The sequence below is a fragment of the Streptomyces sp. VNUA24 genome (assembly GCF_029167005.1).
GTDB classification, from domain to species: domain Bacteria; phylum Actinomycetota; class Actinomycetes; order Streptomycetales; family Streptomycetaceae; genus Streptomyces; species Streptomyces scabiei.
In genome coordinates this window covers 1,949,160-2,005,005 of record NZ_CP119143.1, presented here as the reverse complement: position 1 = coordinate 2,005,005, position 55,846 = coordinate 1,949,160, and the positions used below count along the sequence as shown (strand labels likewise).

Below are 55,846 nucleotides of genomic sequence, written 5' to 3'. Positions count from 1 at the left end.
ACGGACGCGCCTCCGCGCTCTTCGCCTTCCTCGCCGGCTTCTCGATCATCCTGATGACCGGCCGCCGCGCCCCGAAGACGGGCCGCGCCGGCCGGCAGGCGATGGCCAAGGTCGTGATCAGGGCGCTCGTCCTGCTGGTCGTGGGCACCGCCCTGACGATGAGCGGCACCCCGGTCGAGGTCATCCTCGCCTTCTACGGCCTGTACTTCCTGCTCGTCCTGCCGCTGTACCGGCTCGGCGCCCGCGCACTGGCGATCGTCGCCGCCGCCGGAGCCCTGATACTCCCGCAGCTGCTCTACGTCGTCCAGGGCGCGCTGCCCGATGAGGGAGCCGCAGGAGTCTGGGCCTGGCCGGCGGACGCCGACGGTCTCGTCTCGCTGCTGTTCACCGGCAGCTACCCGGCCCTGACCTGGATCCCCTTCGTCATCGCCGGCATGGCCGTGGGCCGCCTCGACCTGGCCGCCGGCGCCGTCCGGGTCCGTCTGGCCGTCACCGGCGTCGCGCTGGCCGTGCTCGGCCACGGCGGCTCCTGGCTGGCACTGCACCTGGTCCCGGGGGCGCTCAGGACGCTCGGTGAGGCGAGCTGGGGCGACAGCGGCTCGGTCGCCTCGGCCTGGTGGTCCGACACCTGGGGCTACCCGAGCGGTGACAGCGCGGTCGGCCTGCTGGTCGCCTCCCCGCACAGCGAGACCACCCTGTCGGTCCTGGCCAACACCGGTGTGGCGATCACGGTCCTGACGGCCTGCCTGGCCGCCGTCGACGCCTTCCCCCGGGTCCACCGCCTCGCCCGCCCGGTCATCGCGGTCGGCACGATGTCGCTGACCGCCTACGTCTTCCACATCGTCGGCATCCGGCTGCTGGGCATCGAGGAACTGCCCGGCTCCCCGGCCCACGTCCTGCTGGGCTTCCTCGTGGCCGTGACCGTGTTCGCGACCCTGTGGTCCCGCTTCTTCCGGCGAGGGCCGCTGGAGTGGCTGCTCGGCAAGGCGACGAAGCCGGCGGAACTCGTCCGCTGACCGACGGACGCGTGCGCGGCGGCGGCCCGGGTGGCCGCCGCCGCGGGCGTCAGGGGGTGAAGACCTCGTCGAGGCGGTCGATGGAGCCGTCGGCGCCGAGGTGGTAGGTGAAGACCAGGCCGGAGTCCGGGTGGGCCTCCAGCCAGTCCAGGAACTCCTGGACTCCGATGGGCTGGTTCTCCGTGCTCTCCACGATGGGGTTGGTCACGGTGATGTCGGCGGCCTGGTCCAGCGGGATGAAGGTCTCCTTGCCGACGGTCTCGAACGGCGCTCCGTCCGAATCGGGCGTGCCGCAGCCCCAGTTGCCGTGCTTGACGATCAGACTGAGGAAGCCCCCCTCCGGGGTGTAGCGGTAGACCGCGATCTCGTCCGGGGAGATCGGCATCTTGTGGTCGCAGTCGTCGGCCCCGCCGTCGCCGCCCGCCGACGGGGTGGCTGCGGAGGCGGGGGACTTGGAGGCGGCCGGAGGGTCCGCGGGTGCCTTGTCCGAGCCGCCCGGGCCCTCGGACGCCTTCGCGTCGGGCTTGTCGGCCGCGGTGTCGGCCTCGGCCCCGCCCTTGTCCTTGGTGCCGCTCGTCGCCGTGGCGGTCGCCTTCGCGTCGCCCGCGGCGCTGCCGTCCCCCGAGCATCCGGCGAGGCTCAGCGCCCCCGCGGCGCACACCCCCAGCACGGCCGCCCTGACGGCGCCCGGTCTGCGGCGGCTGTTCCTCGGTGTACGGATCATGCTGCTCCCCCCTCGTGGGTGTGCGTGGTCTCCCTCGGCCGTGCCGGCTCGGGAGCAAGGGACGAGTTTCAGCCGTCGGCAGTTGCACGTCCTGGCTAGATTGTGCACGTTGACGACGACGGGCCGGACCGCGCCCTGGCGGTCCGGCCCGTCGCGGAGTCTCACGCCTCGCAGGCGCTCTTGGTGTCGCTCGTGTCGGCGGTGCAGGTGTCGGTGTTGGTGCCCCCGTTGAGGGAGTCGTTCCCGAACACGCCGTCCACGGCGTCGAGGGTGTCGTTGCCCGCGCCCCCGCTGTGGCTGTCGCCGCCGGCGCCGCCGACCAGGGTGTCGTTGCCCGATCCGCCCACCAGCAGGTCGTTGCCCCCGAAGCCGGACAGGATGTCGCCCGCCGTGCCCCCGGTGAGCGTGTCGCCGAACTGGCTGCCGTAGACGATCTCGACGTCCGTGAGGACGTTGTCGCCCTCGCCGCCGATGCCGTCGTCGGCCGCGTTGTCGATGTCCACCACGACGCCGGAGGTGCTCTCCAGGTAGCTGGCGATGTCGCTGGTGCCGCCCCCGCCGCTGAGCCGGTCGGCGCCCGTGCCGCCGATGAGGAGGTCGAAGGTGACCCCGCCGTTCAGGGTGTCGTTGCCCGGGCCGCCGTTGAGGATGTTGCTGCCGGGGCTGGGGCCGCCGTTGACGACGTCGTTGCCGGACTCGCCCCGCAGGTCTCCGCGGACGTTGCCGGTCTTGGTGATGATGTCGTTGCCGTCACCGGCGTTGACCACGACCGTGTCGCTGTTCAGGTTCACCGGGCAGGCCACCGAGCCGTTGCCCTGGACCGAGCAGCCGACGCCGGCGGTCAGGGTGTCGGAGGTGTCCTGGATGACGACGTTGCTGCCGGACAGGCTGACCGTGATGTTGTTCGCGCGTCCCGCCGCCGCGTTCACCACCACGTTGGTCCCGCTCTTGAACACACCGGTGGCCGCACTCGCGGTCCCTCCGGTCAACGTCACCGCGGAACCGGCCATCGCCGCCACCACCACGACCCGGAGTAACGCTTTACTGCCCATGGGTTCCCTCTCACTCGCCCGAACCGTCCCGGCCGCCGCACCGGGGGTGCGGCGAACCGGTGTTCACCGTGTCAGGGGGACCCGGGCGGCACATGGGGGAACGGCCCCCATGTAGCCGCCGGGGCGGGGGAGAGGCGTGGGGCGGCGCTGCGGTGGGCTCAGACGTAGACGCCGGACTCGAAGCCGAGTTCCTCCCAGCGCTCCTCGGTGAAGGGCACGCCTCCGTCCACGGACACCAGGCAGGTCACGTCGATGTCCCAGCGGCCGTCGTCGCCGACGAGGACGCTGTCGACGTTCACGACGTCGTAGGTGTCCAGACGGATGCCCAGCCCGGGGAAGGGCGGGACCGGCAGCCGCAGTTCGCGCAGCCACGTTCCGTCGGGTGTGTAGGCCACGAGGAGCGCCCGAATGGGACCGTCGGCCAGCCTCTTGCTCATGGAGAACTTCTTCCCTCTCACCGGTGGCCGGACGCACCGGCGCGCGGCAGGCCGGCTGTCACGCTATCAGCCGGTTCGCCCGGCCAACCACCTTGTCTCCCCGCCGAGTTGAGAGCGCGCAGCGGCCCCGCCGTGCCCGTCCCGGTCGGGAGGGGCACGGCGGGGCCTGCCGGAGCCGAGGTCAGACGTTGCGGCGGTACTGGCCGCCGACCTCGAAGAACGCCTCGGTGATCTGCTGGAGCGAGCAGACCCGGGCGGCCTCCATGAGGACGGCGAAGACGTTCTCGCCGCTCACCGCCGCGTCCTTGAGCGCGGTCAGGGCCGCGTGCGCCGGGTCCCGGTGGCGGGCCTGGTGGTCCCGTACGCGATCCAGCTGGGACCGCTTCTCCGTCTCGGTGGCGCGGGCCAGCTCGATGACGCCGGGCTCGGCGGTGTCCGCGTGGGGGTTGCGGAAGGTGTTGACGCCGATGAGGGGCAGGGTGCCGTCGTGCTTGCGCTGCTCGTAGAGCATCGACTCGTCCTGGATGCGGCCGCGCTGGTATCCGGTCTCCATCGCGCCGAGCACACCGCCGCGTTCGCTGATCCGCTCGAACTCCTGGAGGACGGCCTCCTCGACCAGGTCGGTGAGTTCGTCGACGATGAACGACCCCTGCAGGGGGTTCTCGTTCATGGCCAGGCCCCACTCCCGGTTGATGATCAACTGGATGGCCAGGGCGCGGCGTACGGACTCCTCGGTGGGGGTGGTGACCGCCTCGTCGTAGGCGTTGGTGTGCAGGCTGTTGCAGTTGTCGTAGATCGCGATGAGGGCCTGGAGGGTGGTGCGGATGTCGTTGAAGTCCATCTCCTGGGCGTGCAGGGAGCGGCCGGAGGTCTGGACGTGGTACTTGAGCTTCTGCGAGCGTTCGCCCGCGCCGTACTTCTCCTTCATGGCGACGGCCCAGATGCGGCGGGCGACCCGGCCGAGGACCGTGTACTCGGGGTCCATGCCGTTGGAGAAGAAGAACGACAGGTTCGGGGCGAAGTCGTCGACGCGCATGCCGCGGGCGAGGTACGCCTCGACATAGGTGAAGCCGTTGGCCAGCGTGAAGGCGAGCTGGCTGATGGGGTTGGCCCCGGCTTCGGCGATGTGGTAGCCGGAGATGGACACCGAGTAGAAGTTGCGGACCTGGTGCGCGATGAACCATTCCTGGATGTCGGCCATCATCCGCAGGGAGAACTCGGTGGAGAACAGGCAGGTGTTCTGGCCCTGGTCCTCCTTGAGGATGTCGGCCTGGACCGTGCCGCGGACGTTCGCCAGCGCGTACGCGGTCAGCTCGGCGGCCTCCTCGGGCGAGGGGTCACGGCCCTCGGCGGCACGGAACCGGTCGGTCTGCTGGTCGATGACGGTGTTGAGGAAGAACGCCAGGACGGTGGGCGCGGGCCCGTTGATCGTCATGGAGACCGAGGTCGTGGGCGCGACCAGGTCGAAGCCGTCGTAGAGCGCCTTCATGTCCGCCAGCGTGGCGACCGACACCCCGGAGGTGCCGACCTTGCCGTACACGTCAGGGCGCTCGTCCGGGTCGCGGCCGTACAGGGTGACCGAGTCGAACGCGGTCGACAGCCGGGTGGCCGGCTGGCCCTCGGAGAGCAGCTTGAAACGCCGGTTGGTGCGGAACGGGTCGCCCTCGCCGGCGAACATCCGGGCCGGGTCCTCGCCGTCGCGCTTGAAGGGGAACACCCCGGCGGTGAAGGGGAAGTGGCCGGGCAGGTTCTCCCGGCGCCAGAAGCCGACGAGTTCCCCGTGGTCGGTGAACCGGGGCAGGGCGACGCGGGGGATCCTGTTGCCGGACAGCGACTCGCGGGTCAGCCGGGTGCGGATCTCCTTGTCCCGGACCTTCACGACCTGCTCGTCGCCCGAGTAGGAGGCGACCACGGCGGGCCAGTTCGCGATCTGCTCGCCGAGCTCGTGCGGGAGGCGTCGGCGGGCGTCCTCCAGCAGCGAGTCCACGTCGTCCGCGCCGAGCCCGGCGTCGAGGAGCTCGCCCCTGACCAGGTCCAGGCGCTGCACCCGCCGTGCGGCCTCGGCGAGTCGGACGGTCTCGGCGTGGTAGGCGCGGACCGCGTCGGTGATCTCGGCGAGGTAGCGCACGCGGTCGGCGGGCACGACCTGGCGGATGCCGGAGGAGTGCCGGGCGTCGACCTGGGGGAGCGTGCCCGCGGACAGCGGCAGGCCCTCGTCGGCCAGGGCGGCCTTGAGATGCTGGTAGAGCGCGGTGACGCCGTCGTCGTTGAAGGTGGCCGCGGAGGTGCCGTACACCGGCATGTCCTCGGGGCGCTTGCCGAACGCCTCCCGGTTGCGGACCAGTTGGCGGCCCACGTCGCGCAGCGCGTCCTTGGCGCCGCGGCGCTCGAACTTGTTGATCGCCACGACGTCGGCGAAGTCGAGCATGTCGATCTTCTCCAGCTGCGAGGCGGCACCGAACTCCGGTGTCATCACGTACAGCGAGGTGTCGACGAACGGCACGATCGCCGCGTCGCCCTGGCCGATGCCCGGCGTCTCCACGATCACCAGGTCGAACCCGGCGGCCTTGACCACGTCGATCACGTCGGACAGGTGCTCGGGCAGCTCACGGCTGCCGCGGGTGGCCAGGCTGCGGAAGAAGATCCGGGCGCCGTCCAGGGAGTTCATCCGGATCCGGTCGCCGAGCAGGGCGCCACCGCCCCGGCGGCGGGTCGGGTCCACGGCGATCACCGCGATCCGTAGCTTGTCCTGCTGGTCGACGCGGAACCGCCGCACGAGTTCGTCGGTCAGCGAGGACTTGCCCGAGCCGCCGGTGCCGGTGATGCCCAGCACCGGGGTGACCCGGGCCGAGGCGGCCGCCCGCAGCTGGGCCAGGAACTCCTCGGGCAGCTTCCCGAGTTCGGCCCCGGTGACCGTACGGGCGACCGCGAACCGGTCGCCCGCGAGGACGGCGGCGACATCGGCCGGCTTGCCGTCCCACAGGTCGAAGTCGCAGTCCCGCACGACCGAGTTGACCATGCCGGCCAGGCCCATCCGCTGGCCGTCCTCGGGGGAGAAGATGGTCACCCCGCTCGCGCGCAGCCGGGTGATCTCCTCGGGCACGATGACACCGCCGCCCCCTCCCACCACGCGGACGTGGTCGGCTCCCTGCGCGCGCAGCGACTCCACCAGGTACTCGAAGTACTCCACGTGTCCGCCCTGGTAGGACGAGACCGCCACACCGTGGGCGTCCTCCTCCAGCGCCGCGTCCACGACCTCCCGGACGGAGCGGTTGTGTCCGAGATGGATCACCTCGGCGCCCTGGGACTGGAAGATCCGCCGCATGATGTTGATCGACGCGTCGTGTCCGTCGAACAGGGCCGAAGCCGTGACCAGACGGACGGGGTGCACGGGCTGGTGCAGGTCGCTCATGGGGGCCTTCCCGGACGGGGCGCTGGAACTCTGCTGAGGAGATACTAGGACGTCCTAGTAAATCGCCGGAAGAGGCGACGCGGATGTGAGCGGCGGCACAGGGCCGTTCGAGTGACGGCGCCCCGCCCCGGAGGAGACCTCAGACGATCAGGGTCACTGCCATGCCGATGAGCCCCGCCGCGATCAGGGCCGCCACGACCAGGATCAGGACGATCGGCATCGGCCCCCACCCCTTGCCGCGCAGCTCGGGCGGCTCAGGATGCGAGATGCCGTAGGTGCCCCCTTCGGCGGGAGGGGTCTCGCCGGGCGGCACACCGCCGCCGGGCCCGGCCCCCGGGACGCGTCGTGGGCGAGGATAGGGAGTGGTCATGACACACGCTTCTTCCGTGGAGGAGGCGCTTCTTCCGCGCCGGGGCGATGCGTACGACGCCCGGCCCGCCGGGTACCCCTGAGCACGGGAGTGCACACGGCCGCCCGCCAGGCAGGGGGCGGCGCCGACCGTGTCAGCACAGGGCGCGCCGCAGCAGTCCTGGGGCGGCCCGCGCCAGGGCTGCCCCCGCCAGCCCGATCGCGGCCCCCACCGCGACGTCGGCCGGGTAGTGCGCCCCGCTCCGCAGCCGCTGAGCCCCCACGAGCGCCGCGGCTGCCCCGCAGGCGGCGCCGACTGCAGGCCAGGCCGGCGCGACCGCCCCGGAGAACGCGACCGCCGCGGCGGTGTGCCCGGACGGGAATGAGGAGCTGTCCGGACGGTCCCGCAGGTCCGCGGGCGGCACCCACTCCGGCGGCGGACGACGCCGTGCGCAGAGCGGCTTGGCGACCCCGTTGGAGAGCACCTCGGCCGCTGTCATCCCGGCCGGCCCGGCGCCGGCGGCCCTGCGGCCCCGCCGGCCCCCGGCGGCGGCCATCGTCACGGCGGCCGCCCACCACAGCTTGGTGTGCTCGGCCGCCTCCTCCACACCGGCCCCCGCCCGCCGCAGCCAGCCGGGCCCCCAGGCGATCAGCCGGGCGGCCAGACGCCGGTCGTGTTCGCGCACGGCGCTCACCACCCGCTCAGGCCCGCGCATGCGCCACCTCCCTCCGGGTCCGGGGTACGGGCACGGCCCGAGTGCGCCCCTCGCCGGTGTCAGTGTCACTCCGCGATGTGCCGCTGGATCCAGTCGGCGGCGGTCCGGCGGAAGAGCCGGCGGCTGTCCGCGCGCAGGAAGTCGTGGCCCTCGTCGCGGAGCATCAGCAGTTCGGCCTCCAGACCGCGTTCGCGGGCCGCGCGGACGAACTGCTCGGACTCGCCGAGCGGCACATTGGTGTCGTGCTCCCCGTGGACCGTGAGGACGGGCACCCGCAGCGCGTCGACCCGGGTCATCGGGGACAGCGCGCGCAGCAGCGCACGGTCGTGTTCGGGATGGCCGTACTTGTGCGCGGCCGACTCCGCGATCCACGGCTCGGTGCCGGCGTAGAAGGTCGCGAAGTCGGACATGCCGCAGGCCGCGACACCGGTGCGGAAGAGGTCCGGGTGCCACACCAGACTGGCCATCACCAGGTAGCCGCCGTACGAGCGCCCCATCACGGCCAGCCGTCGCGGGTCGGCGAGGCCGCTCAGGACGACGTGGGCCGCGCAGTCGGCGACGTCCTCGATCGCGGCGAACCGGCCGGTGCCGAGGTCGGCGTCGACGAACGACCGGCCGTGCCCCGACGAGCCGCGCACGTCCGGCGCGAAGACGTCCACACCCTGGCCCAGCAGTTCGTGGTAGAGCGGGTTGAAGACCGGGCGCTCCTGTTCCTCCGGGCCGCCGTGCAGATGCAGGACACAGGGCGCCGGCACCCCGGAACCCCGGCCCGGCGCCCGGTAGTACCAGCCGTTCAGCGGCAGCCCGTCGCGCGCCGCCAGCCGCAGCGGAACGGGACGCACGGGGGGCCGGCCGGGCGGCACGGCGTCCTCGTCGCGGGAGGACCACGGCGTGCGCCGCGCCGTACCGTCGGCGAACCACCACACGCCCGGCCGGCGCTGCGAGCCGGACAGGGCCAGCACCAGTCCCGCGCCGCCGCCGACCCGCGGGATACGGGTCACTACCTCGTGCGGCAGCGCCACCGTCTGCCGCGGCCCCGTCCGGGCGTCCTCGCCGGCGGTCGCCGTGACGGCGGTGACCTCCAGCTCACTGGCCCCGCGCACGTTCCAGGACAGGGCCGCGGTACGCCCGTCGTGCCCGAAGGCCAGCAGTTCCAGTCCGCAGTCCTCGCGCTCCGCGGCGACGGACAGCCCGAGCCGTTCCCCGCCGGGGTCCAGACGGACGGCGAACAGCGCCGCGAACTCGCGGGACGCGTCGCTGCGCAGCCACAGCGTGGCGCCGTCCGGGGAGAACCGGCCGATCCACGGGTCCCCGTCGGCGACCGGGAGGGCGAAGGTGGTCCGCAGATCGGTGGTGCGCACGACGAGGGCCTCACGGCGCCCGCGCGGGCCCCGGCGCACCAGGGCCAGTCGCCCGTCCCGGCTGATGTCGCAGACGCGCAGCGTCGCGGCGCCACGCTCGACCGCCAGCAGGGCGGGGGCCGCCACGCCCAGGGGATCGACGAGATAGGCGGCCAGCCCGCCGCCGGCCGCGTCGGAGGAAGCCGCGTCCGGTCCGGGCGACGAGGCGGGCGACGCACCGGGTCCGGGCGGATTCGCCGGGCCGTGGGCGGCCCCGCCGGCCTCCCCCTCCGGCGCGTCCACGGTGTGGGCGGCGGGACCGGCGTCGCCGTGGTGCGGGCCGCCCAGCAGCACCGCCCGGCCGTCCCGGGCGGCCCACCCCGGCGGGCGGCGGGCCGTGTACGTCCGGGGGTCGGCGAGGCCGGGCTCCGTGAGGGCCGGCCACTCCTCGGCCTCGGCCTCGCCCGGCGCGGGCACCGGCTCGGCGACCGTGACGGCCAGGGCCGAGCCGTCGTGCTGCCAGCAGCCCAGGTACGCGGAACTGCCGGGCTCGGCGCCGGCCAGGATGTGGCGCCCGGTGCCGTCGGGGCGTACGCACAGCACGCGGGTGTGCTCGCCGCCGCCCGGCGCGGTGGTGTAGGCGATCCAGCGGCCGTCGGGCGACCAGGCCACCTCCTTGACCGGATGGGGATCGGAGTCCAGCAGATGGACCTCGTCTCCGCCGACCGGGCCGCTCCACAGCTGCGGCACGCCCCCGCGGTCGCAGATGAAGGCGACGTACGCGCCGCTCGGGTCCACCGACGGATACCAGCAGCCGTGGGACCTCAGCGGCTGGGGCGTGTCCAGCGGGCCGGCGCTGTCGGGCAGCGGGACCTGCGACGGCGCCGGAACCGTGGCGGACGTCGTCGGGGGTGCGGCCCTCACCCCGGCGGCCGAGGCCGTGCCGTGCTCCTCGACCCGCCAGGGCACGCCGTCGACGGCGTCCTCGCCGACGGAAGCGCGGGAGGGGGCGCGGGAGGGGCGGCCCGGCAGCGGACGCGACACGGCGTCCGCCGCGGGGTACGGGTTCTGGGTCTCCCGCACGCCGGTCAGCTGATTCCGTGCGTCTGAAGCCAGATCTCCAGCAGGGCCACCTGCCACAACTGGTTCGCCCCGCGCCGGGTGCGGTGTTCGTCCGGCGCCGCCAGCAGCCGTTCCACGTACGCGTCCTGGAAGACGCCCCGCGACCTGGCCTCGGGCGCCGTCATGGCCTCGCGGACGCGGCTCAGCACGGGTCCCGCCATGTGCTTGACGGCGGGTACGGGGAAGTAGCCCTTGGGCTGGTCGACGACCGCGGACGGCAGGACCCTGCGGCCCGCGGCCCGCAGGACGCCCTTGCCGCCGTCGGCGAGTTTCAGCTCCGGCGGGCAGGCGGCGGCCAGCTCCACCAGCTCGTGGTCGAGGAAGGGGACGCGGGCCTCCAGCCCCCAGTCCATGGTCATGTTGTCCACCCGCTTGACGGGGTCGTCGACGAGCATCACCTCGGCGTCGAGCCGCAGCGCCGCGTCGAGCGCGGTCTCGGCACCCGGGCGGGCCATGTGCTCCGTCACGAAGCGGCCGGACACGTCGTGGCCGGGCAGCAGACCGGGCCGCAGGATCCCGGCGAGATCGGTGTGCGAGCGGTCGAAGTACGTGTCGGCGTACGCCTCGTGCGCCCGCTCGCGTGCGACGGCGGCCATGTCCGGGTACCAGTGGTAGCCCGCGAAGACCTCGTCGGCGCCCTGCCCGCTCTGGACGACCTTGACCTCCTTAGCCACCTGCTCCGACAGCAGATGGAAGGCCACCACGTCATGGCTGACCATCGGCTCGCTCATCGCCTCGATCGCCGCGTCCAGCGCCGTCGACACCCGGTCCGAGGGAACCATCAGCTGGTGGTGGTCCGTGCCGAAGTGCCGGGCGACCAGGTCGGAGTAGGGGAACTCGTCACCGCTCTCGCCGCCCTCGGACTCGAACCCCACGCTGAACGTCGCGAGATCGCGCTGCCCCTCGTCGGCCAGCAGGGCCACGATCAGGCTGGAGTCGAGACCGCCCGACAGCAGGACGCCCACGGGCACGTCGGCGACCATGCGCCGGCGTACGGCGGTGCGCAGCGCGTCCAGGACCGCGTCCCGCCAGTCGTCCGCGTCCATCCCCGCGTGCTCGGGGCGACGGGTGTAGGAGGGCCGCCAGTAGCAGTGGTCGCGGTGGCCGCCGTCCGGCTCGACGACGCGCACGGTGGCGGCGGGCAGCCTGCGTACGCCGTTGAGGACGGTGCGGGGCGCGGCGACGGTGGCGTGCCAGCTCATGTACTGGTGCAGCGCGACCGGGTCGAGCGAGGTGTCGACACCGCCGCCCGCCAGGAGGGCCGGCAGCGAGGAGGCGAACCGCAGCCGACCCGGCGCCTCGGCCAGGTACAGCGGCTTGATGCCCAGCCGGTCACGTGCCAGCACCACGCGCCCGGTGTCCAGTTCGACGATGACGAAGGCGAACATGCCGTAGAAGCGGTCGACGCAGGCGGTTCCCCACTGCTGGTAGGCCTTGAGCACCACCTCGGTGTCGGAACCGGAGAAGAAGCGGTGGCCGAGACCGCGCAGTTCCGTGCGCAGCTCCCGGTAGTTGTACACGCAGCCGTTGAAGACACCGGCGATCCGCGCCTCGGGGTCGGTCATCGGCTGGGCGCCGTGCTCCGACAGATCGATGATCTTCAGCCGACGGTGCCCCAGCGCGGCGGGGCCCTGGGACCACAGGCCCCTGCCGTCCGGTCCCCGCGGAGCGAGACGGTCGGTCATGCGCTCCACGGCCGCCAGATCGGGCCGTCCGCCGTCGAAGCGGATCTCTCCGCTCAGGCCGCACATCAGGCCGCACCCCCTCGCAGGGGCCGGCCCCCGGCCGCGCTCGGGGGCGGACCCACGAGCGCGGACGAGCCGCTCGGATTCGCGTGCGTGTCGGTGTTGCTGCTGGGCATGCGAGCCACTCTCCTTGATCGCGGGCGGCACCGCACCACGGGCGGAGGACGGCCTTTCCGTCCGGTTTCCCCGCTCCGGGGTGTGTCATCGGGGGCGACGGCGGGTGCCTGCCTTCCTGCATGACCGCTCAGGGTTCAGCCGCCGAGGGTCCCCACCGAGAACGGCGCCGGAGCCCCGGGAGGGGCGGCGTCGGCCACCGTGACGGGGCGGCGTACGGCCTTGGCCGCGGGGCGCCGCCCGTGCTCCCCGCGGGTCTCGGCGACCAGCGTGGCGACGCAGGCCGGCAGCCCCCGTTCCGCGGCCACGCGGCGCAGCCGGTGTGCCGCGCTGCCCCGGGCCAGGGCCTCCTCCAGGAGGGCGGGCACGGTGTCCCAGTCGCCGGCGGCCTCCAGGGCCGGCCGCAGCCGGTGGAGCATCCCGCGCAGGACGGCCGGCGCGGGGGCGGCGCCTCGGGTGACGGGGTCGACCAGGTCGCCCTCCAGGCCGGAGCGGGCTGCACGCCACACGGCGGCCCGCAGCCACTCGTGCCCGCCCTCGCACACCCGTTCCGGTTCCCGCTCCAGCAGGCCCCGGGCGTCCTCGACCAGGGCCCGGAACAGTCCGGTGACGAGCACGACCGTCTCGGGCCGCGGGCCGGCGTCGCAGATGCGCAGCTCCAGGGTTCGCTGGTGCTCGCTCGGCCGGAGGTCGTGGTAGACCATTCCCGAGTCCTTGATCACGCCGGAGCGGATCAGGCCCCGGACGGCGGCGTCGTACTCGGCGGCCGTGGCGAAGCAGCCGACCGGCCCGGCGGTGGGCCAGCGCTGCCACAGCATCGTGCGCCAGCTCGCGTATCCCGTGTCCGCGCCCAGCCAGAACGGCGAGCTGGCGGACAGGGCCAGCAGCGGGGGCAGCCAGGGCGAGACGGCGCACATGATCCGTACCGCGGTGTCCCGGTCGGGCACGTCGACGTGGACCTGCGCGCTGCACACCAGATGTTCGTCCGCGACCCGCCGGTACTCCTCGGCCATGTACCGGTAGCGGAAGTCCGGGGTCGTGTCACCGGGCGTGAGCCGCGCCAGCGGTACGGTCCCGGCCGCGACGACGGACAGTCCGAGCCCGGAGGCCGCGGCGGCCAGCCGGCGCCGCGCTCCGGTCAGGTCCGTGTGCAGGGACTCCAGCGAGGCGTGCACCGGGCTGTTCCACTCCACCGCCGACCGCTGCAGCTCGGCCTTGAACTCCGGTCCGCCGAGCCGGCCGAGAATCGCGCCGGCTCCTGGCACCAGCCGCCCGTTTTCCGCGTCCAGAACATGGAACTCTTCCTCTACGCCCACACGAACGGTCACGGTCACTCCCTCGTCCGTCGCCCGAGGCCGCCCGCCGGGCCGAAGCCCCACCGACGACCGCTGCGCACCCCGAGTTCCCCACAAATGCTCACATAAGCATCACCGGTGCACATCTGCGCGGGTGCGATCGCCCCGGGACACGCCATGGCGCCGGCCTCTGCCGCCACCCGTACGGGATGGGGTTTCCTGGTCCGTGCCGGGCCGGATGCAGGGGAGTGGGAGACAGATGCGCGTTCCTATGACGATGGCCGACTTCCTGGACAGGGCGGAGCTGGGGTTCGCCGACAGCCCGGGGGTGATCGACGAGCCGGACCAGCCCGCGGTGCCGGTGCCGCCCTCGACGTACGGGCGGCTGGGGGAGCGCGTGCGGGCCTGGCAGGCGGGGCTGGACGCCCTGGGGGTGGGGGAGGGCGAGCGGGTGGCGGTGGTCAGCCACAATTCGGCCCGACTGCTCGAACTTCTGTTCGCTGTGCCGATGAGTGGGCGTATCTGTGTTCCGGTCAACTTCCGGCTGAAGGCGGAGGAGATCGAGTACGTGGTCCGTCAGAGCGGTGCCTCGGTGCTGCTCGCCGATCCGGAGGTCGAGGACACCGTCGCCGGGGTGGAGGTGGCCCACCGGTTCACCCTGGGGGAGCGGACGGACGAGGAGCTGATGCGCTTCGGCGTGGAACCGAGGCCCTGGTCACGGCCGGACGAGGACGCCACCGCGACGATCAACTACACCTCGGGCACGACCGCACGCCCCAAGGGGGTCCGGCTCACGCACCGCAACATCTGGGTCAACGCCCTCACCTTCGGCCTGCACACCCGGGCCTGGGAGCGCGACGTGTACCTGCACACGCTGCCGATGTTCCACTGCAACGGCTGGGGCATGCCGTTCGTGATGGCCGGCCTCGGCGCCGCGCAGGTGGTGCTGCGCAAGGTCGACGGCGCCGAGATCCTGCGCCGGGTGGACGAGCACGGTGTGACACTGATGTGCGGCGCGCCGGCGGTGTGGAACGCGGTGCTGGACGCGGCGGCGGGCTGGGAGGGCCCGGTCCCGGGACGCGACCGGGTGCGGATCGTGTGCGCGGGAGCGCCGCCGCCCAGCCGCACGATCCAGCGGGTCGAGGAGGAACTGGGCTGGGAGTTCACCCAGATCTACGGCCTGACGGAGACCTCCCCGCTGCTGACGTTCAACCGCGCGCGGCCCGCGGACGACGCGCTGCGGGGCGAGGAGCGGGCCCGGAAGCTGTCGCGGGCGGGGCTGCCCGCGCTCGGTGTGCGGCTGCGCGTGGCGGACTCCGGTGAGGTGCTGGCACGGTCCAACGTGGTCCTCGACGGGTACTGGGAGAAGCCCGAGGAGACGGCCGCCGTCCTGGAGGACGGCTGGTTCCACACGGGCGACGGCGGGAGCGTCGATCCGGAAGACGGCCATCTGACGATCTCGGACCGCAAGAAGGACGTCATCATCACCGGCGGCGAGAACGTGTCGTCCATCGAGGTCGAGGACACCGTCTTCGGCCACCCCGGGGTCGCCGAGGTCGCGGTCATCGGCGTGCCGGACGCCCGCTGGGGCGAGACGGTCAAGGCACTGGTCGTCCGCGCCGAGGGCGCGACGGTGACCGAGGCGGAGATCATCGCCCACTGCAAGGAGCGGATGGCGGGCTTCAAGGCCCCGACGAGCGTCGAGTTCCGGGACGCCATCCCCCGCACCGCGACCGGGAAGATCCAGAAGTTCAAGCTGCGGGAGCCGTACTGGTCCGGGCGCGACCGGGGCGTCGGCTGACGGCGAGAACGCGTCGAGTTCCGTCGGGAAACGGAGAGATCTGCGGGGTTCCGTCGCCGACGGCGCCCGCGGCGGCCTAGGGTCACGGCGGCAACCGCCGTCGTGACCGCCCCGCAGGAGGCACCATGCGCCGTACGCTCCGCACCGCCGTCGCCGGGGCGGTGACCGCCGCCGCCCTCGTGACGGGCGGCACCGCCCACGCCACGCCCGCGGGCCCCGGGGTCTCGGGCCGGGTGATCAGTCAGGTCACCGTCCACGGCACGGACTACATCCTGCGGGAGGTCACCGTCCCGCCCGGCCAGGCCACCGGCTGGCACTACCACGACGGGCCGCTGTACGGCGTGGTCGAGCGGGGCACCCTCAGCCACTACGACTCCACCTGCGAGACCGACGGCGTCTACCACCCCGGCGACACCATCCGGGAACCGGCCGGAGCGGACTACGTCCACATCGGCCGCAACCTCGGCGACACCCCGCTCGTCCTGCGCGTCCTCTACGTCCTCCCGCACGGCTCCCCGTTCTCCGAGGACGCCCCGAACCCGGGCTGCTCCTTCGAGTGAGCCCCGACGGGCGCCGCACCGGGCGGAGTTCAGGCGCGCCGCCCCACGGCGACATAGGTGTTGCCGAAGAAACGCAGGCCGGACAGGGACCGTTCGGCAGCCCGGAACTCCTCGTCCCAGCGGGCGAGGTCGTCCGGGGTGACCAGGCCCTCGGCGAGCAGGGTGTCACGGGCGGCCCAGGCGGGACCCCGCATGCCGGGCGGAGGCGTCATGACGTTGATGTGCCCCTCGTAGACGCCGACGTCGAGGCCCGCCGCGGTGAGCAGTTCGTCGAGCCGGGTGCCGACGGCCAGGTCGTTGCCCTGACGCCGGTGCAGCGCGAGGTAGCGCTCGCTCATCTCCTCCCACGCGGCGGGCGCGCCCCGCAGCCGGAAGGCGGTCGCGTCGATGTCGACGAGGTACACCGTGCCGCCGCCGGGCCGGGCCAGCTCGGCCAGGTGGTCCACGATCGCCTGCTCCCGGCCGCCGTTGTGGGCGAGGACGTGCCGGAGCATCACCACGTCGAAGGTGCCCACGGGCAGCGCGGTGGCGTCGGCGGAGCCGGTGGAGGTGTGCACGGGAACGCCGGAGCGTTCGGCGAGCGCGGCGGCGACGGCCAGCGCGCCGGCGTCGCGGTCCACGGCCCAGACGCCGCCCCCGGGGGCGGCGATGTCCGCCAGCCGCACCGAGAGCGCGCCCGGCCCGCACCCCACGTCCGCGATCCGCGCCCCGGACACCACCCCGGCGGCGGTCCACAGCTCGCGTTCCCGCCGCTCGGCGAGGTCGGCCATGAGCCGGTAGCGCGCGATCTCCGAGTCGTCGAGTGCCAGTGAGTAGTCGGCCACGGAAGGTCCTTTCCCCGGTGCGTCGATGGCTCATTGTGGTCCGGGAACCGCCGTCGCGGACCACGACAGGCGCCCCCGACCTCGGACCGCCGCCGCGCGCCCGGTCAGAACATCGCCCGGATGATCCCCACGGTGCGCTCCAGATGCGGTTCGGCGCGCTCGGCGCGGTGGGCCACGGCCAGCTCCACCCTCGCGTCGGCCCCGGCCAGCGGCAGGTAGGCCACGCCGTCGAGCGCCAGCGCGGTCACCGGCTCGGGCACCACGGCGACCCCGAGTCCCCCGGCCACGAGCGTGACCAGCGTCGACGTCTCGCCCACCTCGTGGCGGACGTGCGGCTCGACGCCCGCGTCCCGCAGGAGCCCGACGACCACGCCGTACATCACCGACCGCCGGTCCGCGGAGTGCACGATCAGATCGGCGCCGGCGAGGTCCGCGACGCGCAGCCGTCTGCGGCGGGCGAGCGGATGGTCGACCGGGACGGCGACCACGAGCCGGTCCCGGCGCAGCGCGTGCACGGTCACGGACGGCCCGGCCACCGGGGGGCGCAGCAACGCCACGTCGATCGCGCCGGTGCGCAGTGCCTCGACCTGGTCGGGCGCCAGCATCTCGCCGCGGAAGGAGAAGTCGACGCCGGGCAGCTCCTCGGCGAGCCGCCGCGACAGCGTGGGCAGGAGGCTGTACGTCGCCGAGCCCACGCAGCCGATCGCGAGGTGGCCCACCGCGCCGGCGGCGACCCGGCGCGCGTGGTGCGCGGCCTCGTCGACCTCGGCGAGGATCGCGCGCGCCCGCTCCAGATAGGCCCGGCCCGCCTCGGTGAGGTCGACCCGGCGGGTGGTGCGGTGGAGCAGCTCGACGCCCAGCTCGGTCTCCAGGCGGCGGATCTGCTGGGACAGCGGCGGCTGTGCCATGTGCAGCCGCTCGGCCGCGCGACCGAAGTGACGCTCCTCGGCCACCGCCACGAAGTACCGGAGATGCCGCAGATCCATATGTCGTCCATATCAATCGGTCGGGATATGCGTACTTCAGAATATTGTGGCCGGGCAGTAGCGTCGCTGCCATGAGTGCTTTCCTGTACGCCGCGACCCGGACGCCCTTCGGCCGCTTCAACGGCAAGCTGTCCGGGGTCCGTCCCGACGACCTCGCCGCCGCCGCGATCACCTCGACACTCGCCGGGGTGCCGGGCCTCGACCCCGCCGCGATCGACGACGTGGTCTGGGGTAACGCCAACGGCGCCGGCGAGGACAACCGCAACGTCGGCCGTATGGCGGCGCTGCTCGCCGGGCTCCCGGTGAGCGTGCCCGGCACCACGGTCAACCGGCTCTGCGGCTCCAGCCTCGACGCGGCGATGACGGCCAGCCGCACGATCGAGTCCGGGGACGCCGACGTGGTGCTGACCGGCGGAGTGGAGTCCATGACCCGGGCGCCGTGGGTGCTGCCCAAGTCGGCGAAGCCGTTCCCGGCCGGCGATGTCACCGCGGTCTCGACCACGCTCGGCTGGCGGCTGGTCAACCCGCGGATGCCGAAGGAGTGGACGGTCAGCCTCGGCGAGGCCAACGAGCGGCTCGGGGAACGCTTCGGCATCTCCCGCGAGCGGCAGGACGAGTTCGCCGCCCGCTCCCACCGACTCGCCCACCAGGCATGGGAGTCGGGCTTCTACGACGACCTCGTGGTGCCGGTCGAGGGCACCGACCTGACCCGCGACGAGGGCATCCGGCCCGGATCGACCCCGGAGGTGCTGGCCGGGCTCAAGCCGTCGTTCCGTACGCCGGAACAGGGCGGCACCATCACCGCCGGCAACGCCAGCCCGCTCAACGACGGCGCCTCCGCCGTCCTGCTGGGCAGCGAGCGGGCCGCGGCCGCCATCGGCGCCGACCCGCTCGCCCGGATCGCCGGCCGCGGTGTGATGGCCCTGGAACCGGAGGCGTTCGGCTACGCACCGGTCGAGGCCGCGAACCGCGCGCTGGCCCGCGCCGGGATCGGCTGGGACCAGGTCGGCGCGGTCGAGATCAACGAGGCTTTCGCCGTGCAGTCGCTCGCCTGCCTCGACGCCTGGAAGATCGACCCCGCCCTCGTCAACCAGAAGGGCGGCGCCATCGCGATCGGCCACCCGCTGGGCGCTTCCGGCGGGCGCGTCCTCGCCACCCTGGCCAAGGTGCTGCGCGAGACGCGACGGCGCTACGGCGTCGCCGCGATCTGCATCGGCGTCGGCCAGGGGCTGGCCGTCGTCCTGGAGAACTGCGACGCGACGGGGGAGACGGCATGAGCCGGGCGGAGATCGTCGAGAGCGCCGACGCCGCGGTCGCCGGGGTCGAGGACGGCTCCACCGTCCTCGTCGGCGGCTTCGGCATGGCCGGGATGCCGTTCGACCTGATCGACGCGCTCATCCGGCAGGGCGCCAAGGACCTCACCATCGTCTCCAACAACGCCGGCAACGGCGATGTCGGGCTGGCCGCGCTGCTCGCCGCCGGCCGGGTGCGCAAGGTGCTCTGCTCCTTCCCGCGCCAGGCCGACTCCTGGGTCTTCGACGGCCTCTACCGCGCGGGCAAGGTCGAACTGGAGGTCGTGCCGCAGGGCAACCTGGCCGAGCGGATGCGCGCGGCCGGTGCCGGCATCGGCGCCTTCTACTGCCCGACCGCGGTCGGCACACCGCTCGCCGAGGGCAAGGAGGTACGGGAGATCGACGGCCGCACGTACCTGCTGGAGTACCCGATCAAGGGCGACTACGCGCTGATCGGCGCCCACACGGCGGACACCCTGGGCAACCTCGTCTACCGCAGGACCGCGCGCAACTTCGGCCCGGTCATGGCGACCGCCGCGACGACGACCGTCGTCCAGGTGGAGCAGGTCGTCGAGGCCGGGAAGCTCGACCCCGAGGCCGTCGTCACGCCGTCCATCTACGTCGACCGGGTCGTCCAGGTGGAGGCCCGCCGCTACACCGTGCAGGGGGCCCGATGACCACCACGTCCCGCGGACAGGCGTACGCCGCCGTGCCGAGGACCGCCGACCACCGGCTCTCCACGGACGAACTGGCCGCCGTCATCGCCCGCGACATCCCGGCCGGTGCCTTCGTCAACCTCGGCATCGGCCAGCCGACCCGGATCGCCGACCATCTGGCGGCCGACTCCGGGGTGGTGCTGCACACCGAGAACGGCATGCTCAACATGGGGCCGAAGGCCGAGGGCGACGCGATCGACCCGGACCTGACCAACGCCGGCAAGGTGCCGGTGACCGAGCTGCCGGGGGCCGCGTACTTCCACCACGCCGACTCCTTCGCCATGATGCGCGGCGGCCACCTCGACGTCTGCGTCCTCGGCGCCTACCAGGTCGCCTTCGACGGCGACCTGGCCAACTGGCACACCGGCGCAGCCGACGACATCCCCGCCGTCGGCGGTGCCATGGACCTCGCCATCGGCGCCAAGGACGTCTACGTGATGATGACGCTCTTCACCCGTTCCGGGGAGCCGAAGCTCGTCCCCCGCTGCACCTACCCGCTCACCGGAGTCGGCTGCGTCAGCCGCGTCTACACCGACCACGGGGTCTTCGACGTCGGCTCCGAGGGCGTACGCGTCCGGGAGACGTACGGCATCGACGCCCACGAACTCGCGGAACGCCTCGGCCTCACACCGGCCTAGGCCCCCCGGCCCTCGACCCCGTCCACCGTCCCCTCGTCCACCGTCCCGCCGGCGCGTACCCCGCGCCGGCGGTTCGCGTTCGCCCGGAGACGTCCCCCGCGCACGGTGTCGAGCGTCACGCCTGACTCCGCATCGGAGGGGGACCGCGATGTGGACAGACCGTACGACCCGTGTGGTTGAATCGTGGACATCCGGCCAGGTGGCTCGAACCTGTCGACCGGCCCACCCCCTCTGCCTTGAGACGGAGTTCTCGCGTGGTCCGGTGACAGGTGTCAACCAGGCCGAGACGCACCGCTCGTGCGTCGGGGGAGAGGGACAGGGGGGCGTCTTCAGTCGGTGCGCCACACCACTGTGCCGACACACCCGTGCCTCGCCGCCGCCTGCCGGCATGCCTGAGAAGGGAACCCGCGTTGAACGCCACTGTCTCCAATTTCTATTACGGCGCAGCGACCCCGGTCGCCGCCTACCTCATGGCATGCCTCGGCGCCGCGCTCGGTCTGCGCTGCACGACGCGGTCGCTGCGGCGACCGCAGCGCAGGGCCGGATGGCTGTGCCTCGGCGCGATCTCGATCGGCTGCGGCATCTGGACCATGCACTTCATCGCCATGATCGGGTTCAGCGTGCAGGGCACGCTCGTCACCTACGACCTGACGAAGACGGTCCTGAGCCTCGCGGTCGCCATCGGTGTCGTCTCCCTCGGCGTGTTCCTCGTGGGCTACCGGGGCGCTTCCCCGACCACCCTGGCGACGGCCGGCACGGTCACCGGCCTCGGCGTCGCGGCCATGCACTACCTCGGCATGGCCGCCGTCCACACCAGCGGCACGGTCCACTACGACACCCTGACCGTCGTCCTGTCCGTCCTCATCGCCGTCGTCGCCGCCACGGCGGCGCTCTGGGCCGCCGTCTCCATCCATACGCTCTGGGCCAGCCTGGGAGCGAGCCTGGTCATGGGTGTCGCCGTCACCGGTATGCACTACACCGGCATGGCCGCCGTCTCCGTCCATCTCGCCGGCCCGTCCGCCGTCTCGCAGTCCTCCGCCGACCTGCTGTCGTTCCTGCTGGCGATGCTCGCGGGCCCGCTCGTCGTCCTCCTGATCGCCGCGGTCATCGTCATGTTCGACCCCGACATGGTGCTCGGTGACGACGACTGGAGCCGGACCGCCCCCGCGTCCGCCCGCGCCCGGCACGACGGCGGGGACCACGCCCCCGCACAGCAGTCCACCCCGCCCTACACCCCCTGGTGACCCCCCGGCCGTGCGCGACGCCGACACCGGCGCCGACGCCCGTCAGCTCTGGGCGGGCGCCCCGTAGTTGAGGTGCCGGTTGGAACGCAGGTGTTCCCGCAGGGCCCGTTCGGTGTTGCTCACGTGCAGCAGGGCCGCCGCCTGGCTGAGGCCCGAGTCGCGGGTGACCAGGGCCGCGTAGATCGCCTCGTGCTCGGCGAGGGTCCGGCCCGCGGCCTCGTCGTCGACCAGGCCACGCCAGATCCGGGCGCGCAGCGTACGGCCCGAGACGCTCTCCAGCAGGGTCAGCAGGGTCTCGTTGCCGGTCGCCGCGACCACGGCACGGTGGAAGGCGGCGTCGTGCCGGTTGAGCAGTTCCACGTCGTCGCGGGCGTCACGCATGGCGTCCAGGTGCCCCTTGACCTCGGCCAGCTGATCGTCGCCGATCCGCAGAGCGGCCAGCCCGGTGGCGACGGGTTCGAGGAGGCGGCGCACCTCCATCAGGTCCTGCAGCGCGGCCGAGTCGCCCTGCAGCAGCTCCACCGCGCCGCCCAGCCCCTCCAGCAGCAGGCTCGGCTGCAGACTGGTGACGTAGGTGCCGTCTCCGCGACGGACCTCCAGGACCCGCGCCACGGCCAGCGCCTTGACCGCCTCCCGCGCGAGGTTGCGGGACAGGCCTAGTTGCGCCGCGAGATCCGGTTCCGGGGGCAGCTTCGATCCCGGCGGCAGCGCACCCGTGCGGATCAGCTCACGGATCTGGTCGATGGCCCTGTCCGTCAGAGACATTGCGAACTCCTCGCGCTACCGCCCCTGCCGGGCACGTCCGACCTGATCAGCCCCTGGGCCCGGAGATCGTCCCAGAGCTCGTCGGGGAGGTGCCGCTGATGGAGTTCCACGTTCCGTCCGACCTGTTCCGCAGTCCGCATACCGAGGGTGACATTGATGATAGTGGGATGGGTTAGTGGGAAGGCGATGGCGGCCGCGGGCAGGGTCGTTCCGTGGGCGGCGCAGATGTCGGCGATGGCTCGTGCCCTGTCGACGAGGGCGGTGGGGGCGTCCTGGTAGTCGTATTTCATGCCTTCGGCGGGGCGGTCGCGGGAGAGGAGGCCGGAGTTGAAGACGCCGACGGCGACGACGCTCTTGCCGTGTTCGTGTGCGGCGGGGAGGACGTCGTCGAGGGCGGTCTGGTCGAGGAGGGTGTAGCGGCCGGCGAGCATGACGATGTCGGCGGGGGTGTCGCGCAGGAAGCGGGCGAGCATGGCGGACTGGTTCATGCCGGCGCCGATGGCGCCGATCATGCCTTGGTCGCGGAGGTCGGCGAGGGTGGGCATGGCCTCGTCGGCGGCTTGCTGCCAGTGGTCGTCGGGGTCGTGGAGGTAGACGATGTCGAGTCGGTCCAGGCCAGTGCGGCGCAGGGTCTCCTCGATGGACCGCAGGACGCCGTCGCGGCTGAAGTCCCACTGCCGGCGCAGGTCGTCCCGGACGACGAAGCCCTCGGAGTCGACGCCCCGGGGCGCCTCGTTGGGGACGAGGAGGCGGCCGACCTTGGAGGAGACGACGTACTCGCCGCGCGGACGGTCCCGCAGCGCGGCTCCCAGGCGCAGTTCGGACAGGCCCAGCCCGTAGTGCGGGGCCGTGTCGAAGTAGCGGATGCCCGCGTCCCAGGCGGCATCGACAGCGGCCGACGCGTCATCGGCGGTGGTCTCGCGGTAGAGGTTGCCGATGACGGAGGCTCCGAAGCCGAGTTCGGTGAGTTCGACGGAGGTGTTCGTGATCTTCCGGCTACCTGGGGTCCGATGCCTCAACTGTGCTCCTGGTGAAGACGACTACGACTGTTGCGGATGGGCGGGTCAGCGCCTGACGGCGGCCGAGGTGCCCGCGATCAGGGCCTCGACCTCGGCGAGTGAGGCCATGGAGACGTCCCCGGGGGTGGTCATGACCAGGGCGCCGTGGGCGGTGCCGTAGGCGAGGGCCTGTTCGAGGGTGGTGCCGGTGAGGAGGCCGTACACGAGTCCGGCGGCGAAGCCGTCGCCGGAGCCGATGCGGTCCAGGACGTGCAGTCCGGGCATCCGGGGCCCGGTGACCAGGCCGGTCCCGGGCGACCAGGCGGCCGAGCCCCAGTCGTTGACCCCGGCCGAGGGCACTGCGCGCAGGGTCGTCGCCAGCACGTTCGCGGAGGGGACCCGGGAGGCGACCTCGGCGAGCGCGTCCCCCACCTCGTCGGCGAGGACCTGGACCTCGCCCGGGCGCGGACCGGCCAGGCCGAGGGCACCCGTGACGACATCGGCGTGGCGGGCCAGGCGGAGGTCCGTCTCGCGGGCGCGGTCGGGGCCGCCGCGGCCGGTCCAGAGGCTGGGGCGGTAGTTGGGGTCGTAGGAGACGGTGACGCCGTGACGACGGGCGGCTGTCATGGCTTCGTCGGCGACGTCGGCCGTGGTGTCGGACAGACCGGCGAAGATCCCGCCGGTGTGGAACCAGCGCACACCGCCGGAGAAGACGCTGTCCCAGTCGACGTCTCCCTTGCGGAGTCGTGAGGCGGCGGTGTGGGCGCGGTCGCTGACGCCGAGGGCGCCGCGGATGCCGTAGCCGCGCTCGACGAAGTTGAGGCCGTTGCGGGCGGTGCGGCCGATGCCGTCGTCGGGGGTCCAGCGGATCAAGGAGGTGTCGACGCCTCCTTGCAGGATGAGGTCCTCGACGAGGTGTCCGACGGCGTTGTCGGCGAGGGCGGTGACGACGGCGGTGCGCAGCCCGAAGCACCGGCGCAGTCCGCGGACGACGTTGTACTCGCCGCCGCCCTCCCACACCTGGAAGGTGCGGGTGGTGCGGATGCGTCCCTCGCCGGGGTCGAGTCGCAGCATGACCTCGCCGAGAGCCAGTACGTCGGTCATGAGGTGCTCCGGGTGCTGCGAGTGCTCCGCCGCACGGCTTCGGCGGTCAGGCGGCTGATCTCCGTGTACTCACCGTGTTCGAGGTGGGCGGGCGTGGCCATCCAGCTGCCGCCCACGGCCAGGACCGACGGCTCGGCGAGGTAGCCGGCCAGCAGGTCGGGGCCGATGCCGCCGGTCGGTATGAAACGCGCCTGCGGGAAGGGCGCCGCGAGTGCGCGCAGGGTTCGCAGGCCGCCGATCGCCTCGGCGGGGAACAGCTTGACCGTGTCCACACCGGCTCGCAGGGCCCGCATCAGCTCGGTGGCGGTGGCCACGCCGGGGACCACGGGCACTCCCAGTTCCCGGCACTTCGCGACGACGTCGTCGTCGAGGCCGGGGGAGACGACGAAGCGCGCCCCGGCCGCCACGGCACGTTCCGCCTGTTCGGGGGTGAGGATCGTGCCCGCGCCGACGACCAGCCCGCCGTGTGCGGCCATCGTCTTCACGGCCTGTTCGGCGCCCGTCGTGCGGAAGGTGACTTCGGCGCAGTGCGCGCCGCCGGTGGCCAGGGCGTCGGCCAGGGGAGCGGCGGTGGCCGGATCGGGCACGGTCAGAACCGGCACGATCCGGGCGCCGGCCAGCAGCTCGGTGAGGTGGGTGGTCATCGGCCGAGCCAGCCGCCGTCGACGGGGAGGGTGGTGCCGTGGATGTAGGTGGCGGCGTCGGAGGCGAGGAAGACGGTGGCGCCGGCGAGGTCGTCGGGGTTGCCCCAGCGTCCGGCGGGGATGCGGTCGAGGATGGCTTTGCTGCGGGTGGGGTCGTCCTGGAGGGCTTGGGTGTTGTCGGTGGCGATGTAGCCGGGGGCGAGGGCGTTGACGTTGACGCCGTGGGGTGCCCATTCGTTGGCGAGGGCTTTGGTGAGTCCGGTGATGCCGTGTTTGGCGGCGGTGTAGCCGGGGACGGTGATGCCGCCCTGGTAGCTGAGGAGGGAGGCGGTGAAGATGATCTTGCCGTGGCCGCGGGCGACCATCGCGGCCCCCACTGCACGGGTGAGGGCGAACTGGGCGGTGAGGTTGACCTGGAGTACCAACTCCCAGTCGGCGTCGGTGTGTTCGGTGGCGGGTGCGCGGCGGATGGTGCCGGCGTTGTTGACGAGGATGTCGACGGGGCGCTCGCGTCCGGCGAGGTCTGCGCCGAGGGCTCGTACGGCGTCGGGGTCGGCGAAGTCGGTGCGGAGGGCTTCGAAGGTGCGGCCGGTGGCGTGGACGTCTTTTTCGATGTCGCTGCCGGTGTTTTCGAGGGTGGCGCTGACGCCGATGATGTCGGCGCCGGCTTCGGCGAGGGCGCGGGCCATGGCGCGGCCGATGCCGCGGCGGGCGCCGGTGACGACGGCGAGCTTCCCGGTGAGGTCGAACAGGCTCATGCGCCGGCCCCCTGGGTTTCCGTGGTGCAGTCGACGAGGATCTTCATCACGTCTCCGCCTGATTCGAGTGCTTCGAAGGCGGCCGGTGCCTCGGTGAGGGGCACGGTCTTGCTGATGAGTTTCGCGGCGGGGATGGTGCCGTCGGCGACGAGGGCGACGGCTTTCTCGAAGTCGGTGCGGTCGTAGAGCCGTGCGCCGACGAGGGTGAGTTCGCGCCAGAAGAAGCGGTGGAGGTTGATCTCGCGGGGGCGGGGGTGGATGGCGACCAGGCACAGCCGGCCCCGCACGCCGAGGACGTCGACGGCGGTGTCGACGCCACCGGCGGCGCCGGACACCTCGAAGGCGACGTCCGCGCCCGCGTTCCCGGTCCACTCGCTGACGAGTGCGGTGACGTCGGCGGCGGACGGGTCCCACGTGGCAAGGCCGAGGTCTTCGGCCAGGAGCCGCCGGTGGGGGCTGAGTTCGACGACGCGGACGTCCGCTCCGGCGTTGCGGGCGACGAGGGCGATGAGGATGCCGACGGGTCCGCCGCCGACCACGACGACCTTCTCGCCGTCACGCACGGCGGCGCGGCCGACGTCGTGGACGGCCACGGCGGTGGGCTCGACGAGCGCGGCGTGGTCGAGGGGGACGGAGACGGGCAGGCGGACGAGAGTGGACGCAGGCACCGTCCAGCGTTGCTGCATGGCGCCGGGGGAGTCGATGCCGATGAAGTCGAGGTGGTGGCAGATGTGCTGGTGGCCGGCCTGGCAGGCGGGGCAGGTGTCGTCCCAGCGCAGGGGCATCACGGTGACCGCGTCCCCGGGCGCCCAGCCCTCGACACCGTCGCCGACGCGGACGATCCGGCCGGACATCTCGTGCCCCAGAACGGCGGGTGTCTGGACGCGGGCGTCCATGTCGCCGTGGAAGATGTGCAGGTCGGTACCGCAGATCCCGACAAAGGCGGGGGCCACCTCCACCTCGCCGGGACCGGGCGTGGCGGTGGCGGCGGGAGCGGTGTCCAGGGTGCGGGCGGACAGATAACGGACAGCGAGAGTCATCGTGAGATCAGGGTCCCTTCGGCGCGCACGCCGATCGTCAGCAGCAGATTGGCGTACGTACGGGTGTCGGCGGTGACGATCGCCAGCGCGACGTCGGAGGAGCGGGCGGCGTCGTAGAACTCGAAGCGGCCGAGCGTCCCGACCGGGACGGGGGCCAGACGGTCGCGGTACTCGGCGATGGCCGGCGGCTCCGGTTCGCCCTCCGGTGGCACCATCACGTGCGCGGACTCGATGGGAATCGCCCGCAGCAGGACGTCCAGGACGGTGGTGACGTCCAACAGGCCGGGGGCCAGGTTGAGGTGGACGATCCGGGCGCGTTCGCCGGTCGCGGTGCTCGCCGGGTAGTGGCCGTCGGCGAGCAGCACACGGGAGCCGTGGCCGGCGCCGGCCAGGGCTTCCAGGATTCCGGGGTGCAGCAGGTCGGTCAGGAGCACGGAGTGCCCTCCTTCCTCGTCAAGGGGTCTTCGGGGCAGGGGAGTTCAGCTGGTAGAAGGCGGTCGCGGTGTCGGCGAGGACCGCTGACGTCTCGGCGGCGGAGCAGCCGTCGAACAGCTCCTCGACGGTGGCCGCCCACCGGTTCCAGCCGCCCGCGAGGACGCAGACCGGCCAGTCCGAGCCGAACATCAGCCGCTCGGGGCCGAAGGCGGACAGCAGGACGCCCCACACGGGGCGGATGTCGTCGATCGTCCATCCCTGCGGGTCGGCCTCCGTGACCAGTCCCGAGACCTTGCAGCGCACCTGAGGGTGCGCGGCCAGCCTCCGCAACTCCCTTTCCCAGTCGCCCAGTTCGCCTCCGGCGATGGGCGGCTTGCCCGCGTGGTCGAGGACCAGCGGCAGGTCCGGGAAGCGCTCCGCCAGCTGGACCGCCTGGCCGAACTGGTGGCTGCGGATGAGCACGTCGTATGCCAGTCCGCGTTCACCGGCGGCCCGCAACCCCCTCTCCACGTAAGGCTGTTGTAGCCAACCCGGATCGGGCTCGCCCTGGACGAGGTGCCGTACGGCCCGCAGGTGTCCGCCGCCGGGACCGGCCCGCAGCTCGTCGAGCACGTCGCCGATGGCGGGGGAGGTCAGGTCGGCCCAGCCGACGACCGCCCCGATCAGGGGGTCCCGCCCGGCGAGGGCGAGGAGTTCGCGGGTCTCCGGCACGGAGGTGACGCACTGGACGACGACGGTGCTGCCCAGTGAGCGGCCGGCGATCGGCCGGGTCGCGGCCGTGCGCAGGTCGTCCGTGCCGAAGGTGCGGCGGATGGGTTCGTGGCCGGGCTCGTCCAGCCAGGGCTGTGGCCGGTGGGCGAGGTCCCACACATGATGGTGGGCGTCCACCAGCGCCGCGGTGTCAGACACGGGCGGACCAGACCGGGCCGTCGGGGTACGTGTACTCCTTCAGGGACTCGGGGTGCATCTCCGCGCTCAGGCCGGGGCGCTCGGGCGCCAGGTAGTGGCCGGCGGCGATGCGTACCGGGTCGACGAAGTGCTCGTGCAGGTGGTCGACGTACTCGATGACCCGGTCCTCGGTGGTGCCGGAGACGGCGACGTAGTCGAACATCGACAGGTGCTGGACCATCTCGCACAGGCCGACCCCGCCCGCGTGGGGGCAGACCGGCACCCCGAACTTCGCGGCGAGCAGCAGGATCGCGAGGTTCTCGTTGACGCCGCCGACCCGGGCGGAGTCGATCTGCACGATGTCCACCGCGCCGGCCTGGAGGAGCTGCTTGAAGACGACCCGGTTGGCGATGTGCTCGCCGGTGGCGACCTTGATGGGGGTCACGGCCCGGCGGACGGCGGCGTGGCCGAGGATGTCGTCGGGCGAGGTGGGCTCCTCGATCCAGTACGGGTCGTAGGGGGCCAGCTCCCGCATCCAGTCGATGGCGGGCTGGACGTCCCACCTCTGGTTGGCGTCGACCGCGATCCGGATACCGTCGCCGACGGTCGCGCGAGCCGTGCGCATACGGCGTACGTCGTCCTCCAGGTCCGCGCCGACCTTCAGCTTGATCTGGGTGAAGCCGTCGGCGACGGCCTCGCGGGCCAGGCGGGCGAGCTTCTCGTCGGAGTAGCCGAGCCAGCCGGGCGTGGTGGTGTAGGCGGGGTAGCCGCGCTCCAGCAGGCGGGCGGTGCGCTCCTCGCGGCCCGGCTCGGCGCCGCGCAGGATCTCCAGTGCCTCCTCGGGCGTGAGGGCGTCGGACAGCCAGCGGAAGTCGACCTGGGCGACCAGGTCCTCCGGCGACATCTCGGCCAGGAAACGCCACACGGGCTTGCCGGCGCGCTTGGCGGCGAGGTCCCAGGCCGCGTTGACGACGGCTCCGGTGGCCATGTGGATGGCGCCCTTCTCCGGTCCCAGCCAGCGCAGTTGGGGGTCGTGGACCAGGGAGCGGGAGAACGCGCCGAGGTCGCCGCAGACCTCGTCGACGGACAGGCCGACCACATGGGGGGCGAGCGCCGCGATGGCGGCGGCCTGCACGTCGTTGCCGCGTCCGGTGGTGAAGGCCAGGGCGTGGCCCTCCAGTCCGTCTCCGGAGTCGGTGCGCAGAACGACATAGGCGGCCGAGTAGTCGGGTTCGGGGTTCATCGCGTCCGACCCGTCCAGATGCTCGGACGTGGGGAACCGCACGTCGAGGACGTCCAGGGCGGTGATACGGGGGGAGACGGACTCAGCGGAGGACATGGCAACTCCTGTGCGAGCGGGGGACGGAAGGCCCCTGCGACGAGATGGGGAAGACCGGGGCGCGGCGGCCGTGCCGGCACCGTGGCTGCGGGCGGCTGCCGCCCGGTGTCACTCCTGGACCTTGCCGCCCGTGATGCGGGAGATCATGAGCGCGACCAGGATGATCAGGCCGTTGAGGGCGCCGATCCACTGGGCGGGGACGCCGGCCAGGGTGAGCACGTTCTGGATCATGAACAGCAGCAGGATGCCGCTGAACGCGCCGAACATCGTGCCCTTGCCGCCGTTGAGGCTGATCCCGCCGATCACGGCGGCGGCGAAGACGGTGAAGATGTAGCCGTTGCCCTGTGCGGAGGCCACCGAGGCCAGGCGCCCGGAGAGCAGCAGTCCGGCGAGGGCGGCGAGAAGGCTGCCGGTGACGATGACGATCCACAGCACCCGGTCGGTCCGGATACCGGCCGCCTTCGCCGCGTCGACGTTGCCGCCGATGGCGTACAGGGACCGGCCGAAGCTGGTCCAGCCGAGGACGACGACGGCGACCGCGAACAGGGTGAGGCAGAGCCATATGGAGGCGGGCACCCCCAGCCACTGGGCCGTGCCGAGATAGAGCATCGACTCCGGCAGCTGGAAGAAGGTCTGGCCGCCGGAGATCCCGGTCAGGACGCCGCGCAGGACGATCAGCATGCCCAGGGTGACGATGAAGCCGTTGAGACCGAAACGGATGATCAGCAGGGCGTTGATCACGCCGATCAGCGCCCCCACGGCGAGGGTGACGGGGATGGCCCAGGCGCCCGGCAGGAGCCCGAGGCCGTGCCCGGCGCCGGTCGGTACGACCAGCCAGGCCGCGACACCGGGCGCGAGGCCCATGGTCGACTCCAGGGACAGGTCCATCTTCTTGACGATGAGGATCATCGTCTGGGCGAGGACCAGCAGGGCGATCTCGGACATGGTCTGCAGGACGTTGATGAGGTTGTCGCCCTGCAAGAAGACCGGGTTGACTATCTGGCCGACGATCGCGATGACCACGATCGCGGGGACCAGCGCGAGGTCGCGCAGCCGGGCCAGGGGGATGCGGCCGCCGAACAGCGCGGTTCCCTTGGCCCGGGGCGCGGTTGCCTTGGGGGCGGGTGTGTCCGCGAGGACGGTTTCAGGCATGGAGGTCCACTCCTTCCATCGCGGCCACGAGGTCGTGGTCGTGCCAGCCGCGGGCGATCTCTGAGGTCACTCGGCCCTGGAACATCACCAGGACCCGGTCGCACATGCGCAGGTCGTCGAGTTCGTCGGAGGCGATGAGCACTCCGGTGCCGGTCTGCGCGGTCTCCTCGACCTTGCCGAGGAGGAACTCCTTGGAGCGCACGTCCACGCCCGCGGTCGGGTTGATCAGGACCAGCAGCCGGGGATCGTCGGCGAGGGCGCGGGCCATGACGACCTTCTGCTGGTTGCCGCCCGACAGGGAGGAGACGGGCAGTTCGGGGCCGGGGGTCTTGATCGCCAGTTTCTCGATCATGCCCTCGGCGAGCCGGTCGCGGGTGCGGCCGCTGAGGAACCCGTTGTGCCCGAGCCGGTGCGGTACGGACAGCGTGGCGTTGTCCGCGATCGACATGTCGGGGACGTACCCCTGGTGGTGCCGGTCCTGCGGGACGAACCCGGCGCCCGCGGCGAGCGCGGCGGGGACGCTGCCCGGGCGGGGACGCGTTCCGGCGATCTCGACCCGGCCGCCGTCGGCGGTCCGCAGTCCCACGACGGTCTCGGCGACCTCGGTGCGGCCGCTGCCGGCGGCCCCGGCGAGACCGACGATCTCCCCGGCACGCACCTGGAAGGAGACACCGCGGTAGGCGTCGCCGTCCAGGCCGCTGATGTCCAGGGCCGCGGTGGCGTCCGTGTTCAGTGAACTCGCCCGCTCCTGGCTGCGGTCGGCGGCGGCCTCGCCGGTCATGGCGGCGACGAGTTCGGTGCGGGGGAGTTCGGTGACCGGCGCGGTCAGGATGTGCCGGGCGTCCCGGAACACCGTCACCATGTCGCAGATCTCGTAGATCTCCTGGAGGTGGTGGCTGATGAACAGGAAGGTGACACCCTGGCGCTGCAGGTCACGGATGCGGTCGAAGAGCCGGTTGATCGCCGCGCCGTCGAGCTGGGCGGTCGGTTCGTCGAGGATGATGAACCGGGCGCCGAACGACAGCGCGCGGGCGATCTCCACGAACTGGCGCTGCTCCACGTCGAGTTCGCCGGCCGGTGTCTGCGGGTCCACGTCCACCGACCAGGTCGACAGCAGTTCCTGGGCACGGCCGCGCACCCCCCGCCAGCTGATCAGCCGGTGCCGGCCGTGGTCGTGCCGGTTCAGGAAGAGGTTCTCGGCGACGGTCAGCGTGGGGATGATCGTCGACTTCTGGTAGACGCAGGCCACCCGCTGCCGCCAGGCGTCCCGGTCCGCGAGGCGGGGCGCCGGGGCACCGCCGAAGGTGACCGTGCCCTCGTCGGGGGCCTGGAGCCCGGTGAGGACGGAGACCAGGGTGGACTTGCCGGCGCCGTTGCGGCCGACGAGCGCGTGGGTCTCGCCGGGCCGGATGGTGATCCGGGCGCCGTTCAGGGCCACCGTCGGACCGAATCGCTTGACTATGCCCGTCGCCTCGACGACGGCCGGGCCCGCCGGGGCCCGTCCGTCGTCCGTCGGGGCGGGCGCGGGGGTGACTGCTCGCTCCCCGTCGCTCATCTCAACCGCCTCTTGCTCGATAGCCGTTGGGTTCTGGAGGACGACATCAGCCGAGGTTGTTGCCCCACAGGGACGTGTCGTCGCTCTTCACGCTGGGCACACCGCCGTAGGTGCCGCCGTCCGCCGTGACGAGCGGGGCGGACAGCTGGTCCTCCAGCAGTCCGTCGCGGACCTGGATGATGGTGCTGTCGTGGTCGGTCTTGCCGGGCTTGAAGGTCTTCCCGTCGATCGCGGCCTTGAGGTAGTACAGGGCGTACTTGGCGTAGAGGTCGGCCGGCTGGGAGACGGTGGCGTCGATCTTCCCCGCGGCTATCGACTTGAGCTCCTCGGGGATGCCGTCGTTGGAGACCACGAACACGTGCTTCTTGTTCTTCGGGTCGACCAGCAGACCCTTCTGCTTGAGGACCTGGAGGGTGCCGGACAGGGCGAAGCTGGACTGCATGTAGATGCCCTTGATGTCCGGGTGGGCGGTGAGGTCCGTCTGCAGCTTCTGCGCGGCGACGGCGCCGTCCCAGTTGGTGGCCTCACCGAACACCTTGATGTCCGGGTAGTTCTTCTTCATGCACTCGTTGAACGCCTCGGTGCGGTCACGGCCGTTGATGGAGTCCAGGCCGCCCTGGAGCATGACGACCTTGCCCTTGCCGCCGAGCTTCGTGCCGAGGTACTGGCACGCCTTCTCGCCGTAGGCCCGGTTGTCGGCCCGGACGACCATGTAGACCTTGCCGCTGTCGGGGCGGGTGTCGACGGTGACGACCGGTATCTTCTTGGCCTCCAGCTGCGCCAGGGTCGGCGCGATGGCGGCGGTGTCCTGCGGGGCCATCGCGACGCCCTTGACGCCCTGGCTCAGGAAAGTCTGCGCGTTCGCGGTGAGCTTGGCGACGTCGTTCTGCGAGTTGGTGGTCTTCAGGGAGAGCCCCAGCTCCTTGGCGTACTCCGGCGTGTACTTGATGTACGAGTTCCAGAAGTCGGTGTCGGAGCGCGGGTAGTCGACGCCGACCAGCGGCTTGTCGTCGCTCGACGCGGCGGTGGTGCTGCCGGAGCCGCCGCAGGCGGTGAGCAGTGCCAGGGCGGAGAGTGCGGAGGCAGCAGAACAGAGGGCGGTTCTGACTCTCATCGGTGATTCCTCACGCTGGTCCCGTAGCGGGAGATGTTTCGTGAGCGACGGCTGTGTGTCGTCGCCAGGGGAGAGATGGGATGTATGTATAGGCCGGGATTCGCGTTCTGTCCAGCCCTTCGTATGTTTTGCCTCAAAGTAACGGCTCATTCGGGACTTTTCGGGGCGAGAGTGGCCTCAAGGCGAGAGGAATCCATCCCATCAATCGTGACCGGTCCGTGATCGGCCAGGACGAGGCGGAGTCGGCAAACATGTGATGCCTCAGGGTGAAAAAGTGGGGCAAAGTAGTGCTGATCGGATGAAACATCTCTCCGATTGACCACTTTCATCCCTGCACGCCCGTTGACACCGCGAGGCGGCGTGCGGTGACCTTCCTGCGTGACGAGCGGCGCCACGGAGCCCGAGGGCCGCATCGACCGCCCTCCCCCTGTCTCCCCTCCGCATCAGGGATGTCCCATGTCGAGTTCGATCAACAGACGTCAGCTCCTGGTCGGCGCCACCTGTGTGGCCGCGGCCGCCGTCGCCGGAGGCGTCCTCGGCGCCGGCACCGCACAGGCCGCGCCCAGCACGTACACGCCCGACTGGGGCTCGGTCGACCAGCACCCGCCGGCCCCCGAGTGGTTCCAGGACGCCAAGTTCGGCATCTACTTCCACTGGGGCGCCTTCAGCGTTCCCGCGTACGACAACGAGTGGTACCCGCGCTCCATGTACCAGAGCGGGAGCAACGCCAACAAGCACCACACGGCGACCTACGGCAGCCCCGCCTCCTGGCCGTACCGCGACTTCATCGACGGCGCCCGGGACCTGTCGGGCAACACCGTGAAGTTCGCGCCGAAGCTCAAGTCGGCCGGAGGCAACTTCGACCCCGACGAATGGGTCCAGCTCTTCGTCGACGCGGGCGCGAAGTTCGCCGGCCCCGTCGCCGAGCACCACGACGGCTTCTCCATGTGGGACAGCCAGGTCAACGAGTGGAACTCGGTGGACAAGGGCCCCGGGCTGGACCTGCTGGACCTGTTCACGGCGGCGATCCGCGGCAAGAACCTCAAGCTCCTGGTCGCCATGCACCACGCCTACCACTACAACGGCTTCTACGAGTTCGCGCCCGCGCAGAGCGACACCAGCCTCAAGAAGCTGTACGGGCAGCTGAGCCGGGCGGCGGAGGACCAGCTCTGGTACGACAAGCTCAAGGAGGTCATCGACCGGGCCGAGCCCGACATCCTCTGGCAGGACTTCAAGCTGGACGCCGTCGACGAGACCCAGCGGCTCAAGTTCCTGTCGTACTACTACAACCAGGCCAACAGCTGGGGCCGTGAGGTCGTCGCCACGTACAAGGACGGCATGAACGGCAAGGGCGAGATGTTCGACTACGAGCGCGGCGGGCCGGCCGACCTCACCGCCCCGTACTGGCTCACCGACGACAGCATCTCCAGCTCCAGCTGGTGCTACACCCAGGGCATCGGCTACTACAGCACCCAGCAGATGCTGCACTCCTTCCTCGACCGGGTCAGCAAGAACGGCAACGTGCTGCTGAACATCGCGCCGATGGCCGACGGCACCATCCCCCAGGCCCAGAAGAACATCCTGCTCGGCATAGGGGACCATCTGAAGCGCTTCGGCGAGTCCGTCTACGCGACCCGCGCCTGGACCGCGTACGGCGAGGGCCCGACCAAGATGGGGGGCGGCTCCTTCACCACCCCGCACGCCGGCACCGCCCAGGACATCCGCTTCACCCGCAACAAGGCCAACACCGTCCTGTACGCCACCGTCCTGGGCTGGCCCGGCAGCTCCGTGACGATCAAGACGCTCACCTCGGACCGGATCAGCCTGTCGTCGCTGACCTCGGTCAAGCTCCTCGGCACCACCGCCGGCACCTACACCGACCTGCCGTCCCCGGTCCAGAACTCCTCCGGGCTGACCGTCACCCTGCCCGCGTCGGCGCCGTACAGCGCCGACGCGTACGTCCTGAAGCTCACCTTCTCCGGGCAGATCCCCAGCCTCCGGCCGCTCGCCGGGGCCGTCGCCTTCCGGGACGTCGACTACGCGGGCACCGGCGCCGTGCTCCCCGTCGGCGACCACACCGCGGACGCGCTGACCGCGGCAGGGCTCGGCACGCTCACCCTCTCCTCGCTCCGGCTCGCCCCCGGGTACCAGGTCGTCGGCTACTCCGGGGACGGCTTCACCGGCACCTCCTGGACGTTCACCGCCGACAACCCCGACCTGCGGGTGACCGGCAACAACGACAAGATCAGCTCCCTGCGGGTGCAGTTCAGGCCCACGGCGTACTTCCGCGTCGACAACGTCACCAACGGCCTCTCCCTCGACAGCGGCGGCAACGTCGCCTCCGGCTCCAACCTCAAGCAGTGGACCTGGGACGGCCACAACAACCTGCAGTGGCAGGTGGTCGACGTCGGCGGGGGCCACGTCAGGCTCGTCAACCGCACCAACGGCATGGTCGCCGACGGCTGGGGCGCCACCGCCAACGGCTCGGCCGCCCGGCAGGCCGCCTGGAACGGCTCCGCCAACCAGCAGTGGAAGATCACCCACCGGGGCGACGGCCGGCACTCGATCACCAACCGGGGCACCGGCATGGTCCTCGACGGCGCCGGAAACGTGGCCTCGGGATCCGTCGCCAAACAGTGGGCTTACAACAGCAGCACCAATCTGCTGTGGACCTTCACGGCACTGTGACCCACCCCGGCCCACGACGACGGCCGGCCGGTACGCGTGCGTGCCGACCGGCCGGGCGGGGGAGAATGGGGGCCGAACCCAACGGTCGGCCAGTGCGGAGGAACGGGACATGCAGGACGCGCGAGCAGGACAGGTCGCCGGACCCGAGGATCTCGTCGATGTGGCCCGCCTGGTCACGGCGTACTACGCGCTCCACCCCGACCCGGCCGAGCCAGGGCAACGGGTCGCCTTCGGCACCTCGGGACACCGCGGTTCCTCGCTCGCGACCGCGTTCAACGACGACCACATCGCCGCCACCAGCCAGGCCATCTGCGAGTACCGCACCGCGCAGGGCACCGACGGCCCCCTCTTCCTCGGCGCCGACACCCACGCCCTGTCCGAGCCCGCCCGGATCACGGCCCTGGAGGTGTTCGCCGCCAACGACGTGAGCGTCCTCATCGACCAGGCCGACGGCTACACCCCCACCCCGGCGGTCTCGCACGCCATCCTCGCCCACAACCGCGGCCGCACGTCCGGCCTCGCCGACGGTGTGGTGGTCACCCCCTCGCACAACCCGCCCGCCGACGGCGGCTTCAAGTACAACCCGCCGAGCGGCGGCCCCGCCGGCTCCGAGGCCACCTCGTGGATCCAGGACCGGGCCAACGAGATCATCACCGGTGGCCTCAAGGACGTACGCCGCATCCCCTACAGCCGCGCCCTGACCGCCCCTGGCACCGGCCGCCACGACTTCCTCGGCGCCTACACGGCCGACCTGCCGAACGTGCTGGACCTGGACGCGATCCGGTCCGCCGGTGTGCGCATCGGCGCCGATCCGCTGGGCGGCGCCTCCGTCGCCTACTGGGGCCGGATCGCCGAGGAGCACCGGCTCGACCTGACGGTGGTGAACCCGCTCACCGACCCCACCTGGCGGTTCATGACGCTGGACTGGGACGGCAAGATCCGTATGGACTGCTCCTCGCCGTACGCGATGGCCTCGCTCATCGAGCGGCGCGACCGGTTCGACATCTCCACCGGCAACGACGCCGACGCCGACCGGCACGGCATCGTCACCCGGGACGCGGGCCTGATGAACCCCAACCACTATCTGGCGGTGGCGATCTCCTACCTCTTCGCGCACCGGGAGCGGTGGCCCGAGGCCGCCGGGATCGGCAAGACCCTGGTGTCCTCCTCCATGATCGACCGGGTCGCCGCCGACGTCGGCCGCCGTCTGGTCGAAGTCCCCGTCGGATTCAAGTGGTTCGTCGACGGCCTGTCCGGCGGGACCCTCGGTTTCGGCGGTGAGGAGTCGGCCGGCGCGTCCTTCCTGCGCCGCGACGGATCGGTGTGGACCACCGACAAGGACGGCATCATCCTCGCGCTGCTCGCGTCCGAGATCACGGCCGTGACCGGCCGGACCCCCTCGCAGCACTACACCGCGCTCACCGACCGCTTCGGCGCCCCCGCCTACGCCCGCGTCGACGCCCCCGCCTCCCGCGAGGAGAAGGCACTGCTCGCCCGGCTCTCGCCCCGCCAGGTCACCGCCGACGCCCTCGCCGGGGAGCGGGTCACCTCGGTCCTCACCGAGGCCCCGGGCAACGGCGCCGCCCTCGGCGGCATCAAGGTCTCCACCGACAACGCCTGGTTCGCGGCCCGCCCTTCGGGCACGGAGGACGTCTACAAGATCTACGCGGAGTCCTTCCTCGGCCCCGACCACCTGCGCCGCGTCCAGGAGGAGGCCAGGTCCGTGGTGCTCGCCGCGCTCAGCGCGTGACGAGGACGGCTCCCGGCGGCCCGGCCCGGGCCGCCCGGGCCGGGTTGACATTCCTTCAAATACCTTCATGCGCAGGGTTGTTGGCGGTCGTTTTCCCGCAGTGAACGGGCACGCGCACGTCCCTGGGCGGTGTAGCTTCTACCCGTCAGTAGGGGCTTGAGCAAGGGTGGACGTGTGGGTGCCTCTCCGCATGCGGAAAAATTTGCCGCCTGCCTTCGGATGCTGAAGGACCGCAGCGGCCGGGGCTACGACCGCCTCGGCAAGGAGGCCGGTGTCAGCGGCTCCAGCCTGCACCGGTACTGCTCCGGACTGAGCGTGCCGACGGACTACCGGGTCGTGCACGCCTTCGCCAAGGTGTGCGGCGCCAGCGCGGAGGAACTCCGCGAACTGCACCGGTTGTGGGCGCTGGCGGACACCGAGCGGGACGCGCCGCCCGCGACGGCGGCGGCGAGCGCCGGACCCGGGGCGCCCGCCGAGCGCGAGCCCGCCCCGGGGACCGCCGTCCCGGAGGCCGCCGAGTCGGCGGAGCGTCCCGCGGACGACACCATCGCGCCGGAGACCGTCGGCGGCGGGCCCGGGCGGTCGCCGCGGTCCCGCATCACCGAGAGACTCACCTCCCGTTTCGCGCTCCTGGCCGCCGTGGTCGTGGTGACCCTGGTCGCCGGCCTGGTGTGGTGGCCGGCGGGGGCTCCGGCCGGAGCCTCGCCGCCGTCCGACGACAGGCTGCTGTACTCGCCCGCCTGCGCGTCGGTGAGCATGGGGCAGCACGACGCGTGCGTACGCGAGGTGCAGGTCCTGCTGACCCGGGCCGGGGGCCGCCTCGCCGTCGACGGGGACTTCGGGCCGGAGACCCTGCGCCGGCTGACCGCGTTCCAGGTGCTGGCGCGCGTGGCGGCCCGCAGCGTCGTCGACGACGCCACGAAGAAGGCGCTCTACGCGGGCAAGGTCAGCATGGCGAGCTGGTCGCCGGCCAAGGTGACCGAGCGGATCCGCGCGGTGTTCGTCGAGGATCCCGACACCGCCGTGGCGATCGCCCGCTGCTCGTCGTTCCTCGACCCCCTGTGGGTGCTGCCCAACACCAACGGCAGCCGCAACTGGGGCGTGTTCCAGATCTCCGACGCCAGCCTGCGGAAACTAGACGGCACACCGCTGCGGGCCTTCGACCCGGCGTGGAACATCGAGGCCGCCCACCGGCTGTGGAGCGTACGGCGCGACTTCCACGACTGGCCGGCCTGCGAGGCCGCGCTGAAGGACACTCCCGAGAAGAGCTGAGGCCCGAGAGGGCCGGGCACCGCCGCCGCGGCACCCGGCCCTCCCGGTTCCGGTGATCAGGGGCGGACGCCTCAGACCGTGCCGCTCTCCCACCACCAGTCGCGGCCGAGGTCGGCCCGGCTGTCGACGTGCTGGTGGTCGACGGTGTACCGCTCCAGCCCGGAGAACCCGCAGGTCTCCGCCTTCTGGTAGACGGTCTTGGTGGCGACGCCGGGCACGTCGAGGTCGGCCGCGGTGCCGTACAGGTGCATGCTGTCGCTGGCCCCGCCGATCTCGGCGTTGTGCGCGATGCTCCGGAAACCGGAGTTGACCGTGATCGGCCTGTCGCCCAGCTTCTTGCGCAGCGCCTCCAGCTTGTACATGCAGCGGCGGGCGTTCTCCTTCACCTGCGCCGCGCTCGCCTTGCCGCCGTTGAAGGTGCCGCTGGACTGGTCCACGAACTCGCTCCAGTTGAAGTGGGCCGTGGAACCGTCCGACTGCTCCAGCGCGTTGAGCTTCGCCTGGGTGTTGGGGCCGGCGACGCCGTCGGCGTCGAGGCCGTACGCGGCCTGGAACCGCTTGACGGCGGCGAGCGTGCCGGGGCCGAAGTCGCCGTCGAGGCCGACGCGGGTGTGGCTCGGGCTGTCGGCCGCCCAGCCGGAGACCCGGATCTGCAGTTCGAGCACGTCGGCGCCGCTGTCGCCCTGTTTCATGGTGCGCGACCACGCGTAGGCCTGCGCGGTGCCCGAGAACAGCAGCTGTCCGAACGCGATGCCGGCGCCGGCGGCCACGGTGCCCCGCAGCAGGCTGCGGCGGTCGAACGGACGGAAGGAGGAGGTCATCTGGGTCGTACCTTTCCGGAACGGTGGTGAACGGTGCGGCGGGTGGTGCGGGTGGTGCGGGTGGTGCGGAAGGAGATCAGTAGGCGAGCTGGAAGTTCACGTTCTGCGCGTCGGTGTCGTAGGGGCCGACGCGCAGAACGAAGCGGGTGCCGTCCCTGACATCGGTGGCGACCGTCGCCCACGGGGTGCCGTGGAGGGAGTACGTGTTGTCGTGGTTGCACCTGTCGGTGTGCTCGACGAACACCACACAGGCGTAGAGGAACGCGCCGTTGTCCGTGGTGAGCCGCATGTTGATGTCGCCGCACCGGGAGGACGTGGTGAACGGCCCGTAGTCCTTGGGGCCCACCTGGTAGCGGTAGTTGAGGTTCTTCGCGCCGCCGTAGCAGCTGGTCGCCGCGGCCGAGGACTGTGCGGCGGCGGGCGCGGCACCCGCCGCCAGCAATGCGGCCACGGTGACGAGAGCCGAGGCGAGCGCCCGGGTCCTGATCATGGTGGTCTCCGTTCGGTGAGGTGGGCGAGACGTCAGAAGGCGATCTGGAAGGTGGCGGAACTGCCCTCCAGGTCCACGCCGTTGGGCACGGTGAAGGTGGTCCCGTTGAGGACGTCGGTGGCGATCGTCGTCCAGCTGCGGCCGATCTTGGTCCAGTAGTTGCAGCCGGCGGCCCGCGCGAACTTCACGCAGGCCCAGCCGAAGTCGGCGTCGCCGCCGGTCATCCGCATGTTGATGTCCGTGCAGCGGCTCGTGGTCACGTACGGGCCGAAGTCGCGGACCTCCCCGTAGCGGACCGTGACCGCTCCGCCATAGCAGCTCGTGGCGGCGGTGGCGGTGGCGGCGGTGGCGGCGGTGGCGGCCGAGGCGGGCGCCGGGACGACGAAGCCCAGGACGGCGAGCACGGCGACGAGGGCCGCGCGGGAGAGGCGGTCGGTCATGGTGTTGCTCCTCGGTAGGGCGACGGCCACGGGCGGGATCACCGGTTGGCCAGTCGGTCCAGGTCGGCCTGCGTGCCGTTGAACACGTCCGCGGTCGCCGGGGCCTTGATGCCGGGGAAGATCGCGGCGTCGGTGTACTGCCACATCGCCCAGGTCGTCGAGCCCTTCGGCAGGGGCGGCTGGGTGATCGACTGGCGGTAGTCCGCGAGTTGCAGCGGATAGCGGGCGAAGGCGGTGGTGGAGCCCATGCAGTCGTCCAGGAAGGACTTCTGTGTGTAGATCATCGGAGTGCGGCCGAAGGCCGCCTCCACCCGGTCGAGCCAGACCTTGGCGTCGCCCACGGTCCCGTAGGTGGGACAGCGGCCGCTGCCGTCGTCCATGCGCTCCAGGTCGAAGATCGGGGGCAGGTCGCCCGCCCGCTGCCCGGTGTAGCCGGTCGCCCGCACGGCGGCGATGAACCGGTCGGCCTGCGCGCCGCCCGTGTCGGCGGCCGAGCCCGTGTAGAAGTGGTACGGCGCGACGGCCAGCCCCGCCGCCCGGGCCCCCTGGAGGTCGGCGGTGAGGTATTCGTCGGTGACGTTCAGGCCCCGGGTGGCCTTGACCGTCGCGAACTCCACCCCCGAGGCTCGTACGGCCTTCCAGTCGATCGGCGCGCCGCCCGGGTGCTGGTACTTGGCCGTGTCCAGGCCGTCGATCGAGTAGCCGGCGGGGCGGGGCGGGGTGCAGTACGTGTCACGGCTGGACCAGTCCACCAGCTTCGCCCAGGTGCTCGGGCCCACGACGCCGTCGGCGCCGAGGTTGGCGCAGTGCTGGAACTCGACGATCCGGGACTCGGTCCCGCCCCCGAAGTCGCCGTCGATCGACAGCGGCGGGTAGTGGAAGGGTTCCATGGCCAGGTTCAGCCGGCACTGCACCTCCTTGACCTCGACGCCCTTCGCGCCCTTCCGCAGCGAGGGGCGCGTGTCGGTGTGCCCGCACACGGCCGTCTGCGCGGTGCCCGAGGTGCCCCGGTCGGCGCAGGTACGCGGTTGCTCGGCCCAACTGTTCAGCGCGGCCCAGGTGTGGGGGCCCAGTACGCCGTCGACGTCGAGCCCGGCACACCGCTGGAAGTCCCTGACGCGCGCCTCCGTCGCCGCCCCGTACGTGCCGTCCGCCGCGATCGGCGTGTACCGGCTCGGCTTCGTCGCGAGGTTCAGCTGGCACTGCGCCTCGGACGTCGGGTCCCCTGTCGATCCCCGCTGCAGCGTGGGCTGTGCGCTGGTGTGCCCGCAGACCGCCACCGCGGTGACTGCGGACGGCGCCGCCTGCACCGCCGTGGGCCCGTACAGGGGCAGGACCGCTGCCACGGCGAGGGTCAGGCCCCGCAGAAGCGTCCTCTGTCCCATCTGGTGTTCCCCCTCTGGTCGGTGGCCGGTGGTCTCCGGCCGCCGGTCATGCTGGCAGGGGCCGTCCCGTGGCAGGACCCCCGGCCGACGGGCTGGGACGCCGGGACGGTCACGCGCCCCTGACCTGCGGCGACGGAGGGCTGCTGGGACGCACGCGGGACACGGGCACCGGACACGGGCACCGGATCCCCCGTGCCGGAGGGGGAGACGGGCCGTCCACGCGGCACCGGTTCCGGCGGCGTTCGGCGTCCGCCGCTGAACCGTGTCACCGTCCGGGACGTACTTCCGGGCGAGCGAGTGGACTCGATCTTCCGGCGCGGGCGTTGAGCACGGAGCCGCGGAGGGCCGTATCGACGGTACGGAACAGGGAGGAGACCCGATTCATGGATGGTGCTCCCGTGGCGGCGGCTCCGAACAGCGGACGAGAGCGTGTGGCGCCCGGCGAGGAGGTGGGTCATGAGCCCGCCGTGCCCGCGGAGTTCTCGGACGTGGGCCACGAGCCCGCCGTGCCCGCGGAGTTCGCGCGGACGGAGTCCCCGGGGGCCGGGGGCGCGGCCGGGGTTCCCTCGGCCGGTGAACTGCTGGCGCTGCACGGCACCTCGGTCCTGCGGTACGCGTCCCTGTGCGTGGAGCGGAACCCGGGCGCGGAGCAGGACCGGGGGACCGCGGAACGACTGGCCGGTCTGGCCTTCCGGACCACCCACGGCGACGTGGCGGCCCATGCCGGAGCGGACTTCCCGTGGCGGCCGCGCCTGCTCTCCGCGGTACTCGACGCCGCCGGGGAGTGGAACGCCGACGACAGGCGCTCCTCCCTCCACCCCGATCTGCGAGGCGACTCGGCCGGCGACGCCCGCCGGACCCGGCCCGGCGGGGACCGGGGGAGCGGTGCCAGGAGTCTGGTCCTGCGCGCCTTCCACAACCTGCCGCACCGCGCCCAGACGCTGCTGTGGCACACCGTCGTCGAGGCCGAGGACGTCGAGGCGGTCGCCGCCCTGGTCGGCGCGGACCCCGCCCTGCTGAACCCCGAACGCGCCCGCACCCAGCTGCGCGACGAGTGCGTACGCGTGCATCTCGACCGCGCTCGCGACGAGCGCTGCCGCCGCCTGCACCGGCTCATCGACGTCCACGCCCGCCGGGGAGCCACGGAGACGATGGCGGAGGTACGCGACCATCTCGACGGCTGCTCCTACTGCCGGGCGGCCGTGGACCAGCTCGACCAGTCCCCGGAGCGGCTCCCCGTGCTGCTCGCGGAGGCGGTCCTGGGATTCCGCGCGGCGGACTACCTCGCGGCCCGGCCCGCCCGTCGGGAGCGGCCGGGACCGTCGGCCGACGCCCCCGGCCGGGCATCGGACGACGCCCGGCCGGAGCCCGCCGCGCGGCCCGCTCAGGCGCAGGCCCGGCCCGTGGAGGGGGACCGTCCCGCGCCGCGGCGTCTGCGGTGGCCGCTGCCGGCCGCCCTGGGGGTGCTGCTGTGCGGGGTGATCGCGGCGTCTCCGATGGCCCTGGGCGGAGCAGGCGGCGACAGCGAGGCGGTGGGCGGTTCGGTGGCCGTGCCGACGGCGAGCCCGTCCGCGACCGCCTCCGCGCCGTCCGAATCCGCTCCGGCCCCGGACACACCCCCGGACACGTCCTCTTCGCCGGGTGGGAACGAGGTCCCGGTGACACGGTTGCGCAACGTGCGGACGGGGCTCTGCCTCGACCTGCGCGCCTCGGCCGCGGTGCCGGGCACTCCCGCGGTGACGGCCCGCTGCGAGGGGTCGGCGAGCCAGCTGTGGCGGTGGGACGGGGAGGGGCGCCTGCGGAACCAGGCGGCTCCCGAACTGTGCCTGAACGCCGAGCCACAGGGCACCGTGGCCCTGCGGCCGTGCGCGGCCGGGCGGGGCGGTGAGGAATCGGCGGACACGCGTTACGACCTGGCGTCCGACGGACTGCTGACGCTCGTCGCCGAGCCCGGCGTGGCCGTGACGCCGGTGCGCCGGGCCGAGGGGGCGGTCATCCTCCTGGAGCCCGTTCCGCAGGACCGGGTCCGCAGGTCCCAGCGCTGGCTCACCGACGAGGGGTTCACCGGCGCCGTTTCATGAGCGCCGAACACCGCCCGCCCCGTGTCCCGCCGATTGACGGATTCACCTCCGTCACGCCGGGCAGGGAGCCAATAATGTCATGAGCACGACTGCCCCTTTCCCCACGAGGAGGTCGATCATGCACGTCCGTACGCTGACCGGTGCCCTGACCGCGGCGCTGGTGGTGTCCCTGTCCCTGACCGGCGGCCAGGCGGTGGCCGCTTCCGCCGCCCCGTCCGATGTCTCGGCGGCCCGTGTCTTCACCTATGACGCCGGCGGTTCGGCGGAGTTCAGAAGCGCGGTCGACCGCGGGGCGGCGATCTGGAACGAGAGCGTCGACTCCGTCGAGCTGCGGCCGGTCGCCACCGGGCAACGCGCGAACATCCGCGTCCTCGCCGACAACGGCTGGCCGCGCGCCCTGCCCACGACCCTGGGCAACGGCACCGTCTACATCGGGCGGCAGGCCGTCGACCAGGGCTACAACACCGTCCGTATCTCCGCCCACGAACTCGGGCACATCCTCGGCCTGCCCGACCGCAAGCCCGGACCGTGTTCGAGCCTGATGTCCGGCTCCACGGCGGGCATCGCGTGCACGAACCCGTATCCGAACGCCGCCGAGAAGTCGGAGGTCGAGGGCAACTTCGGCGGCCTGCTGGTCGGGCGGGCCCCGGCGGCGCGCACCGGGATGATCGTCGACTGACGCGTGCCGCAGTGCGGGTGAACACCGCCCGGCGCCCGTCGGCGCCGGGCGGACCCGGTTCCCGGGCGCCCCGGTGCCCGGCGCGTTCCGTGGCCGTTCAGCGCGCGAAGACGTCCGCGAACTTGCGGCCCGCCACCACCGGGTAGCCGAAGTCCGTCGCGTTGAACGAGGTCGCCGAGGCGGTCGTCAGTCCGGACGCCGAGCCCCGCAGCACCCAGGCCGCTCCGTCGTCGTAGCCGTTCGGCAGGATGTCCTCGCCGTCCGCGCCGATCGCCAGATCCGCCTTGCCGTTGCCGTTGATGTCGCGCAGGCGGAGCGCGGAGCCGAAGTGGTCCCCCGCCTCGGCCGCGCCCGGTACTCCGGCCGTCGCCTGGTGGAAGGACTGGGCCCCGGTCGTGGTCAGTCCGTTCGGGCCGCCCTTGAGGAGCACGACGTCGCCGACGTAGCGCTTGCCGTCCACGGTCTCGTCCGGGGCGCCGATCGCGAGGTCCGCACGGCCGTCGCCCGTCACGTCCCCCAGCGCGAGCGCCGCACCGAACCTGTCGTAGACCTCGTCGGTGCCCGGGACGCCGGGGGTGTCCTGGTGGTAGGTGCGGCCCTTGTGCGGCAGCCCGGACGCCGAGCCGTACCGCACCATGATCGAGCCGCCCTTGACGCCCGCTGTGTCCGCGGTGACCAGGTCGTCGTACCCGTCGCCGTCGATGTCGCCGGTCGCGACGGCCGCCGACCACCATGCGGCGGAGCCGGTCGTCCCGTCGTCGCTGAGGGTGGCGTAGACGGAGCCGACGTCGCCGGGGCCGCCGCTCAGTACCCCCACATAGCCGGGCAGCGGAGAGCCGTCGGTGTCGTACTGGCGGCCGTGCAGGACGTACTCGTAGCCGTCGCCGCCGTCCTTGGAGGAGAAGTGGCCCGCCACGATGCCGTCGAGCTGGACGCCGTCCGGCAGGAAGTCCACCTCGGGGGCGAGCGCGCCGTCCTGCGTGGGCCCGCCGTCGCTGTACCACCAGAACGTGTCGCTGCCGACGACGGCGAGCTGCGGGCTGCCGTCCCCGTCGAGGTCGGCGAAGGCCGCGCTCTCGCCGAAGCCGTCCGCCTCGGCGGTGGGCGCGGTCAGCGCCATGCCGCCCGAGGTGAACGGCTTCGCGCCGCCCCAGACGATCGTCACCGAGCCGCGCGGCTTCCCGGTGACCTCCTCGCCGGGCGCCCCGACGATCAGATCGGCGTAGCCGTCGTGGTTCACATCGCCGCTGGTGACGTTCTCGCCGAACCTGTCCACGCTCTCCGACGCGCCGGGCACGCCCGGGGTGTTCTGGGTGACGTTCACCGACCGGCTCGGGCTGACGCCGGCGGCGGAGCCGAAGAGGACGGTGACCGTGCCGCCGCTCGCCTTGGGCGTACCGATGGCGAGGTCGCGGTAGCCGTCGCCGTTGAAGTCGTCCGCCAGACCGGAGGGCGCCGCCACGACCGCGGGAGCGCCGAGCCCGGTGACGGCGAGGGCGAGGGCGGCGGTGGCCGTGGCCACGGTCAGGGTGCGTCTGCGCAACGTACTGCTCCTGTCTGAGATCCGACGCCCGTACGACCTTCTCGCCGCACAAACGGTTGTACGGGGCGGAGGACGAGGTCGGGGAGGGCACGTCGGTGGTGCGAGGCAGGGGGACGAGGTCAGTGGTAGGCGTGGACCACGGCATGGCCCTTGCCGCGTCCGATCATCCACTTGTTCACGGGCGTGGTGATCAGGAAGGCGACCGCGAACCCGCCCAGGAGCGCCGACCAGAAGAGACCGTCGTCGAGATGGGCGTCCATGGCCCCCGGGGTGAGGGCGATGATCGCGTTGTCGACCAGCTCCATCACGGCGATCGAGACGGTGTCGGCGGCCAGGGCCACCTTCAGCGCGCTCCTCCAGTCCAGCCCGGCCCGGCGCACCGCGAACAGGGTGAACGAATAGCCGAACACGAACGCGAGCGCGATGGCCAGCACCATGGTCGGCACATTGCCCCACAGCAGGGCCGTGCCGACGACCATGCCGAGGATCTCGCCGAGGGCGCACCCCGTCAGACAGTGCAGCGTCGCCTTCGCCGCCATCGCCCAGGAGGCGCCGCCGTGCCCCGGCCCCCCAGGCGCGTCCCGGGCGGCGGAGTGGCCGTGGTGGTGCGTGCCGGCGGTGTGGTCATGCCCGGCGCCGTCATGGTGAGCGCTGTGGTCCATGCCCGTTCATCCCCTTCTCGTCCGTGTGGTTCTGTCCCTCGTTCGCCATCAGGTTATACCCCTGGGGGGTATATGGCGAGGATCGCCCGGCCCTTCCTTCCGGAACGTCGAGCCCGTCCCGGTGAGCGGGTGCGCCCATCGGTACGTACTAAGTAGATACGTAGTGACCGACCAACGGAGCGGTGCACCGGGGTCCGGTGCCGCGAAGGAGTGGTGACATGACGGGAGACCTGCTCGGCTGGACGCTGACGACGCTGGGCGCCGGGGTGGCCGTGGGGAACCTCGTACGCGCGGCACGGGTCGGCGGCCGGGCCCGGTTCGAGGCGGGGGCCGAGGCCGTGATGGGCGCCGGGATGGCCGTGATGGTGGCACCTCCGACGGCGGTCCTCTACGGGACGTACGGCATGTGGTGGGCGGCGGTGTTCGCCGCGCTCGGTCTCACGGGTGCGGCACTGTCCGTACGGCAGGCCGCCGAGAGCGGCGTGCGGCACCTCGGGCACGCCGCCCATGTGGTGATCGGCAGCGCGGCCATGGTGCTGATGACGCTCGCCATGCCCGGGGCCGCCTCGGGCCCCACGCTCGCCCTGGCCGGTTCCTCGGGGCACGGACACGGGCACGGAGCCACGGCCGGGACGACGGGCGCGAGCGCCCACGGCGTGGCCGAGGCCGCGGCCGTGTCCGGCTCCGCGCTCCTGTGGCGCGCCGTCTTCTGGGCGCTGGCCGCCTACTTCGTGGTCGTCGTGGCCCTGGCCGTAAGGGCCCGGACACGGCACCCGGGCGGAGCGCCCGTCCCGCCCGCCGGGAGGGCCCGCCACCGTCGAGCGGCCCGGAGCGCTGGGATGTTCTCCGCATCCAACGCGCGCCTGGCCGGACAGGTGGGCATGGGCGGCTCCATGGCGACGATGCTGCTGATGATGGCCGTGTGACCGTGCCCGCGTGACCGGACCCCGGCGGGCCGGGCTCCCCACCCGAGCCGCGTCCGCACCGCTCAGCCGACGCCGAGCGGGCAGGCGACCAGCAGCGGCAACAGCGGTACGGCGGCGGTCGCGGCCGCCAGGGCGCCCCGGAGAGCGGGGTGCGGGGCGGTGCGCGGGCCGAGCACCCGCCGCATACGGATCAGGACCGTCCGGCCGCCCGCCGCGAACGCGTCGCGCGGGGCCCGGGCCGCCGCCATCGCGTACATGGCCGTCGCCAGGGCGCCGTCGGAGTGGGCTCGCAGGGCCCGGTCGTCGGCGATCATCTCCAGCAGGAGCGCGGTCTGTTCGCGGACCTGGCGGGCCAGGGGAAGCAGGGGGAAGACGGAGTGGAACGCCGCCGCGCCGGCGAGCGCCAGATGGTGACGGCCGGCGATGTGGGCCCGCTCGTGCGCCAGTACGGCCGCGAGCTCCTCCGGCGCCAGTTCCCGTACGGCCGCCTCACTGACCACGATCCTGGGCCGGCGGCCGGGCAGGCAGTAGGCGGCGGGAACGTCGTACGGCAGCACGGTGGCCCCCAGCCGGACCGAACGGCGGCCCACCAGGTCCACCGCCTCCCGGTGCCGGGTCCGCGCCAGCCTGGCCCGGGCGACATGGAAGGCGAAGCCGCCCGCGAGGGCGATCCCCGGTACGGCGGGAAGCACGACGGAGAGGCGCCCCGCGGCGGCGTGGGCGGGGCCGCCCGAGCCCGGGTCGAAACCGCCCATGCCCAGGTCGAAGCCACCCGCGCCCAGGTCGAAGCCGCAGGAATGCAGCAGACCCCACAGCCCCTCGTGCGCGTGCGCCATGGGCATGAACAGGTGGTACGCGGTCAGTGCGGTCCCGAGCGCGAAGGAGAGGGCCAGGGCGTGCCAGACCGCCAGGGCCAGGGCCGGTGCCCGGTGCGGCCAGTCCGACCGCAGAAGGAGGCGCGGGGCGACGAAGCCCACGAGGAGCGTGTAGGTGCCGAGCGCCAGGGCCGCGTTCACGGCTTCGCCTGCCGGCCCACCGCGCGCAGCGCCTTGCGCAGGGCGGCCTGCTCCTCCTCGGTCATGTTCTCGACGAAGTGGACCAGCGCGGCCGGGCGGTCCTTGCTCGCGCCCAGGCCGTCCTCCATCAGCGCGGCGGCGTACGCCTCACGGCTGCGCACCGGTGAGTACAGCCAGGCGCGGCCCTGCTTGCCCCGCAGCAACCACCCCTTGTTGTAGAGGATGTTGGTGACGGTCATCACGGTGGTGTAGGCGACCGGACGGGTCCGGTTGAGATCGTCCACGACCTCGCGCACCGTGGCCGGTCGGTTCCACGTCCACAGGCGGTCCATGATCTCCGCCTCCAGTTCCCCCAGCCGTCGCATGACCCCGACTCCCTTTCGCCGCCCGCGCGCAGTGAATACGCAAGGGCATAGTAGAGCGCGTCCCGGAGAGCGGTGCTCGCGCCGGGTGCCCCCCGGCGCGAGCACGCTGCGAGCACGGCGCGAGCCGACCGGGTCGGCCCGCGCCAGGGGTCCGTCAGAGCCGGTCGAGGATGTCCTTCAGCCGCTCGACCTCGGCGGACTGGCCCTTCACGATGTCACCGGCCATGGCCGTCGCGTCCGTGTATTCGCCGTCCCGCTGCTCGTCCCGGGCCATGGCGATGGCGCCTTCGTGGTGCTCGATCATCATCTCGGCGAACATCGCGTCGAACTCGGCGTTCTTCAGTCCCTTGAGGTGCTCCATGTCCGCGTCGGCCATCATGCCGTTCCCGTCATCGCCACCATGGTCCATGCCGGGCATGGACGCGACGTCGGTCGGCTCGTTCCAGGACTTCAGCCATCCCTTCATCGTCCTGATCTCGGGGTCCTGGGCCTTCTCGATGGTCGCCGCGATCTTCTCGATCTCCGTGTCGGACGCCCGGTCCTCGGCCAGCCGGGCCATCTCCAGAGCCTGCTCGTGGTGAGGGATCATCATCTGCGCGAACGCGACGTCGGCCTTGTTGAAGCCGGTGGACGCGGCCTCGCCGGTCGGGGACGCCGTCGTCGACGCGGAGGCCCCGTCGCTGCCGTGGTCCATGCCGTTCATGTCGTTGCCGCAGGCGGTCAGGAGCAGGGTCCCGGCTGCGACGATGCCGGCGGCGACGGCCCGTCGTACGGCCCGGCGGCGCGGGGTGTGCGGGGTGCGGGGGAGTGCGGTCATGTCGGTTCACCTCGTGGTGTGGGTTCATCGGCTGGTGGAGAGCAGGCGAAGCCGCGGGTCCGCGCATGTCGCGCGCCCGCGAGAGCGGTTCGGCCTACAGCCGTAGAACGGACAGACGGGTGGGATCGGGGCCGCGTGGCGGAGGGCTCGGTCGGGCCGCGGCGGCGACCCGGGCGAGCAGCCGGGCCGACCACGTCCGGCAGCGCGTGTACGCCGACGCGAGCAGCGCGGAGAGCACCCAGCCGCCGAGCAGCACCGCCGTACAGAGCGACAGCATGTCCATCGCCGGGGCGGGGCCGTGCGAGGACGACGGATCCGACGCGTCGGATCCGTCGTCCTGGCCGCCGGTGGCCTCGCCCACGGCCGACCCCATCGGCCCGTGGTGCGCGGCTGACGCGCCGGACGCGCCGGACGTCCCGGACGCGCCGGAGGGACCCGTCGCGGCCATGGCGGACGCGCGGCCCGTGGTGGAGTGCGCCGACTCCGCGGGATGACCCATGCCGTGCATCGCGAAGACCCCCAGCGCGAGCACGGCGACGAGCAACAGCTGCCCGAGGGCACCTCCTGCGCGCACATACCTGCCGGCCGGCATACGGGACTCCTTCAGCGACGGTTCGCCATCTCCGATCCGACGGTACCCAAAGGGAGTTGCCCCTGCAGGAGCAGCGGGCGATTTCTACTGATCTACTAAGCGGTTTAGTGACGAAGCCCACTGTGTCGCGGGTGTTGCACCGGTCACCCTGACCGGCCAAAACGGACGCACCGCGTGATTCCGTGGACTCTCGGGGAAGAAGGTGCGGCAACCGACGGGAGGTTGTCGTGGAGGGTGGAGATCTGGAGCTGGGTGAGTTGCTGGCCGCCGCGGAGGCGGCCCCGCCCGGTGAGTCTGTCGATGTGGTGGCGCACGACCTGCAGAAGCGGTTCGGTGCGGAGCGTGTGTCGTTCCTGTTCGTCGACCTCATCGGTCAACAACTGGTACGGCTCGTCGCGGCCGGGGAGGAGACGGCGGACGGCGTCGGGTCCCTGCCCCTGCGCGGCAGCGTCTACGACCGCGTCCTGCGCGACCAGCGGCAGTTCGTGGAGGACGACGGCCAGGGCGGACTGCGGGTCGTCACACCGGTCAGCAACCGAGGTGACTGCATCGGCGTCCTGGAGGTGACCCTGCAGTACGCCGACGAGGCCGTACTCCGGCAGGTCCGTGACGCGGCGCACGCGCTGGCCTACATCATCGTCACCGACGGCCGTTTCACCGACCTCTACCACCTGGGACGGCGCACCACCGAGACCAGCCTGGCGGCCGAGATCCAGCACCAGTTGCTCCCCTCGGCCTCCTGCTGCGAGGCGCCGCAGTTCACCCTCGCCGCCGGGCTGGTTCCCGCCGACGACATCGGCGGAGACACCTACGACTACACACTCGACCGCGACCTGCTCCATCTGTCCATCACCGACGCCATGGGGCACGACACCGAGTCCGCCCTGCTGGCCACCCTGCTGGTCGGCGCGCTGCGCCGTGCGCGGCGCAGCGGCTGTGACGCCCTCAAGCAGGCCGACCACGCCCACCAGGCCCTGCTGCGGCACAGCAGGGGCCTGGCCACCGGCCAACTGCTCTGCGTCGAACTGGAGACAGGGCGGTGCGAACTGGTCAACGCCGGCCACCCCTGGCCGCTGCGGGTGCGCGACGGCATCGTCGAGGAGGTCGCACTCGCCGTGAACCTGCCCTTCGGCGTGGCGGCACCCACCCCGTACCGCCTCCAGGAGCTGCGCCTGCTCCCCGGCGACCGCCTGATCCTGCTCACCGACGGCATGCAGGACCGTGGTGCCGCGGCCGCCGACCTGTTCTCGGTCGCGCACGACACCCGCGCGCTGCATCCACGGGAAGCCGTACGGCGCATGACCGCCGCCGTGCTCGACGCCTGCCACGGCAACCTCAAGGACGACGCCACGGTGCTGATACTGGACTGGCACGGCGCCCCTGACAGACCGGCCGACACCACGCCGGAACCGCGCAGTTGACCCGTCCGCCGTCCGCCGTCCGCCGTCTGCGGTCTGCGGTCTGCGGTCTGCGGTCTGCGGTCTGTGGCCTGCGGTCTGCCGTACGCTCTTCGCCCTCCGCCGCCCGGAGCCACGCGCCGCACCTGTGACGGCGTGAAGGCCCGGGCTTTTGCGGGAAGTTGGCCGCCCGGCTTCCCGGGCGGGCCCCGGCCACGCCGCCGGCCGCCGCCCACGACGATGGTGGACGGCGGCCGGACGGAGGGCCGGACGGGCCCTAGCGCAGCTGCAGATGGGCGACGATCTGCTTGCCGGACTGCAGGGCGACGGTCTGCAGGTGGTCGCAGAGCCGGGCGACCAGGTACAGCCCGTGGCCGCCGACCCGGCGCGCGTCATGTGCCCTCGGTTCGGGCGGGCGAGGGGAACTGTCCCGTACGGCGATGCGCAGAAGGCCGGCGTCGGGCGTCACCTCCAGTGCCAGGGCGCCCGGACCGGGCGCGTGGCGCAGCGCGTTGGTGACCAGCTCACTGACGACGAGCTGAGCGTCCTGACTCGGCCGGTGGCGGGGATCGTGCCCGGCCCGCGCCAGCAGCGCGCGGACGGCCGTGCGGGCGCCGGCGATCGACGCGTCCGCCGTGTCCCAGGCGGCGCTGTAGCGCAGGGGCGTCGCGGGTCCCTCTTCCTCCGATGCCCGATCTTCAAGCGGGGTGACCATAGAACTCTTCCCGTGGGTCGTTCCTTGTCTTTTCATCACGAGTTGCCGGTATCGCGTCATTCGCCTACCCGCTGGCGTCCCGTTCATGAGGCACTTCTCGTGGGGCTCCCTCCACCGGTCCTTCATGAACCGCCCACGGGGCCTTCCCCTTCCCGGGGCACCCCCGGCCGCAAGGCCGCCGAAGAGGCGCGCGCCCAGGCCGAGGCCGACCGCGCCCGCCTCCAGGTCGCCCTCGCCGTGCTGCAGCAGTCCCTGCTGCCCACCACCCTGCCGTCCCTGCCTGGGATGCAGGCGGCCGCCTCGTACCACACCGCCTCGCCCGACCGGCTGGGCGGCGACTTCTACGACGTCTTCCCCGTCGACGGGGAACGCTTCGCCTTCTTCCTCGGCGACGTGTGCGGCAAGGGCCCCCAGGCCGCCGCGCTCACCTCGCTCACCCGCTACACCCTGCGCGCGGCGGCCCTGCACGACCCCGATCCCGTCTCCGCCCTGTCGACCCTCAATCGGGTGCTCCACGAGCGGTACGCCCAGGGCGGCGACCCCCGCTACTGCACGGCCGTCTTCGGCGTGCTCGAACCGGACCCCGCGGCGGGCAAGGTCACCGTCCGGCTCGCCTCGGGCGGCCACCCCCCGGCCCTCGTCCTGCGCGCGGACGGCACGGCCGACTTCCTGTCCACCCCGGGCGGGCTCCTCGTCGGTGTGGTGCCCTCCGCGCCCTTCGTCGGCGCCACCACCGTCCTCGCCCCCGGCGACACACTGCTGCTCTACACCGACGGCATCACCGAGGCCCGCACCGGTGCGGACCGCACGGCCCTGTTCGGGGACGAAGGGCTCCTGGCGTTCGCCGCCGACCGGGCCGGTCTGCCCCCGGCGGACATCGTCCAGGCCCTGACGGACCTCCTGCACGGGCTCGGCGACGGCCTCGACGACGACACCGCCCTGCTCGCCCTCGGCGTTCCCGCCCTCGACCCACTGACGACTGCCTCACTGACGACCGACCCAGAGACGACCGACCCACAGACGACCGACCCACAGACGACCGACCCACGATGAGCCCGCTGAAGATCACCACACGCAACGCAGCCACCGGTCCCGTCCTGGAGATCGGCGGCGAACTCGACCACACCAGCGCACCCGAGCTGCGCGCGCTGCTGACCACGCTCACCCTCCAGTCGGGACGGCGGCTCGTCCTGGACCTGTCCGCCATGGAGTTCTGCGACTCCAGCGGCATCACCGCGCTGCTCGCGGCCCGGAGCGACGCCCTCGCCGCCGGGGCGGACATCGCCCTCGCGGCGGTCCCTCCGCACACCCTGCGCGTGCTGCGCATCGTCGGTCTCGACCAGATCTTTCCGATCCATCCCGGAGTCGACTCGGCCACCCGGCCCTGACTCCGGCCGCGTTCGCACACGCGCGAGGGCCACCCCGCGGGACTCGCGGGGTGGCCCTCGACCAGGTGCGAGGCGTCAGTGCTTGAACGCGTCCTTGGTCTTCTCCTTGGCCTCGCGCGCGTCACCCTTGCTCTGCCGCGCCTGTCCCTCGGCGGCCATCCGGTCGTTGCCGAGGGCGCGTCCCAGGGCTTCCTTCGCCTTGCCCTCGGCCTGCTCGGTCTTCGCCTTGGCCTTTTCGCCGGCACTCATGGAACATGCCTCCTCGTCGCGTCCTGTGCCGCTGTCGCGGTAGTGCTGCAGGTGCCCCGGCCGTGCCTTCACAAACAAGGAAATTGTGAGGAGTGGAGGAGCATCGGCAGGGCAGACGGAGCGCAGGAGGTTGATGACTATGGTTCCCCTGCTTCTGGTTCTGCTTCTCGCGGTGATCCTTTTCGGTGCGGGCTTCGCCCTGAAGATCCTGTGGTGGGTGGCCCTCGCCGTACTGGTGCTGTGGCTGCTGGGCTTCGTGATGCGCTCCACCAACGCGGGCGGTGGCCGCGGCCGCTGGTATCGATGGTGACCTGAGAAGCACCGCATCCACGCGTGGGGCCCGGCCGTGTTCGACGGCCGGGCCCCACGCGTGCCACCACCACCCCGGGCCTGCCCCGCCACCCTCCGTCCATGTTTCCGCCGCTTCTTTCGGGTCAAGGGATGTCATGACCAGTACGCATGAATCGTCCGAGCCGACGTCACATGTCCCCGGTCGGCCGGGTGCACCGTCCGTGCCGGGTGCACCGTCCGTGCCGGGCACACCGTCCGTCGAGTACCGGGTCACCCGGATACGCCGGCGCCTGGAGCGCCTGATCGGGGTCGCCGCGACCGAGGGCAACGCGCTCACCGCGTTGCGCAACGGAGACGAGATCTTCGCCGCGATGCTGACCGCCATCCACCGCGCCGAACACACGGTGGACATGATGACGTTCGTGTACTGGCGGGGGGACATCGCCCGCGCGTTCGCCGAGGCCCTCGCCGAACGCGCCCGCGCGGGCGTCCGGGTACGGCTGCTGCTCGACGGCTTCGGCAGCCGGCTGATCGAGACCGAGCAACTGGAGACGATGGAGCGCGCCGGTGTGCAGGTGGCCTGGTTCCGCAAGCCGCTGTACCTCTCCCCGCTCAAGCAGAACCACCGCTGCCACCGCAAGGTCCTCGTGGTCGACGAGGAGATCGCGTTCACCGGCGGGGTGGGCATCGCCCAGGAATGGTGCGGCGACGCACGCGACGAGACCGAGTGGCGGGACACGCACGTCGAGGTCCGAGGCCCCGCGGTGGACGGTGTGGCCGCCGCGTTCGCGCAGAACTGGGCCGAGTGCCACGACGAACTCTTCGACGAACGGGACCGGTTCATCGAGCACCGCCCGCAGGGCGACGCGATCGTCCAGGTGGTGCGCGGCTCGGCCAGTATCGGCTGGCAGGACATGCAGACCCTGATCCGCGTCATGCTGGAGTCCGCCGAGGAGCGCTTCCGCCTGGCCACCGCCTACTTCTCGCCCGACGTGTACTTCGTCGGGCTGCTGTGCGCCGCCGCCCGGCGCGGGGTCCGGGTGGAGATCCTGCTGCCCGGACCGCACACCGACAAGCGGGTCTGCCAGCTGGCCGGCCAGCACCA

Annotated in this window: 52 protein-coding genes and 1 pseudogene (2 of these 53 only partly in view); 18 read left to right on the top strand and 35 right to left on the bottom strand. The window is 72.3% G+C overall.

Annotated elements, in window-relative coordinates:
- Positions 1-1,016 carry the 3' portion of a DUF418 domain-containing protein gene (locus tag PYR72_RS08390; RefSeq protein ID WP_275454696.1) on the top strand. 229 nt of this gene lie to the left of the window's left edge, so the window shows 1,016 of its 1,245 coding nt (coding positions 230-1,245); the start codon falls outside the window, past its left edge; it ends in the stop codon at positions 1,014-1,016.
- A gap of 49 nt (positions 1,017-1,065) precedes the next feature.
- Here the strand turns inward: PYR72_RS08390 and PYR72_RS08385 are convergent, their stop codons facing one another.
- The 9 genes from PYR72_RS08385 to PYR72_RS08345 all read right to left on the bottom strand — a co-directional run bounded on the left by PYR72_RS08385 (position 1,066) and on the right by PYR72_RS08345 (position 13,354).
- The gene (locus PYR72_RS08385) at positions 1,066-1,740 is read right to left on the bottom strand and encodes a hypothetical protein (protein ID WP_275454695.1); all 675 of its coding nucleotides are present in this window, start codon (positions 1,738-1,740) and stop codon (positions 1,066-1,068) included.
- A gap of 161 nt (positions 1,741-1,901) precedes the next feature.
- The gene (locus tag PYR72_RS08380; protein WP_275454694.1) at positions 1,902-2,792 is read right to left on the bottom strand and encodes a calcium-binding protein; all 891 of its coding nucleotides are present in this window, start codon (positions 2,790-2,792) and stop codon (positions 1,902-1,904) included.
- A 158-nt stretch (positions 2,793-2,950) separates the two neighbouring features.
- Positions 2,951-3,229, bottom strand: coding sequence for a hypothetical protein (locus PYR72_RS08375; protein ID WP_275454693.1), 279 nt, complete (start codon positions 3,227-3,229; stop codon positions 2,951-2,953).
- Between the two features lie 181 nt (positions 3,230-3,410).
- Positions 3,411-6,641, bottom strand: coding sequence for a fused isobutyryl-CoA mutase/GTPase IcmF (gene icmF / locus PYR72_RS08370; protein WP_275454692.1), 3,231 nt, complete (start codon positions 6,639-6,641; stop codon positions 3,411-3,413).
- Positions 6,642-6,780: 139 nt separating this feature from the next.
- The gene (locus PYR72_RS08365) at positions 6,781-7,011 is read right to left on the bottom strand and encodes a DUF6480 family protein (RefSeq protein ID WP_275454691.1); all 231 of its coding nucleotides are present in this window, start codon (positions 7,009-7,011) and stop codon (positions 6,781-6,783) included.
- Between the two features lie 133 nt (positions 7,012-7,144).
- Complete coding sequence (locus PYR72_RS08360; RefSeq protein ID WP_275454690.1) at positions 7,145-7,705, bottom strand: phosphatase PAP2 family protein; 561 nt, start codon at positions 7,703-7,705, stop codon at positions 7,145-7,147.
- Between the two features lie 65 nt (positions 7,706-7,770).
- Positions 7,771-10,128, bottom strand: a complete 2,358-nt coding sequence (locus tag PYR72_RS08355) for a prolyl oligopeptidase family serine peptidase (protein ID WP_275454689.1) — start codon at positions 10,126-10,128, stop codon at positions 7,771-7,773.
- A gap of 5 nt (positions 10,129-10,133) precedes the next feature.
- A complete protein-coding gene (locus PYR72_RS08350; RefSeq protein WP_275454688.1) occupies positions 10,134-11,918 on the bottom strand; it encodes an N-acetylglutaminylglutamine amidotransferase in 1,785 nt (594 codons plus the stop codon).
- Between the two features lie 245 nt (positions 11,919-12,163).
- The gene (locus PYR72_RS08345) at positions 12,164-13,354 is read right to left on the bottom strand and encodes a YbdK family carboxylate-amine ligase (protein ID WP_275454687.1); all 1,191 of its coding nucleotides are present in this window, start codon (positions 13,352-13,354) and stop codon (positions 12,164-12,166) included.
- A 226-nt stretch (positions 13,355-13,580) separates the two neighbouring features.
- On the opposite strand from PYR72_RS08345, the gene PYR72_RS08340 reads away from it, so the two are divergent.
- Complete coding sequence (locus tag PYR72_RS08340; RefSeq protein WP_275454686.1) at positions 13,581-15,122, top strand: AMP-binding protein; 1,542 nt, start codon at positions 13,581-13,583, stop codon at positions 15,120-15,122.
- A 125-nt stretch (positions 15,123-15,247) separates the two neighbouring features.
- On the top strand, positions 15,248-15,682 hold the full coding sequence (locus tag PYR72_RS08335; RefSeq protein ID WP_275454685.1) for a cupin domain-containing protein: 435 nt from the start codon (positions 15,248-15,250) through the stop codon (positions 15,680-15,682).
- Between the two features lie 29 nt (positions 15,683-15,711).
- Here the strand turns inward: PYR72_RS08335 and PYR72_RS08330 are convergent, their stop codons facing one another.
- Together PYR72_RS08330 and PYR72_RS08325 are read right to left on the bottom strand one after the other, a co-directional pair.
- Positions 15,712-16,506, bottom strand: a complete 795-nt coding sequence (locus PYR72_RS08330) for a methyltransferase domain-containing protein (protein ID WP_275454684.1) — start codon at positions 16,504-16,506, stop codon at positions 15,712-15,714.
- 104 nt (positions 16,507-16,610) lie between these two features.
- The gene (locus PYR72_RS08325) at positions 16,611-17,492 is read right to left on the bottom strand and encodes a LysR substrate-binding domain-containing protein (RefSeq protein WP_275454683.1); all 882 of its coding nucleotides are present in this window, start codon (positions 17,490-17,492) and stop codon (positions 16,611-16,613) included.
- A gap of 71 nt (positions 17,493-17,563) precedes the next feature.
- On the opposite strand from PYR72_RS08325, the gene PYR72_RS08320 reads away from it, so the two are divergent.
- The 4 genes from PYR72_RS08320 to PYR72_RS08305 all read left to right on the top strand — a co-directional run bounded on the left by PYR72_RS08320 (position 17,564) and on the right by PYR72_RS08305 (position 21,382).
- Positions 17,564-18,769: a thiolase family protein gene (locus tag PYR72_RS08320; protein WP_275454682.1), complete on the top strand. Its 1,206-nt coding sequence runs from the start codon at positions 17,564-17,566 to the stop codon at positions 18,767-18,769.
- On the top strand, positions 18,766-19,461 hold the full coding sequence (locus PYR72_RS08315) for a 3-oxoacid CoA-transferase subunit A (RefSeq protein WP_275454681.1): 696 nt from the start codon (positions 18,766-18,768) through the stop codon (positions 19,459-19,461). Before PYR72_RS08320 ends, PYR72_RS08315 begins: the two co-directional genes overlap by 4 nt.
- Positions 19,458-20,138: a 3-oxoacid CoA-transferase subunit B gene (locus PYR72_RS08310; protein ID WP_275454680.1), complete on the top strand. Its 681-nt coding sequence runs from the start codon at positions 19,458-19,460 to the stop codon at positions 20,136-20,138. Before PYR72_RS08315 ends, PYR72_RS08310 begins: the two co-directional genes overlap by 4 nt.
- A gap of 410 nt (positions 20,139-20,548) precedes the next feature.
- Complete coding sequence (locus PYR72_RS08305) at positions 20,549-21,382, top strand: MHYT domain-containing protein (protein ID WP_275454679.1); 834 nt, start codon at positions 20,549-20,551, stop codon at positions 21,380-21,382.
- Positions 21,383-21,424: 42 nt separating this feature from the next.
- On the opposite strand, the gene PYR72_RS08300 is transcribed toward PYR72_RS08305, so the two are convergent.
- From PYR72_RS08300 to PYR72_RS08245, 12 genes are all read right to left on the bottom strand, one after another.
- Positions 21,425-22,147, bottom strand: a complete 723-nt coding sequence (locus PYR72_RS08300; protein ID WP_275454678.1) for a FadR/GntR family transcriptional regulator — start codon at positions 22,145-22,147, stop codon at positions 21,425-21,427.
- A complete protein-coding gene (locus PYR72_RS08295) occupies positions 22,138-23,166 on the bottom strand; it encodes an aldo/keto reductase (protein WP_275454677.1) in 1,029 nt (342 codons plus the stop codon). Before PYR72_RS08295 ends, PYR72_RS08300 begins: the two co-directional genes overlap by 10 nt.
- 45 nt (positions 23,167-23,211) lie before the next feature.
- Positions 23,212-24,249, bottom strand: coding sequence for a sugar kinase (locus PYR72_RS08290; RefSeq protein WP_275454676.1), 1,038 nt, complete (start codon positions 24,247-24,249; stop codon positions 23,212-23,214).
- Positions 24,246-24,893, bottom strand: coding sequence for a bifunctional 4-hydroxy-2-oxoglutarate aldolase/2-dehydro-3-deoxy-phosphogluconate aldolase (gene eda, locus PYR72_RS08285; protein ID WP_275454675.1), 648 nt, complete (start codon positions 24,891-24,893; stop codon positions 24,246-24,248). Before eda ends, PYR72_RS08290 begins: the two co-directional genes overlap by 4 nt.
- The gene (locus PYR72_RS08280) at positions 24,890-25,651 is read right to left on the bottom strand and encodes an SDR family oxidoreductase (protein ID WP_275454674.1); all 762 of its coding nucleotides are present in this window, start codon (positions 25,649-25,651) and stop codon (positions 24,890-24,892) included. Before PYR72_RS08280 ends, eda begins: the two co-directional genes overlap by 4 nt.
- Positions 25,648-26,691, bottom strand: a complete 1,044-nt coding sequence (locus PYR72_RS08275; RefSeq protein ID WP_275454673.1) for an alcohol dehydrogenase catalytic domain-containing protein — start codon at positions 26,689-26,691, stop codon at positions 25,648-25,650. The genes PYR72_RS08280 and PYR72_RS08275 overlap by 4 nt, the downstream gene beginning before the upstream one ends.
- The gene (locus PYR72_RS08270) at positions 26,688-27,125 is read right to left on the bottom strand and encodes an RbsD/FucU domain-containing protein (protein ID WP_275454672.1); all 438 of its coding nucleotides are present in this window, start codon (positions 27,123-27,125) and stop codon (positions 26,688-26,690) included. Before PYR72_RS08270 ends, PYR72_RS08275 begins: the two co-directional genes overlap by 4 nt.
- A gap of 19 nt (positions 27,126-27,144) precedes the next feature.
- The gene (locus PYR72_RS08265) at positions 27,145-28,035 is read right to left on the bottom strand and encodes an amidohydrolase family protein (protein ID WP_275454671.1); all 891 of its coding nucleotides are present in this window, start codon (positions 28,033-28,035) and stop codon (positions 27,145-27,147) included.
- A complete protein-coding gene (locus PYR72_RS08260; protein WP_275454670.1) occupies positions 28,028-29,353 on the bottom strand; it encodes an L-fuconate dehydratase in 1,326 nt (441 codons plus the stop codon). Before PYR72_RS08260 ends, PYR72_RS08265 begins: the two co-directional genes overlap by 8 nt.
- A 108-nt stretch (positions 29,354-29,461) precedes the next feature.
- Positions 29,462-30,505 (bottom strand): ABC transporter permease, encoded by a 1,044-nt coding sequence (locus PYR72_RS08255; RefSeq protein ID WP_275454669.1) that lies wholly within the window; start codon positions 30,503-30,505, stop codon positions 29,462-29,464.
- Entirely contained in the window at positions 30,498-32,060 is a 1,563-nt protein-coding gene (locus PYR72_RS08250) for a sugar ABC transporter ATP-binding protein (protein ID WP_275454668.1), read from the bottom strand. The genes PYR72_RS08255 and PYR72_RS08250 overlap by 8 nt, the downstream gene beginning before the upstream one ends.
- Positions 32,061-32,106: 46 nt before the next feature.
- Positions 32,107-33,174, bottom strand: a complete 1,068-nt coding sequence (locus PYR72_RS08245) for a sugar ABC transporter substrate-binding protein (protein WP_275454667.1) — start codon at positions 33,172-33,174, stop codon at positions 32,107-32,109.
- Positions 33,175-33,630: 456 nt separating this feature from the next.
- Here PYR72_RS08245 and PYR72_RS08240 point away from each other — a divergent pair, with 456 nt between their 5' ends.
- From PYR72_RS08240 to PYR72_RS08230, 3 genes are all read left to right on the top strand, one after another.
- Positions 33,631-35,862, top strand: a complete 2,232-nt coding sequence (locus tag PYR72_RS08240) for an alpha-L-fucosidase (protein ID WP_275454666.1) — start codon at positions 33,631-33,633, stop codon at positions 35,860-35,862.
- Positions 35,863-35,971: 109 nt separating this feature from the next.
- Complete coding sequence (pgm, locus tag PYR72_RS08235) at positions 35,972-37,612, top strand: phosphoglucomutase (alpha-D-glucose-1,6-bisphosphate-dependent) (protein WP_275454665.1); 1,641 nt, start codon at positions 35,972-35,974, stop codon at positions 37,610-37,612.
- 174 nt (positions 37,613-37,786) lie between these two features.
- Positions 37,787-38,884, top strand: a complete 1,098-nt coding sequence (locus PYR72_RS08230; RefSeq protein WP_275454664.1) for a helix-turn-helix domain-containing protein — start codon at positions 37,787-37,789, stop codon at positions 38,882-38,884.
- Between the two features lie 71 nt (positions 38,885-38,955).
- Here the strand turns inward: PYR72_RS08230 and PYR72_RS08225 are convergent, their stop codons facing one another.
- The 4 genes from PYR72_RS08225 to PYR72_RS08210 all read right to left on the bottom strand — a co-directional run bounded on the left by PYR72_RS08225 (position 38,956) and on the right by PYR72_RS08210 (position 42,020).
- The gene (locus PYR72_RS08225) at positions 38,956-39,705 is read right to left on the bottom strand and encodes a D-Ala-D-Ala carboxypeptidase family metallohydrolase (RefSeq protein WP_275454663.1); all 750 of its coding nucleotides are present in this window, start codon (positions 39,703-39,705) and stop codon (positions 38,956-38,958) included.
- Between the two features lie 76 nt (positions 39,706-39,781).
- Positions 39,782-40,195 (bottom strand): hypothetical protein, encoded by a 414-nt coding sequence (locus PYR72_RS08220; protein ID WP_275454662.1) that lies wholly within the window; start codon positions 40,193-40,195, stop codon positions 39,782-39,784.
- 32 nt (positions 40,196-40,227) lie between these two features.
- Positions 40,228-40,635, bottom strand: a complete 408-nt coding sequence (locus PYR72_RS08215) for a hypothetical protein (protein WP_275454661.1) — start codon at positions 40,633-40,635, stop codon at positions 40,228-40,230.
- Positions 40,636-40,673: 38 nt separating this feature from the next.
- Complete coding sequence (locus PYR72_RS08210; RefSeq protein ID WP_275454660.1) at positions 40,674-42,020, bottom strand: GH25 family lysozyme; 1,347 nt, start codon at positions 42,018-42,020, stop codon at positions 40,674-40,676.
- Positions 42,021-42,403: 383 nt separating this feature from the next.
- Here PYR72_RS08210 and PYR72_RS08205 point away from each other — a divergent pair, with 383 nt between their 5' ends.
- The gene (locus tag PYR72_RS08205) at positions 42,404-44,101 is read left to right on the top strand and encodes an RICIN domain-containing protein (RefSeq protein WP_275454659.1); all 1,698 of its coding nucleotides are present in this window, start codon (positions 42,404-42,406) and stop codon (positions 44,099-44,101) included.
- 118 nt (positions 44,102-44,219) lie between these two features.
- The gene (locus PYR72_RS08200) at positions 44,220-44,780 is read left to right on the top strand and encodes a snapalysin family zinc-dependent metalloprotease (protein ID WP_275454658.1); all 561 of its coding nucleotides are present in this window, start codon (positions 44,220-44,222) and stop codon (positions 44,778-44,780) included.
- A 97-nt stretch (positions 44,781-44,877) separates the two neighbouring features.
- Here PYR72_RS08200 and PYR72_RS08195 read toward each other — a convergent pair whose 3' ends face one another.
- Both PYR72_RS08195 and PYR72_RS08190 read right to left on the bottom strand, forming a co-directional pair.
- Complete coding sequence (locus PYR72_RS08195; protein WP_275454657.1) at positions 44,878-46,323, bottom strand: FG-GAP-like repeat-containing protein; 1,446 nt, start codon at positions 46,321-46,323, stop codon at positions 44,878-44,880.
- 119 nt (positions 46,324-46,442) lie between these two features.
- The gene (locus PYR72_RS08190) at positions 46,443-46,985 is read right to left on the bottom strand and encodes a DUF4396 domain-containing protein (protein WP_275454656.1); all 543 of its coding nucleotides are present in this window, start codon (positions 46,983-46,985) and stop codon (positions 46,443-46,445) included.
- 218 nt (positions 46,986-47,203) lie between these two features.
- Between PYR72_RS08190 and PYR72_RS08185 the strand changes: the two genes are divergently transcribed.
- Complete coding sequence (locus tag PYR72_RS08185; RefSeq protein WP_275454655.1) at positions 47,204-47,911, top strand: DUF5134 domain-containing protein; 708 nt, start codon at positions 47,204-47,206, stop codon at positions 47,909-47,911.
- A 62-nt stretch (positions 47,912-47,973) separates the two neighbouring features.
- Here the strand turns inward: PYR72_RS08185 and PYR72_RS08180 are convergent, their stop codons facing one another.
- From PYR72_RS08180 to PYR72_RS08165, 4 genes are all read right to left on the bottom strand, one after another.
- Positions 47,974-48,927, bottom strand: coding sequence for a M56 family metallopeptidase (locus PYR72_RS08180; protein ID WP_275454654.1), 954 nt, complete (start codon positions 48,925-48,927; stop codon positions 47,974-47,976).
- On the bottom strand, positions 48,924-49,292 hold the full coding sequence (locus PYR72_RS08175; protein WP_012998562.1) for a BlaI/MecI/CopY family transcriptional regulator: 369 nt from the start codon (positions 49,290-49,292) through the stop codon (positions 48,924-48,926). The genes PYR72_RS08180 and PYR72_RS08175 overlap by 4 nt, the downstream gene beginning before the upstream one ends.
- Positions 49,293-49,446: 154 nt before the next feature.
- Positions 49,447-50,109 (bottom strand): DUF305 domain-containing protein, encoded by a 663-nt coding sequence (locus PYR72_RS08170; protein WP_275454653.1) that lies wholly within the window; start codon positions 50,107-50,109, stop codon positions 49,447-49,449.
- Positions 50,110-50,203: 94 nt separating this feature from the next.
- On the bottom strand, positions 50,204-50,701 hold the full coding sequence (locus tag PYR72_RS08165) for a hypothetical protein (RefSeq protein ID WP_275454652.1): 498 nt from the start codon (positions 50,699-50,701) through the stop codon (positions 50,204-50,206).
- Positions 50,702-50,928: 227 nt separating this feature from the next.
- Here PYR72_RS08165 and PYR72_RS08160 point away from each other — a divergent pair, with 227 nt between their 5' ends.
- The gene (locus tag PYR72_RS08160) at positions 50,929-52,122 is read left to right on the top strand and encodes a PP2C family protein-serine/threonine phosphatase (RefSeq protein WP_275454651.1); all 1,194 of its coding nucleotides are present in this window, start codon (positions 50,929-50,931) and stop codon (positions 52,120-52,122) included.
- A gap of 253 nt (positions 52,123-52,375) precedes the next feature.
- On the opposite strand, the gene PYR72_RS08155 is transcribed toward PYR72_RS08160, so the two are convergent.
- Complete coding sequence (locus PYR72_RS08155; RefSeq protein WP_275454650.1) at positions 52,376-52,813, bottom strand: ATP-binding protein; 438 nt, start codon at positions 52,811-52,813, stop codon at positions 52,376-52,378.
- A 168-nt stretch (positions 52,814-52,981) separates the two neighbouring features.
- Between PYR72_RS08155 and PYR72_RS08150 the strand changes: the two are divergent.
- Positions 52,982-53,866 (top strand): annotated as a pseudogene (locus PYR72_RS08150) (PP2C family protein-serine/threonine phosphatase); the annotation flags it as partial.
- Complete coding sequence (locus tag PYR72_RS08145) at positions 53,863-54,201, top strand: STAS domain-containing protein (RefSeq protein WP_275454649.1); 339 nt, start codon at positions 53,863-53,865, stop codon at positions 54,199-54,201. The pseudogene PYR72_RS08150 and the gene PYR72_RS08145, both read left to right, overlap by 4 nt.
- A 75-nt stretch (positions 54,202-54,276) precedes the next feature.
- On the opposite strand, the gene PYR72_RS08140 is transcribed toward PYR72_RS08145, so the two are convergent.
- A complete protein-coding gene (locus PYR72_RS08140; protein WP_275454648.1) occupies positions 54,277-54,450 on the bottom strand; it encodes a CsbD family protein in 174 nt (57 codons plus the stop codon).
- Positions 54,451-54,589: 139 nt separating this feature from the next.
- Here PYR72_RS08140 and PYR72_RS08135 point away from each other — a divergent pair, with 139 nt between their 5' ends.
- Both PYR72_RS08135 and PYR72_RS08130 read left to right on the top strand, forming a co-directional pair.
- Positions 54,590-54,760, top strand: coding sequence for a hypothetical protein (locus PYR72_RS08135; RefSeq protein ID WP_012998553.1), 171 nt, complete (start codon positions 54,590-54,592; stop codon positions 54,758-54,760).
- 220 nt (positions 54,761-54,980) lie between these two features.
- A protein-coding gene (locus PYR72_RS08130) for a phospholipase D-like domain-containing protein (protein WP_275454647.1) crosses the window boundary here: on the top strand, positions 54,981-55,846 show its 5' portion. 310 nt of this gene lie beyond the right edge of the window; the window shows 866 of its 1,176 coding nt (coding positions 1-866); its start codon is at positions 54,981-54,983; its stop codon lies beyond the right edge, outside the window.

Excerpts from the sequence above, each read along its gene's own strand:
- PYR72_RS08190 (WP_275454656.1), bottom strand. The coding sequence starts at position 46,985 with ATGGACCACAGCGCTCACCATGACGGCGCCGGGCATGACCACACCGCC.
- PYR72_RS08250 (WP_275454668.1), bottom strand. The coding sequence starts at position 32,060 with ATGAGCGACGGGGAGCGAGCAGTCACCCCCGCGCCCGCCCCGACGGAC.
- PYR72_RS08350 (WP_275454688.1), bottom strand. The coding sequence starts at position 11,918 with ATGTGCGGCCTGAGCGGAGAGATCCGCTTCGACGGCGGACGGCCCGAT.
- PYR72_RS08365 (WP_275454691.1), bottom strand. The coding sequence starts at position 7,011 with ATGACCACTCCCTATCCTCGCCCACGACGCGTCCCGGGGGCCGGGCCC.
- PYR72_RS08210 (WP_275454660.1), bottom strand. The coding sequence starts at position 42,020 with ATGGGACAGAGGACGCTTCTGCGGGGCCTGACCCTCGCCGTGGCAGCG.
- PYR72_RS08225 (WP_275454663.1), bottom strand. The coding sequence starts at position 39,705 with ATGACCTCCTCCTTCCGTCCGTTCGACCGCCGCAGCCTGCTGCGGGGC.
- PYR72_RS08220 (WP_275454662.1), bottom strand. The coding sequence starts at position 40,195 with ATGATCAGGACCCGGGCGCTCGCCTCGGCTCTCGTCACCGTGGCCGCA.
- PYR72_RS08200 (WP_275454658.1), top strand. The coding sequence starts at position 44,220 with ATGCACGTCCGTACGCTGACCGGTGCCCTGACCGCGGCGCTGGTGGTG.
- PYR72_RS08280 (WP_275454674.1), bottom strand. The coding sequence starts at position 25,651 with ATGAGCCTGTTCGACCTCACCGGGAAGCTCGCCGTCGTCACCGGCGCC.
- PYR72_RS08300 (WP_275454678.1), bottom strand. The coding sequence starts at position 22,147 with ATGTCTCTGACGGACAGGGCCATCGACCAGATCCGTGAGCTGATCCGC.
- PYR72_RS08135 (WP_012998553.1), top strand. The coding sequence starts at position 54,590 with ATGGTTCCCCTGCTTCTGGTTCTGCTTCTCGCGGTGATCCTTTTCGGT.
- PYR72_RS08260 (WP_275454670.1), bottom strand. The coding sequence starts at position 29,353 with ATGTCCTCCGCTGAGTCCGTCTCCCCCCGTATCACCGCCCTGGACGTC.
- PYR72_RS08155 (WP_275454650.1), bottom strand. The coding sequence starts at position 52,813 with ATGGTCACCCCGCTTGAAGATCGGGCATCGGAGGAAGAGGGACCCGCG.
- PYR72_RS08320 (WP_275454682.1), top strand. The coding sequence starts at position 17,564 with ATGAGTGCTTTCCTGTACGCCGCGACCCGGACGCCCTTCGGCCGCTTC.
- PYR72_RS08375 (WP_275454693.1), bottom strand. The coding sequence starts at position 3,229 with ATGAGCAAGAGGCTGGCCGACGGTCCCATTCGGGCGCTCCTCGTGGCC.
- PYR72_RS08325 (WP_275454683.1), bottom strand. The coding sequence starts at position 17,492 with ATGGATCTGCGGCATCTCCGGTACTTCGTGGCGGTGGCCGAGGAGCGT.
- PYR72_RS08240 (WP_275454666.1), top strand. The coding sequence starts at position 33,631 with ATGTCGAGTTCGATCAACAGACGTCAGCTCCTGGTCGGCGCCACCTGT.
- PYR72_RS08145 (WP_275454649.1), top strand. The coding sequence starts at position 53,863 with ATGAGCCCGCTGAAGATCACCACACGCAACGCAGCCACCGGTCCCGTC.
- icmF (WP_275454692.1), bottom strand. The coding sequence starts at position 6,641 with ATGAGCGACCTGCACCAGCCCGTGCACCCCGTCCGTCTGGTCACGGCT.
- PYR72_RS08315 (WP_275454681.1), top strand. The coding sequence starts at position 18,766 with ATGAGCCGGGCGGAGATCGTCGAGAGCGCCGACGCCGCGGTCGCCGGG.
- PYR72_RS08255 (WP_275454669.1), bottom strand. The coding sequence starts at position 30,505 with ATGCCTGAAACCGTCCTCGCGGACACACCCGCCCCCAAGGCAACCGCG.
- PYR72_RS08245 (WP_275454667.1), bottom strand. The coding sequence starts at position 33,174 with ATGAGAGTCAGAACCGCCCTCTGTTCTGCTGCCTCCGCACTCTCCGCC.
- PYR72_RS08185 (WP_275454655.1), top strand. The coding sequence starts at position 47,204 with ATGACGGGAGACCTGCTCGGCTGGACGCTGACGACGCTGGGCGCCGGG.
- PYR72_RS08340 (WP_275454686.1), top strand. The coding sequence starts at position 13,581 with ATGCGCGTTCCTATGACGATGGCCGACTTCCTGGACAGGGCGGAGCTG.
- PYR72_RS08205 (WP_275454659.1), top strand. The coding sequence starts at position 42,404 with ATGGATGGTGCTCCCGTGGCGGCGGCTCCGAACAGCGGACGAGAGCGT.
- PYR72_RS08275 (WP_275454673.1), bottom strand. The coding sequence starts at position 26,691 with ATGACTCTCGCTGTCCGTTATCTGTCCGCCCGCACCCTGGACACCGCT.
- PYR72_RS08215 (WP_275454661.1), bottom strand. The coding sequence starts at position 40,635 with ATGACCGACCGCCTCTCCCGCGCGGCCCTCGTCGCCGTGCTCGCCGTC.
- PYR72_RS08140 (WP_275454648.1), bottom strand. The coding sequence starts at position 54,450 with ATGAGTGCCGGCGAAAAGGCCAAGGCGAAGACCGAGCAGGCCGAGGGC.
- PYR72_RS08170 (WP_275454653.1), bottom strand. The coding sequence starts at position 50,109 with ATGACCGCACTCCCCCGCACCCCGCACACCCCGCGCCGCCGGGCCGTA.
- PYR72_RS08165 (WP_275454652.1), bottom strand. The coding sequence starts at position 50,701 with ATGCCGGCCGGCAGGTATGTGCGCGCAGGAGGTGCCCTCGGGCAGCTG.
- PYR72_RS08385 (WP_275454695.1), bottom strand. The coding sequence starts at position 1,740 with ATGATCCGTACACCGAGGAACAGCCGCCGCAGACCGGGCGCCGTCAGG.
- PYR72_RS08175 (WP_012998562.1), bottom strand. The coding sequence starts at position 49,292 with ATGCGACGGCTGGGGGAACTGGAGGCGGAGATCATGGACCGCCTGTGG.
- pgm (WP_275454665.1), top strand. The coding sequence starts at position 35,972 with ATGCAGGACGCGCGAGCAGGACAGGTCGCCGGACCCGAGGATCTCGTC.
- PYR72_RS08310 (WP_275454680.1), top strand. The coding sequence starts at position 19,458 with ATGACCACCACGTCCCGCGGACAGGCGTACGCCGCCGTGCCGAGGACC.
- PYR72_RS08380 (WP_275454694.1), bottom strand. The coding sequence starts at position 2,792 with ATGGGCAGTAAAGCGTTACTCCGGGTCGTGGTGGTGGCGGCGATGGCC.
- PYR72_RS08290 (WP_275454676.1), bottom strand. The coding sequence starts at position 24,249 with ATGACCGACGTACTGGCTCTCGGCGAGGTCATGCTGCGACTCGACCCC.
- PYR72_RS08360 (WP_275454690.1), bottom strand. The coding sequence starts at position 7,705 with ATGCGCGGGCCTGAGCGGGTGGTGAGCGCCGTGCGCGAACACGACCGG.
- PYR72_RS08335 (WP_275454685.1), top strand. The coding sequence starts at position 15,248 with ATGCGCCGTACGCTCCGCACCGCCGTCGCCGGGGCGGTGACCGCCGCC.
- eda (WP_275454675.1), bottom strand. The coding sequence starts at position 24,893 with ATGACCACCCACCTCACCGAGCTGCTGGCCGGCGCCCGGATCGTGCCG.